The organism is Clostridium tyrobutyricum (genome assembly GCF_019144085.1).
GTDB classification, from domain to species: Bacteria; Bacillota; Clostridia; order Clostridiales; family Clostridiaceae; genus Clostridium_B; species Clostridium_B tyrobutyricum_A.
On sequence record NZ_JAHHUY010000007.1, the window covers coordinates 1 to 57671 of the forward strand.

Genomic DNA, 57671 nt, shown 5'->3' on the forward strand with positions numbered 1-57671 from the left:
TATTCAAATTACGAATTGAAGTTATTGTAATTGTGTAATATCAGGTTTTACAGGATCTACGTATATGGTTTTATTTGTATAATAGATTACCATACCAGGTTTTGAACCATTTGGTTTATGTACGTTTTTTACATTAGTGTAATCTACTGCTACCTTTGATGAATCTCTTGCCTTGCTGTAATATGCAGAAAGGGCGGCAGCTTCTTCTAAAGTACGATCAGGAACATTTCCAAAATTTTTAACTATTACATGGGAGCCTGGAACTTTTTTTGTATGAAACCATATATCTCTCTTTTCTGCAAATTTTAAAGTCAAGTTGTCATTTTGCAAATTATTTTTACCTACGTATATTTCAATGCCATCACTTGATATGAATTTCATAGGCTTAGATGGTTTTGAATTTTTGGATTTGGATGATTTTTTAAATCGTATGTATCTACTTTCCATTAATTCCCTCTTTATTTCCTCTATATCTTCATAACTGTCTGCATTTTTTATATTGGAGGAAACTGAGTTTAAATATTCTAATTCTTTTTCTGTAAGAGAGAGCTGTTCTGCCGCAGCTTTTTCTGTTTTCTTTAGCTTATTGTACTTTTTAAAAAATTTTTGTATATTTTCAGAAGGAGTTTTATTTTCATCTAGTTTTACGTCTATATATTCTAGTTTATCACTGTAGAAATTTTGTACATGTGCGGAACTATCGCCTTTTTTTATTGAATATATATTGGAAGTTAATAACTCACCTATTATTTTATATTTATCTTTTCCACCAGCTTTTTCCAAATCTTTCATAAGAATTCTTTTCTTTTTTTCACATCGTTCTGAATTGACGTTTATTAATTTTTGAAGATCAGAGCTCTTGCTATTTAATCTGTCAGCTTTATCCTTTTCAAAATAGAACTCTTCAAGAAGCTTGGATGGAGATTCATATATTTTGTATTCAGAATTATATACATATGTTAATTTCAAACAATAAAAATCTTTTATTCTATTGTTTTTTAAATATGAACTAAAGTGAAATTTATTGTCAACAATTTGTTCAAATGTTATTTTGGAGAAATCAAACATATGATCAATCCAGTTTTTAGCATAGTCACTATATTGGTTGACAAATTTCATGTATAGTTCTTTAGAGAACATACCGCTTACTCCAGTAAAAATGTTTGAAAAAATCTTATCATCCAATACAAGTGAGTTTTTTTGGATAAATTGTTCTAAATCGTTTTGATCATAGTTTAGAGGATTTAACTTATTTGAATTTGGAGGAAATACATATTCTATGCCGGGATATATGGATCTAATTGTATTTATCTCACGGGTGAGATGCTTTATACTATCCATAATTAAATTATCCCTTTTTCTTACAAGAGTTATGTTGCTGTGCCTTCCCATAATTTCAATCGCTAATGTGTATATGCTGTTGAAGCCCATTTCATCTGAACTTTCAAAATCCAGAAAAAGTATTCTATCAGTGTCTAATTGCCTTATGTTTATTAGACGTGCTGAACTTATATGTTTTCTAAGAACCATGCAGAACATAGGTGCCTTTTTAGGATTGATTTTATTTATTTCAGTTAGATGTATTTTAGGATAAACAGAACTTGAACTTATTAAAAGTTTGTGATTTTTTCTATTGTTTTTTATAGTTAGAACTATTTCATCCTTTTCTGGCTGATTTATTTTTTCAACTTTACCACCAACTAAAGTAGTTCTCAACTCATTTAGTATGCTATATATATATATACCGTCTAAAGCCATATATTTCATCCTTTCATATCTGTATATTTATAAATTATATCATTTTAAATTTTTAAAATAAAGTTATTATAAATTTATTGATAAAAGATGACTACAGTAGTAAACTTAAACCAAATAAAATTTTGAGGAAGGGTGAAAATTAAATATATGAAATTTACTAAAATTCAAGGCAGCGGGAATGATTTCATAATAATTGATGATAGAGAAAATAAATTTGTAGGAAAGGAGGAAAAGCTTGCAATAAAACTTTGTGATAGACATTTTGGAATTGGTGCAGATGGTGTTTTATTAATAAGAAAAAGTAAGATGGCACTAATTGAAATGGTAATAATCAATTCTGATGGTTCTTATGCAGCTATGTGCGGAAATGGTATAAGATGCTTTGCAAAATATGTTTTTGATGAGGGAATAGTAAAAAATAATCCTTTGAAAATTCAAACCGGAGATGGAATAAAGGAAGCATTTTTGACATTAAAATATGGACTAGTAGATAAAGTTACCATAAATATGGGAGCGCCTTCCTTTAAGCCGCAAGATATACCGGCAAGTTGTAGTGAAGAAATAATAGACAAAAAAGTAAATATAGATGGCAAGCAGTATTCTATTACGACTATGCTTATGGGAGTTCCTCATACAATAGTATTTGGAAAATTAAAAAATTATAATGTATTAGAAGGAAGAACTATTGAAAAATATGGCATTTTTCCAAAAGGTAGTAATGTGAATTTTTGTGAAGTAATTGATGATAAAAACATCAAGATAAAAACATGGGAAAGAGGCGCAGGGGCAACTCTTGCATGTGGTACTGGATGTTGTGCATCAGCAATTGCATCAAACAAGCTGGGATTTACAGGTAATAAGGTTTTAGTTAAAGCACCTGGAGGCAAACTATTAATTGAGATAAAAGATGATGGAATTTTTATGACTGGTTCTGCAGTTATTTCTTTTAAAGGGGAATGCAAAATGTAATGAAAGACTTTGTAAAGAATATGCTTTTAATAATTGTATTTTTTGCGGTGTTGACATTGGTTGGCTGTGTAGTCAAGAAGGAAAAAATTAATAAATATTCAGAACCTAAATATTCTAATGCAATTGTATTGGAAACTAATCAAGGTAAAAAGAGAATTTTTAATATAGAAAATGATATATTAAACGAAAGCAATTCTTACATGGATGCACTGGATATGAACTATAATTTATCAAAATCTGTTTATGTATATTTATTGGGTAAAAAAGGAAATGAAAATAAAATTCAAATAATCAACAAAAATTCTAAAATAGAATTAAATGATTTTTTTTCTGCATCTGATATAAAATTAAATGAATCTGGAGATAGAATTGCTTTTAGAATTTATAAAAGCAATTCTATCTCTAGTGCACAGGGAATGAAAATATATGATATAAAAAATAATAAATATATAAATATAAAATCTAATGTATTAGTTTCAGGTAATCTATATGCGTGGTTGGATGAAAGTAGGATAATTTATTATGGTAGTAAGGCAGGAGAAAAAAATTCTACTAAAATATATGTATACAATACAGAGAATAATAAAGAAAGTCAGTATTATGACAATATAAATGGATATTGCATGTATGTTTTTCCTGTAAATAATAATATATTGTATGTATCAGGAATTGGAGATAATCAATTTCTTTATTATTATGACAAGACTAATAATACTATCATGATTTTAGACAAAAATATAACAGGAATATACAAATCTATAAAAGATGATAAAAGAAAAAAGATATTTTTTATAGCTAAACAGAGAAATAATATATGTGCATTATATGAATTCTCTTATGAAAATTTTACTTTAAACAGGCTTACTTATGATTTTCCTAAATTTATAGGTACATCTTGTGGAATTGCAGAAGACAAAAACGGAAATATTTATTTTACAGGTTATTATACTGAGGAAAATGAAAACAATATGGATGTTTATATGTATAATATAAAACAAAAGTCTATAAATGTTTTGTCTAATCATGAGTCTTTATATAAAATATATGGAAGTGAAAACTAGTTGTATTGTTATGAAATAGAGCTGTCTCAAAATTTTGAGACAGCTCTTATGACTTTAATAATTTTAATATAAAAAATATACAGACTATTTATAAAAATCTAAAATAAGAATTAAATTATGTTTAAAAATTGATTTTGTGGAAATAATGTTAGATACATATAGTATATAAAAAGAGGTGAATGCTTTTGGAGTGTAAAAAAACTGAAAATTTAGATTTGACAAATATTGAATTTGATACGGAATTAATAGGAATGATACCAGAAGAAATAGCAACAGAAAATTGTGTTTTAGTATTTAAAAAATTTGAAGATAAAGTATATGTAGCTGTAGATAAAATTCCTGATTTTCAAGTTGTAGAAAAATTAAAATTTATTTTAAAAAATAATATGGTTTTTTTCAAGGCAAAACGAAAATATATTTTAAGACTCATAGAAAGATATTATTGTAAAGAGAGAATAAAGTATGTTAATCAAAATTATGAATTTATAGACAGAAACAGACAAAAAGAATATGAGGTTGAAGTATCAGATTCTCCCGTAGTAAAGACAGCAAATCATATAATTGACAGAGCAATAGAGGATAGGGCAAGTGATATCCATATAGAACCATTTCAGTATAGTATAAATGTAAGATTTAGAATAGATGGAGTAATATATGAGTATATAAAGATGCCTAATAAGATATATCCTCTTATATGTACTAGAATTAAAATAATGTCGGATTTGGATATAGCAGAGAGGAGAATTCCCCAAGATGGCAATATAAAATACACTAAAGATGGAAAAGATTACAATATAAGGGTATCTACTATTCCAACCATATATGGAGAAAAATTTGTTCTTAGAATATTATACAAAGGCAGCAATATGAAGCAGCTTTCTAAATTGGGATTTCTCGAAAATGATATAATAAAAATACAAAATATGATAAATTATCCAAATGGAATACTTCTTGTTATAGGTCCAACCGGAGTAGGTAAAACAACTACGCTTTATTCACTTATGGATAATTTTAATAGATATGAAAAGAATATAGTAACCATAGAAGATCCAGTAGAGTATACAATGGATGGTATAAACCAGATCAATGTAAATAACAAGATAAATTTTGGATTTGCAAATGTGCTGAGAAGCGTGCTTCGTCAGGATCCCGATATTATAATGATTGGGGAAATAAGGGATGAAGAAACTGCGAATATAGCAATTAGAGCAGCTATAACAGGACATTTAGTTCTTAGTACTCTTCATACCAATGATTCACATGAAGTAATATTAAGACTTGAGAATATGGGCATTCCATCATATCTAATAAAAGATTCTTTAATAGGAGTAATATCACAGAGATTGGTTAGAAAGCTTTGTCCACACTGCATGAAAAAAAGTAATGAAGATTCAAAAAGTGAAATCATATATGAAAGTAATGGATGTGAAAAATGTAATTATACAGGATATATGGGCAGGACAGTAACATATGAAATAAATTTTATTAAGAATAATGATAAGGATACATGCTCAATTAAAGAAAATTCTGTAAATTTAGTAAAGACAGGAATTACAACTTATGCTGAAATTGACAAGTTAAATCTTTAATTATATAAAATAAAAATGAAAGGATATGTATGATAATATTAAAAAAATTGGATTTTAGATTTATATGTGGCAAATTGCCTTTTATGAAACCCAATATAGCTACTGTAGCTATTCTATGCAGTAAATTGAGTATAATGTTTAGTTCAGGTATAGGCATATCTAAAATATTTGATAATATTGAAATCCAGACAAAAAACATTTATTTAAAATATATTTTGAGAGATATAAAATATGAAATTTTATGTGGAAATAGTATATATTACAGTATGAAGAAAGTCAGAAAAGTATTTCCTGACTATATGATAGAGATGCTAGGTATTGGAGAAGAAGCGGGAAGACTGGAAGAAGTGTTGAAAGAATTATCTAAATATTACGAATATCAGTATAAAATATATTCCAATTTGAAGTCTGCACTTATATACCCTACAATAACGTTTATAACAGCTATATCTATTATTATATTTTTAATGAGCAGTATAATGCCGGGATTTATTGATTTGCTTGCTTTGAATAATGCAGAAGTTCCATTTTTAACTAAATTAATTATAAAAACATTTCAAATTTCTAAAGAATATACTTTTCACATTATTATTTTTATCCTAATTGGTATTATTGCTGGATATAGGTATTCTAAAAGTATTAAGGGAATAAATATTATAGAAAAAATAAAGCTGAGAACGCCTTACTTTGGAAGAATATATAATCAAATAATACTTCTAAAAATAGTTTCTTCCATGAAAATACTTAATTTTGCAGGAGTAAATATTTTAAAAGCATTGGATATAACTTCAAAAACACTTAACAATAATATTATGAAAAAGAGAATGGATTCTTGTGTTGAGAGAATAAAAGATGGGGAGAGTATAAATAATGCATTCTCCAATGAAAAGATAGGAAACCAGTTATTTATATCAATGATAGAGATAGGTGAGAAAACAGGAAAATTAGATTTAATGTTCGAAAAATTACAAATAATATATATAGATAATTTAAAAAGAAGTTTAAGTGTATTAATGAAATTTGTAGAACCTGTTATGATAGTATTTCTATCGATTTTTATAGGTATCTTTGTAATAGCTGCAATTATGCCTGTATTTAGTATTATGGATTCAATTTCATAGGAATAAGGAGGAAACATATGGATAATAAAAATATAACAAAGCTTAAGGGATTTACTTTAATAGAATTATTGTTGGTAGTATCTATAATCTTAATCCTCATGGGATTTTTAGTGCCTAAATTTTCATCATACGAAAATAAAGTAAAGTCTACTAAAGCTGTAAATACAGCTAAACAACTTCAAACAGCTGCTGTAGCAAGTTATGGTGATAATAATGGAAAGTTTCTAAAAGAAGATGTACAAAAATGCATAGATGAACTTACATCTGCTCAAGAACCAAAAGTATTGGATAATGGTTCAGAAGGTCAAAGTATAAGTATAAATTATAAGAGTGATGATAAGAATTATACAGTTTCTATAGATGCACTGGAAAATAATTACACAGTAAAAGATCAAGATGGATCTCAAATATATCCTAAATAGATTTATTATAGTGTGGAGTTGTTTATTGTGAATGTTAAAATTTTAAAAAAGTCAGGTCTCACATTAATTGAGTTAATGATTGTTATAAGTATTATATCTGTTATATTTAGCTTTAGTTTAATAAAATTCAATGGTTTTAATAGTTTGAAAAACAGGATATATGTAGATGAATTAAATAATAAAATACTTAATTTTATAGTTAAATCCAAAATGTATTGCAAAGATAAGGATTCATCGGGATATATACGATTCGACTCAAACAATAATAATATTATCTATTATAATAATTTAACTAGAGTCTATAAAATGAATTTCCCTAAAGAATTTAAATTAAGTATCAACACAGAAGATAATAAGGTTCATATAAATAACGATGGTATGATACAAAATGCGTTTAGTATAAAATTTCAGGATGGGAAGGGGGAAATGCACTGTATTACAGTGAATGTTGGAACGTTCTATGCAGATATCAAATATTAAATTCAGTATAAAGATAAAAAAAGGTTTTACTATGATAGAAGTTTTATGTAGTATATGCATATTTATAATGCTGTTTACTACAGCTTTTAAAATACAACTTAATGTATTTAAAATGCAGAAATACAATAAAAGTATAAATGATTGTACTTATACAGTAGAATCCATAAAAAACAACATGATTTATAATTTAAGTTATGATGATATATTGAAATTGGATTCTAATAATATGAAATATATAGAAGTAAATAATTTTTTAAAATTTAATTATACAAGTGATAATATTTTAAATTTGTTTTCACCCATAAAACCAAAAGGAAGTTATATAGAAATAAATATAGAGAAAGGTGAAATACTTAAGATTAAATTGAAATCAAATCAAAATTCATATGGAATCAACAGAGTAAGGGAGTGTGAATTTTATAAAGGAAACTTTGAAAGGTAATGTAAAAAAAGGTTTTACTGTTATTGAAATATTAATAACCATATCGATAATATCAATAATAACTACAGTTGAAACTACAGCTATACTTAAATATATGAAATTAAACAGAATGGAAATAAGTTCAAGTAGAGAAAAATTTTATATCGATGAAGCTTTCATGATAATAGAGAATCAAATTAATAGTGCAAAATATATAGAAATTAAGGATAATATGATCGCTTTAAATAGATATGATAATAGAGGATGGGATTATATAAAAAATAAAAATTCAACATTGGTGCTTTCGTATGGATACACCAACTATTATACAAACAATAGAATTTTAAAATATATATCAGATTTTAAAATTACTCAAATGGAAAATGTATGTTATATGCAAATAAAAACTGAGAAAGGTAATGTGTATAAAAAATGTTTCGGGATAGAACGAAAAAAGCTAAGAAAGGATTTGTACTGATTTATGCTTTATTTATAGGACTTGTATGTGTACTTATTGCTATAACTTGCTACAATATGGAGACTCTTGTGAAGTCAAATAATATGAGTAATTATAATAGTTCGTTTAAAGTAGAAGATATTCAACAAAGTAGAGAAAAACTGCTTACAAAATTAAATTTATATATTAATGAAAGTATAGAATATAAAAGTGAGGAAGATATAAATAAACACTTTTTAAATTTAAAGGATTTTAGAATCTATTATGAAAAAAGTTATATCTATTATGATAAAGACAATAACATATTCAAATTAGAATATATTGTAAATAACAAGCCATATAGAGAAGAATCGTATGAATATAAAATAGAAAAGGGTCAAATAAAATATGGATGTATAAATTATTCTTATTGAAAATAAAAATATAAGTTTATTTGTAGAGGAGAGAATATAAAATGTGGAAAACTGATATTTTGGAGGTAAATTCTAAAAACAAAACTTTACAGATTGCTGAATTGCAAAAAATTATGGTGAATTTGAAATCCAGAAAAATAATTATATTGCTACATGGTGAAGAAATATATGTAGAAAATATGATTATACCTAAAATAAGAAAAAAGAATATACATGAATTAATAGAAGAAAAGTTGAGAAACAGGTTTAAGAAATTAGATAATATAATGTTCTCTCATAATATAACTTCACACAATAAACTTGAGCTAAATGTAGATGTATTATGTATGCATTGGAATAATTTTGAACTTTTTAAAAAGCTTTCTGAAAGTAAAATTGATGTTAAAGGGGTAATTCCTATACAGTTGTATGCTTTAAAGAAATATAATAAGAAGATATATAAAAAACAATGTATATTTTTGACGTTTTTCAAAAACATTGCATATATAATTGCGTATTATAACAACAAAATTATATTTAATAATGTGTTTGAAGTTAAATCTAAAGAGGATGTAATATATTGCATTGAGGAATTTAAATTAAGGCTAAATATTTTAGTTCCCAAGATAGAATTTAAGCATATAGAAATTTTAAATCTACCATACAAAGAATTACTGGAAGAATTATCACAATATTACAATTGTAATGATTTGGGAGAATTGAGCATATGAATGTTTATTTTTTACCAAAGTGGTATTTACAGGATAAGTTACTTAAAAAATATAAGAGGCTTAAACTCATAATAGTAGTATTCTTTATCATGAATATAGTACTATTTTATAGTATGATTCTTCAAAAAGACAAATTAAAAATTCTCCAAAATAACTTAATGAATAAAAAACAGCAATATACATTGAAGAAAAATAAAAATACAACCTCTAATTTTAAGTCTATAGATACATATTTAAATTTTTTTAATAATTTTCATGTATACGGACAATTTAGGAATATAAGTGTAGAAAACAATAATATTCAATTAGAGTTTTTAGGAAATGATAGTTCATTTTCTCAATTCATTAGAACAGTTGAAAAGTCTAATAAATTTACAATAATTAATATAAATTCATTGGAAGAGAATAAAAATCAGGATAAGCACTTATGGCAAATTGAATTAAAGTCTAAATTGTAAGGGGGAAAGTTATGAGGTATTCAAAATATACTTATATAGTAATTTCCATGAGTGTAATGAGTTGTATATTTATTGTAAAAAATTTTTATATAACAAGAAGTATAAATGCAAAACAAGATCAACTCATTAAAATAGAGAGAAAATTTAATAGTTTAAATATAAAAAAAGAAACAAGCTACAGCGATACAATAAATAGTCTTAAGAATATAGAAGGAATCAAAATATTGAGTTTTATGAATAATGATAAAGGATATATTGCAGTTGCAAGTATCGAATTAAAAGATAGCAACAAAATCAAGGATACATTTCAAAAAATTAAAATGATAAAAAATTTTTATTGCATAGATAGTATAAAAATTGACAATTATACAAATAAAAATTTAAGTCAGGTTATTAATATAAATTTTTCAAAATAAATTTAAAAAATAATAGGGCGTTTTTCTAGTACATATGTTTATTATAGTATTTGCAAATAAGCATAAGTTTTGATAAAATAACATTGTTTAGCATATAATTATTTTTATTAATTTATTTTACCTTTATAGATGAATAATTATTATTAAATTTGGAAAGAATAAATTATAAAGATCTTGCTAAAAGTTATTAGGGGGATTTTGAATGTTTAAAGGTAGAATTGAAAAATTAAGGGAATCTATGAACAAAAAAAGCTTAGACGGAGTTTTACTGCTAGGAGATCCAAATAGAAATTATTTAAGTGGATTTACGGGAAATGAAAGTTATTCTTTGATAACAAAAGACCATGCTTTTTTTATAACAGATTCTAGATTTACAGAACAGGCTGAACAGCAAGTTGAAGATTATGAAGTTCTTGAATATAGCAAAAGTGGTTCTTTTGTAGATTTCTTGTCAAATTTGGTTCAAAAAACATCTATTGAAAGATTAGGATTTGAGGAAAATATAATCACCTATAGTATTTATAAATTTTATAAGAGCAAAGTAAATTGTGATTTTATTCCCATGGAGGGTATGGTTGAAAAAATAAGAATAATAAAGGATGACGAAGAGCTAAAGTTAATAAAAAGTGCAGCTGAAATTGCAGATAAAGCTTTTGTTCATATGATTAATTATATAAAGCCTGGAATGACTGAAAGACAGATAGGATTGGAATTAGAGTTCTGTATGAAAAAGCTGGGAGCTTCGGATTTATCATTTCCATCTATAGTAGCTTCTGGAGTTAGATCTAGTCTTCCACATGGTGAAGCTACCAATAAAGTTGTAAATAGAGGCGAGTTTTTAACATTAGATTTTGGATGTATATACAGAGAATATTGTTCTGATATGACAAGAACTTTGGTAATTGGAAAGCCATCTGATAAAATGGTGGAAATATATAATGTAGTATTAGAAGCACAAAAATTAGCTTTAAAACAGTATAAACCTGGTGTACCAGCCATGGAAGTAGATGCTGTTGCAAGAAATTATATATCCAACAAGGGATATGGAGAGTATTTTGGTCATAGCCTTGGTCATGGAGTTGGAAGAGAGATTCATGAATCACCAGTAATTGGATATAGGAATAAAAGCAAACTAGCAGAAAATATGGTAGTTACAGATGAACCGGGAGTTTATATACCTGATTTGGGGGGACTAAGAATAGAGGATCTATTAGTAGTTACCAAAGATGGAGGAAAAGTATTATCACAGTCACCTAAAGAAATGATTTGCATAGGTTAATATTTTATAATTAGGCTATAGCACTACTTATTGATAGTCTTAAGTAATTATTTCATATATTAGAAAGATAATTAGTATAGAATATTTTATTTGAGTAAGTGTTGCCAATATATTCAAATATAATTTAACAGGTCAAATAAAAAACAAGAAAGGGGTCAAATGTCGTTAACCAACATGCGATATAATTTTATTGTGTGTTGGTAATTAGGGTATAATTATATCCGAATTTAAGCTTCAGGAGTACTAGACCAAAGATAATTAGCATTTTAGATGTGAAATCCAGTACTATGAATGAGGAAGTAAACTTTAATATATTTATAGTTTGCATAACGGCGTATTTATATGATATCAGCAGGAGATTTAAGAAAAGGAACAACTTTTGAGCAAGATGGACAAGTGTATACTGTAATAGATTTTTTACATGTAAAACCAGGTAAAGGAGCAGCTTTTGTAAGAACAAAACTTAGAAATGTTATAACTGGAGCAGTTACAGAGACTACTTTTAATCCAACTGCAAAACTTCAGGAAGCAGTTATAGAGAGAAAGGAAATGCAATATCTGTATTCTGACGGAGAACTTTATTACTTCATGGATCAGGAAACATTTGAACAAATTCCTTTGGAACATGAAAAGGTGGAAGATGCAATAAAATTCTTAAAAGAAAATATGTTTGCTACAATAAAGTTCTACAAAAATGAAGCATTTTCTGTAGAAGCACCAAATTTTGTTGAACTTCAAATAACACATACAGAACCTGGAGTAAAGGGAAATACAGCTACTAATGTGTTGAAGCCAGCTACACTTGAAACTGGAGCAATTGTTCAGGTACCTATATTTGTAAATGAAGGTGAAACTATAAGAGTTGATACGAGAACTGGAGAATATATGGAGAGAGTTCAATAATATTCAGGTTAGATATATCTGAAGAATATATATTTATATTTTATGGTATACTATAGAAAAATGATTTTAAGGGTGTGATATTATGAATTCTATTACTTCTAGAGTGGCTTATCTTAAAGGATTAGTTAATGGACTTGAAATAGACAAAGACAGTAAAGAAGGCAAGGTGCTTTTAGAAATTATAAATTTACTTTATGATATGTCTGATGAAATTTCTGAAGTGTCCAGAAATCAGAGAACAATGAATGAATATCTAGACGATATTCACGAAGATTTATCTGATTTAGTAGACAATGTAAACTATGATGATTATGAAACCTTAGAAGATATTGAAGACAATTTTCAAAAGGTAGACTGCCCTAACTGTGGTGATCTTGTTTATATAGATAAAGATATTATAGGAAGTAAAGAGGCAATAGTATGCCCCAGCTGTCATGGAAAAATATCACTGCCAATTAAAGATAATTAAATGAATAAATCAATATATTATTAATTATGTATAAAAAGTTATTTAAATAAAATTATTTAAATAACTTTTTTCGTTTTGCAATTTTTTTCTAATTATCTGGAATAATTTTATGTAAATAAAAATAGAAATTAATATAAAGAAAGGAGAGATAAAAAATATGGATACTAAAGAAATTATGAATATACTGCCAGAAAGATTAAAGAATGAAATTAGAGATTTTATAATGAATAAAGCTTTACAAGAAATAAGAATTAAAATAAATGGACCACTAATACTTCAAGTTGGAAATAGAGAAGTGATATGTAAATATGTGGCAAACATACAAGATTTAAGTACAATAATTAAAAGAATGAGCAATTATTCTATTTATGCCTTTGAAGAAGAAATGAGACGTGGATATATAACTATAACTGGTGGACATAGAATAGGAATTTGTGGAAGATGTGTAATCGAAAAAGGTGAAGTTAAAACTATCAAGGACGTATCATCTTTAAATATAAGAATATGTAGAGAGATTACTGGATGCTCCAATCAAGTAATGAAATTTATTGTAAATGAAAATAAAATCATAAATACTATAATAATTTCTCCACCTAAATGTGGGAAGACAACCCTTATAAGAGATATAACAAAGAATATATCAAATGGAATTGAATCTATGAATTTTAAAGGAAAAAAGGTATGCATAGTAGATGAAAGAAGTGAAATTGGAGCTTGTTCATGTGGAGTTCCTCAATTGAATATAGGAATAAGAACTGATGTATTAGATGGATGTTTGAAAAGCGAAGGCATAATTATGGCAATAAGAAGTATGTCACCAGATGTTATTGTGTGCGATGAAATTGGAAGTTATAAAGATATGGATAGTATAGTTACAGCACTTAATTCTGGAGTGAATTTGATAACTACAATACATGGTTATGGAGTACAGGACTTGGAAAACAGACCTGTTTTTAAAACAATACTTGAGAACAAAGTATTTAGAAGAGCTATAGTTTTAAGTGGTAGAAATGGAGCAGGCACAATAGAATATGTATATGATTTTTCTAATAAAAAAAAGATTTTAGGTGAATACATTGATTAAGCTTATAGGGTGTATTATGATACTTTGTTCTACTACAGCTCTAGGGTTTAATTATGGTGAGAAATTGCAAAACAGGACTAAAGAGCTTAAAGAATTGCAGAGATGCATATATGACATTCAAAGTCATATAATATACACTCATGCTCCATTGCCAGAAGCTGTATTAAACGTAGCATCCAAGGCGGAGGCACCTATTTCAACACTACTTATGGAAATCTTTCATATGTTAGATGAAAACAAGGTGGATAATGTTTATCAGGCATTTAAAAATGCTTTCTTAAAACAAAGAGAAATACTTAGTTTGAAAGATGAAGATATAGATGTTATTTTAGATCTTTCTAAATCTTTAGGTGAATCTGATATAGAAGGACAAAAGGCTGTATTCTCTTTAACTATTGAAGACATCAAAAAACAGATAAAAATATCCGAGTCAATTTTAAAAAAGAATCTAAAGATGTACAGGTGTTTAGGATTTTCTGTGGGTGCTGTTATAGTAATACTTCTAATTTAACTTTTAACAAAGAATATAAGGAGAGATACTGATATGTTGGATATAAGCTTGATATTTAAAATAGCGGCAGTTGGGATAGTTGTAATAGTAATAAACAAAGTTTTGGAAACTAGTGGTAAAAGTGAATATGCAGTGGTGATTAATATAGTTGGAATTGTAATAGTACTTACAATGGTGGTAACTATTGTAAATAAGCTGTTTACTACAGTGAGAACTATGTTTCAATTTTAAGGAGAATTTATGGAGATAATTAAAATTGTTTTATTCGCTTTTACTGCATTGTTCATAGCTCTTATTTTCAAGGGTAAAGGAAGAGATGATTTCGCTGTTTATATAAGCATTGCAGCTGGTGTATTAATATTTATATTTATGTTTACAAAAATAACTGCAGTAATACAATTTATACAGCAGTTGGCAGTGAAGGCAAATATAGATTTTGTATATTTAAATACTGTATTTAAAATACTTGGTATTGCATATCTGGCATCTTTTTGCAGTGAGATATGTAAAGATGCAGGAGAAAATAATTTAGGAGCAAAAGTTGAATTTGCAGGAAAAATTTTGATATTAGGTCTTGCAATTCCTATACTGATGGCTGTATTGCAGTCAATTTTAAAGATTATGTAGGTGTTCATATGAAGAATATTATATTGGGTTTATTTATTGTACTTATATTGGGATTTAACGTACAAGCTTCTGATACTTCAGATATTAACGTAGATACAAATACTTCAAATGTAAATAATTCAGGAGATATAATAAAAAAAACTGGGGATGGGAATGTAGAAAGTAAAGTAAATTATGAGAAAGATCAAGTAGATAAATTATATGATTATATATCTAATATGAAAACTAAAAATGAGATACTTAGAGATATAGACTTTAAAGAATATGTAAAAAACTTTATGAAATCAGGAGATGGAAAAATATCAGCAAAAAAAATAATAAATGCATGTGTCATGTATTTATTAAGGGAACTTGCAGCCTCTATAAAACTTCTGGCAATTTTGGTGATCATAGCTATAATATGTGCATTGATAACAAATTTACAAAGAGCGTTTAGTTCAGAGGGATTATCAAACATAGCTTATTTTGCATGTTATTCACTGCTAATAATAATAATGGCCAGAAGTTTTTATATAGGAGTTGATTTGGCACGTTCAACTATAAAAGACTTAACAGATTTTATGATGGCACTTGTACCTATACTTATAATGCTTTTGACCACAGTTGGAGGGGTAGTGGAAGCAACTGTTATGGACCCTATTGTAATAGGAACTATAAATATAAGCGCACAAATATTTATGAATTTTATAATACCACTTATATGTATGTCATTTGTTCTTCAATTTGTAAACAATTTATCTTCGGAGTATAAGATAGATAAACTTACAAAACTGTTAAATCAATCAGCACTTTGGGCTCAAGGAATAATTATGACTATATTTGTAGGAATAATGACAATAAGAGGAGTTACATCCAATACCATAGATCAGGTAACTGCAAAGACTGCTAAATTTGCAGTGGATAATTTCGTTCCCATAGTTGGGAAAAGTCTTTCTGATGCTGTATCTACTATAGCAGGTTATTCACTACTTATAAAAAATTCTCTTAGTAGTGTAGGACTTGTAATATTGATTCTGGTATTGATATTTCCTGTAATTAAGCTTGGAGTACTTATAATACTATATAAACTTACAGCTGCCTTGATAGAACCTATAAGTGATAGCCGTATGGTCAATTGCATAAATTCTGCAGGGGATTCTCTTACACTTATAACTGCGTGTCTTATTTGTATTTCTACAATGTTCTTTATAATGATAGCTATTATTGCTGCTTCGGGCAAAGTAATGCTTTAGATAAAAGGTGGTTTGTTGCTTTTGGAATACTTAAGAAGTTGGTTGATAAAAATATGTACTGCAGTTTTCTTTATAACAGCAATAGAGATGATATTGCCAAATAATAGTTTTAAAAAATATTCAAAATTTGTACTTGGCTTAATACTGATTACTGTTTTTATAAATCCAATTGTGGGTTTGTTTAATAAGAATTTTGATATTAATTCATATACCTTGAAATTAACTCAACAATTTGAAAAAAATCAGAATTCAAATGATATAGAAAAGTACAAGGAGGAAAATTTAAATTCCACTCTTGAGGAGTTTAAGTTAAATCTACAGAATAATTGCCAGCAAAAGCTAGATGAAAAATATCCTGATGGAAAATATTCTGTAAAAGCAAATGCCAGGTATGATAAAGAAAGTGGAAATATATATATAACTGGCATATATGTAACAGTTAAAGACGGAAGTGTTGATACAGTACAAAAGGTAACTATAAATACAGAAGGTGAAAACTATGATAATTCTGATGAATTGAGTGGTAAACAGGGAGGAGAAATAAGGTCATATTTAGGTAGCCAATTGGATATAGCTGAAAATATTATTCATGTAAAAAAAGGTTAATTTAGAATGGATAGGTGAAAAACTATGAATTTTAAAAAGTGGTTTTCAGAAATTAATAAAATGCTGGATAAGAAAAACTTAAAAAATAAAAACAATAAAGTAAATCTGATGATAATTTTTTTATTGGGGATTCTCATGATTATAGTTGTAAGTTTTTTTAAAACCCCGGATTCCAATAGCTCTACTACTGCCAATGCCAATAAATATGTTAACACTCAGAATCAGCAAAATAACCCTCAAAATCAATCAGAGGATACTTATGAAAAATATATGGAAAATAAATTAAAAAGCACTTTGGAAAAGATAGATGGTGTTGGAAAAGTGGAGGTAATGATAAATTTTGAAAGTGGAGAGGAAAAAGTTCCTGCAATGAATGTAAATGATTCTACGAATACTACCAATGAAAAGGATAATTCAGGAGGAACAAGAAATACAACTCAAAATAATAATGGAAGTACAGTAGTCATGAAAAATGATGGTGATAAATCTGAACCATTAATTGTAAAAACATACAAACCAAAGGTTTCAGGAATAGTAGTAGTAGCTCAGGGTGCAGAAGATAATATAACTGAGCTTAGAATATCCAAAGCGGTGATGGATCTTTTTGATATAACTGATGACAAGATAAATGTATATCCTATGAAAAAATAGTATATATAAGCGATAAATAGCATATATTTTAAAGAAAAGATAAGGGGGAATAAAAATGAACAAAAAGCAGGCTATAATTATTGTAACTCTTTTAGCATTAATTGTTTGTGTTGGAGTGCTTGCTACAAAGGTAAATAGTCCTTTTAGTGTTGCAGAAAATACAACAGATAGTACAAATATTAGCAGCAATAGTGGAAAAAGTGCTGTATCATTCAATAGTAACGACAGTAAAACTTCTAAGTCACAATTCTTTGAGGAGGCAAAACTTAACAGGGATCAAAAGGATGCAGAAACTCTTCAGAAACTAAAAAATCTAATTGATGATAAAAATGTATCCCAACAGAATCGTTCAGAAGCTGAAAAGAAATATACAAGTCTAGCTATGAATACTGATTATGAATCAAAAATAGAGACTACATTGAAGAGCAAAGGCTATGATAATGTTATATGTTCTATAGAAGATACTAAGGCTAGAGTAATAATTAAAAAAAGTGATGACTTGACAGATAAAAATACTAGAGAAATAAAAGACATAGTTATGAGTATTTCTAAAATAAGCGATGTAGAAATAGAAGTAAAAAAATAATTAAAACATATTTATTTGTAAAAAAATTTACCATTTGATATAATACAGGTATATAGTTTTTCAATAAATGAAAACTAGGAGGTGCTGTAATGGAAGAAAATACGAGTGGCGAAATCGATGTGGGTATTGTTAAAATATCCGATGAAGTAGTTGGAGTAATTGCAGGACTTGCTACTACAGAAATAAATGGAATAGTTGGCATGAGTGCAAATCTTGTAGGTGGTATTACAAAAATATTAAGAGGCAAGAAAAATCTTTCAAAAGGCGTTAAAGTAAGTGTAGGGGAAAGTAGTGCTGCTATTGATCTTTATGTAGTGGTAGAATATGGAGTTAGGATTCCAGATGTTGCATTAAAGGTTCAGGAAAATGTTAAAAAAGCAGTTGAGTCAATGACAGGATTAGAAGTTTCTGCAGTAAATATACATGTTCAGAATGTTATAATTCCAAAATCTGAAGAAGATGAGGATATAGAAGAAATTGAAGAAGAGTAAAATAAAAAAAACACCCTCTAAAGAGGGTGTTTTTTGTTGTATACTGATTATTTACTTGAACTGGCATAATAGTTTAAGTATAATATATCTGAAATGAGATAAATTACATGTATCCAGATGGAGGTAAAGATGAACAGAAAGAAATCACGAGAACTAGCAATGAAATTATTATTCCAGATGACAATAAACAAGCAGGATTTTGATGATACCATAGAGGCTGTAGAAGAAAGTTCAAGTTTAAAAGATATTGATATGGACTATTTAAAAAGAGTTGTACAGGGAATAGAAAAAAATAAGAATATATTAGATGAAAGAATACAAAAGTATTTGAAAAACTGGAAGTTAAATAGAATATCTAAAATTGATATTACAATTCTAAGAATTTGTTGCTATGAGTTTCTATATGAAGAGGATATACCTAAGAATGTGTCTATAAATGAGGCAGTAGAACTTGGAAAGATATATGGAGAGGATAAATCTGCATCTTTTATAAATGGAGTACTTGGAAACATGATTAAAGATATAAATAAGGAATGATCAATATGCATATAAAGGTGTTAACAGTATCTGATATTAATAATTATATAAAGCGAAATTTTGATAATGATTTTATACTTAACAATGCGTCTGTAAAAGGTGAGATTTCAAATATAAAGTTTCACAGCAGTGGTCATATATACTTTTCTTTAAAAGATGAATCCAGCAAGATAAATTGTATAATGTTTAAAAGCTCTGCAAGAAATTTGAATTTTATTCCTGAAAATGGCATGAAGATAATCTTAAAAGGCAGAATTTCAGTATATGAAAAAGAGGGAGTATATCAATTTTATTGTGATGAAATGAAATTGGATGGTTTAGGTGAATTGTACATAGCTTTTGAAAAACTGAAAACAAAACTTGAGACCAAAGGATTATTTGATGAAAATCATAAAAAAGATATACCTAAATATGTGCGAAAAATAGGAATAGTCACTTCAACTACAGGAGCAGCTGTACGTGATATAATAAATGTAACTAAAAGAAGAAATAAATGTATTGATCTTGTTATTTATCCTTCTCTAGTTCAAGGAGTGGATGCAGCGGAGGATATAATAAATGGAATAAATGTATTAAATGCCAGAGATGATATAGAAATTATAATTTTGGCTAGAGGTGGAGGTTCCATAGAGGATTTGTGGTGCTTTAATGATGAAAGAGTAGCCGATGCTGTATATAATTCTAAGAAACCGATAATAACCGGTGTAGGACATGAAATTGACTATACAATAGTTGACTTTGTGTCTGATAGAAGAGCACCTACACCATCTGCGGCAGCAGAAATTGCAGTTTTTGATTTGAATAATTTACTTGAAAAAATAGTAAATTATAAAGGCTTTTTAAATAACCACATAGTAAATATTCTGGAAGAAAAAAGACTCAGGCTCATGGCGTCAAGAAAAAGGCTTGATTCAAACAGTCCCTTAGTTTATATAGTCAATCAATATTCAAATATGGAAAAGTTACGGAATATAATTAATATAAAGATGAAATCAGCAATTTCATCCAATATAGAAAAACTTGATAAGTTGAAAAGCCTGCTAGATACTAATAATCCACTTAATATATTGAACAAGGGATATTCTATAATACAGGCAGAGGATGATAAAGTGGTAAATTGTATAAAAGAGCTAGACAAACAAAGTAAAGTTAATATAATTATGAAAGATGGAAAAGCTGGATTTGATATTTCAAGATTGAAAGAAAATGATTAGGAGAGATGATATATGCCTAGGAAGGCTCAAAGTTATGAGGATATGATGACAAAGCTTGAAAATATAGTAGATGAAATGGATAAAAATAATATTTCGTTGGAAGACAGTATGAAAAAATATGAAGATGGAATAAAGCTTTGTGACAAGATGTATAAAATATTAAAAGAAACAGAAGGAAAAATAAATATCCTCACAGAACAAGGAGAAAAGAACTTTGACAAATAAAATTAAGATTATATAGGAGATATTCAATTATGAAAAAAGGAAATAATGATATGATTGAAGATTTAAGACAAGAACTGAATTCATATTTACATGAATATATGTCTGGAAAAGGGTCTTATAATAAAAAAATATATGAAGCAATGCAGTATAGTTTAGATGCAGGTGGAAAGAGGATAAGACCAATATTATTTTTACTTACTTATATGATCTATAAAAAAGAATATAGAAATGTTATGGAAATAGCTGCAGCTATTGAAATGATCCATACTTATTCACTAATTCATGATGACCTTCCATCTATGGATAATGATGATTTAAGACGTGGTAAACCTACCAATCATAAGATCTTTGGAGAAGGAATTGCAGTACTTGCAGGAGATGGTCTTTTAAATGAGGGAATGAGCCTTATGTTTAAGCATTGTTTAAAAGATACTAATAAAAATAAAGTAAATGCATGCAGCATTATTGCCGAGAGTGCAGGAGTTGAAGGCATGGTTGGAGGTCAGACTGTGGATTTACTAAGTGAAGGTACTAAAATACCTATAGATCAGTTATACTATATGCACAGCAAAAAAACAGGAGCTCTTATAAAGGCTGCTATTGTGTCAGCAGCAGTATATGCTGGTGCCAGTGAAGATGAAATAGACAAATTAAGTTATTACGGTAAAAAAATAGGATTGGCATTTCAAATAAAAGATGATATATTGGATGTAACTGGAGATACCAAAAAATTAGGAAAAAAAGTAAAAAGCGATGCAAATAACAATAAAACAAATTTTATAACTACTTATGGTTTAAATAAGTGTATGGAAATGTGTAATTCCATTACAAGTGATTGTGTAGAAGTATTACGTGGTATAAATAGAGATACCCATGAACTGGAAAGATTGACTGTGCTTTTGCTGAACAGGGAAAATTGATTTTAGTATTTATTTTGAATAAAAAAAACAGCTGTGATATAATAATTAACTGTGGTATATTCTCCTGAAGATTTTTACATGAAGCTTCAGGTTTTTATTATATAGAAATGATTTTTAATCAGCGTATTAAAAAAGGATAGATGTATATATGTATAATCTGCTAGATAAATATAAAGACATAAATGATATAAAAAATATGGGATTTAAAGAAAAAATACAATTGGCTGAAGAAATAAGAAGGTTTTTAATAGATAAAGTTTCTAAAACAGGTGGACATTTAGCATCAAATTTAGGTGTGGTAGAGCTTACTATGTGTTTATTGGACGTATTTGATTTTAATAAGGATAAGATAGTTTGGGATGTTGGACATCAATCCTATGTATATAAAATATTAACAGGCCGGAAAAGTGGATTTGATACTTTAAGACAGTTTGGGGGAATGAGTGGATTTCCAAAAACATCAGAAAGTAAATATGACTTTTTTCAAACAGGTCATAGTAGTACGTCTATATCAGCAGCTTTAGGAATGGCAAGATCAAGAGATATTCAAAATAAAAAGTACAATGTTATTGCAGTTATAGGAGATGGCGCACTTACTGGTGGAATGGCACTGGAAGCTTTAAATGATGTAGGATATAGGAAAACAAGATTGATTATAGTATTAAATGACAACCAAATGTCTATAGCACATAATGTAGGTGGTGTATCCCGATATTTAAATAAATTGAGACTTGATCCTAAATATAATAAGTTGAAACAGGATGTTGAGAATGGACTTAAAAAGATACCTAACATAGGACCGGGAATGGCGAAATATTTAGAAAAGTTTAAAAATGGAATAAAACAGATGATTGTGCCTGGAATGTTTTTTGAGGATATAGGACTCAAATATTTAGGACCTATAGATGGACATAATATTAAAGATTTGGTTGAAGTATTTACTATGGCAAAAAAAATAAATGGACCTGTAGTAATACATGTCGTTACAAAAAAAGGAAAAGGATATAAATTCGCAGAAAAAAATCCAGGAAAATTTCATGGAATAGGACCATTTAACTGTTCTAATGGTGAAATAGCAGTATCTTCTACAGAGACGTATTCAAAAGCTTTTGGAAATAAGCTTATTGAAATTGCTGAGAAAAATTGTAAATTAGTTGCTGTAACTGCTGCAATGAAAGATGGTACAGGACTAAAACTCTTTTCCAATAACTTTCCTGATAGATTTTTTGATGTGGGAATTGCAGAACAACACGCAGTAACTTTATGTGCAGGTATGGCAAGAACTGGACTTAAGCCTGTTTTTGCAGTATATTCTACCTTCCTTCAAAGGGCATATGATCAGATTATTCACGATGTCTGTATACAGAAATTATCTGTTATATTTGCAGTTGACAGGGCTGGAATTGTAGGAGCAGACGGAGAGACACATCAAGGAATATTTGATCTTTCGTATTTAACTCAAATGCCAAATATGAAGGTAATGTGTCCTAAGTGTACTGATGAGATTGGATATATGCTTGATTTTGCACTTGAACAAGAAGGTCCCGTAGCTATAAGATATCCAAGAGGTGGCGATAACGTATGCTTGGAGCCTATCAAAGAATTTAAGCTTGGAAAATGGGAGAGAATAGAAGGATATGGTAAAATAGCGTTAATTGCTGAAGGGAAAATGATTCAATATGCTGTTTTGGCTAGAAGAAAATTAATTAAGATTGGAATAGACGTAATAGTAATAAATGCCTGCTTTGTAAAACCTATAGATGAGGAAATGATAAATAATTTAGTGGAGAATAATATAGATATAGTAACTATAGAAGATAATATAGTAAGGGGAGGTATGGGATCCTATATACTTGAGTATATAAATTCATTACAAAACCATATTAAAGTCATCAATTTGGGATTTAAAGATGAATTCATACCTCATGGCAAACCTGAAATATTGTATAAACTATATGGATTGGATGCTGAAGGAATAAAGACAAGTGTGTTGAAAATTGTAAGTGAGGGAGTTAACTATGGCACAAAATAAAGAGAGATTGGATATACTTTTAGTAAATAATGGTATATTTGAATCAAGGCATAGAGCACAGGCAAGCATAATGGCAGGTGAAATATTTGTAGAAGGTAGTAAGGTTGATAAATGTGGACAAAAGATTAAAATAAATTCCAATATAGAATTCAGAGGCAATAAAATGCCATTTGTTAGCAGAGGAGGATTAAAATTAGAAAGGGCTGTCAATAATTTCAATATAGATTTAAAAAATAATATATGTTTGGATATAGGAGCATCTACCGGTGGCTTTACGGATTGTATGTTGCAAAATGGCGCTGTCAAAGTGTATGCTATAGATGTAGGATATGGACAATTTGCATGGAAACTTAGAATAGATGAAAGAGTAATTTGTATGGAAAGAACAAATATAAGATATGTAAAATTTGAAGACATAGGACAATATGCGGATTTTGCCAGTATTGATGTATCTTTTATATCTCTTAAGAAAGTTATTCCAACAGTTTTAAATTTATTGGATAATTATGGAAAAATAATGGCTCTTATAAAGCCGCAATTTGAAGCAGGCAGAGAAAAAGTTGGAAAAAAGGGTGTAGTTAGAGAAAAATCTACTCATATTGAAGTTATAAATACAATTGTAGATTTTATAAAACAAATTGATCTCAATATAATTGGACTTGATTATTCACCTATAAAAGGTCCTGAAGGAAATATAGAATATTTAATTTATTTTACAAAGGAAAAGAATTTTAGTGAATCCTTTAAAAAAGCGGATGTGGCATATACGGTCAATCTAGCACATCATGAGTTAAACGGAGAGGAACTATGAAAAATATAGGAATTAATGTGAATTCAACTAAAGATCCTCAATATAAAATGCTGGATTTTATTATAAAAAATATTTATAGTGTAAGTAGAGATGTAAATATAAAAACTTATAAGGACTGCATTGGACTTAATGCAGAAGAAAGCAATAAATTAGATGTAATAATAGTTCTTGGTGGAGATGGAACTATATTAAATACTTCAGGAAAAATTCTGGGATCAGATACACCTATACTTGGAGTAAATATAGGACACCTTGGATTTTTGACTCAGATAGAAGTAAATAGTATAGAGCCTGCACTTAAGAGCTTTTTTAAATCAGAATATGTAATGGAAGAAAGAAGCATGATTGAATGTAGTTTTAATACTGAATCTGGAATTAAACATTATCATGGATTGAATGATGTAGTATTATATAAGGGTATCAAAAACAGAATTGAAAAATATGATGTCTTTGTAGACGATAAATTTTATAATAGTTTTAATGCAGATGGAATTATAGTATGTACCTCTACTGGATCTACAGCATATAATTTGTCTGCAGGAGGACCTATAGTTCACCCGTCTTTAGATGCCTTCTGCCTGACACCTATGTATTCTCAATTTTTAACTGCTAGAACTATTGTATTAAATAATAATAGTTTGATTACTGCAAAAGTAAGGAAAAATACTGGAAATATATTTTTGTCTGTAGATGGACAGGAATGGATTGATATAAGTGGATCAGTGGATGTGAATATTACCAAATCCAGGTATACTAGAAAATTAATAAGGTTCAGTAATAATTCTTTCTTTAAAACTCTCAGAAATAAGCTTACTTTTAGTAGGTAAGGAAGGTGAAATTAAAAAGTATGAAGATGACTAGGCACACAAAAATACTTGAGATTATTAATTCAAAAGATATAGAAACTCAGGAAGAATTGGCAGAGCAGTTGAGAAAAAGCGGAATGAATGTAACACAGGCAACTGTATCTAGAGATATAAAGGAGCTAAAACTTATAAAAGTATTATCTGAAAGTGGAAGATATAAATATGCCACCATAAATCATACAGAAAAATTTTTACCTAATAAATTGGCATCTATATTTTCTCAAACAGTTATAGGAGTTGAAAATGTAGAAAATTTTGTAGTGCTGAAGACAATCTCAGGATCTGCAAATGCAGCGGCAGAAGCAATAGATTCATTAAGTTTTGTAGGAATTGTAGGTACTATAGCCGGAGACAATACAATATTTGTATTAGCAAGAGATGGGGAAAAGGCTAGGGATATAACTCAGAGAATGAAGAAAATGATTTATAAATAAGGGGGATTGTTTATGCTTCTCCAACTAAATATAAATAATTTTGCACTTATAGAAAATCTTACGATTTCCTTTGGAGTTGGTTTTAATGTTTTATCAGGTGAAACAGGAGCTGGTAAATCAATACTTATTGATGCTATAAATTATATTATTGGCAATAAGTTTAATAGAGACTTAATAAGAATAGGAGAAAAAAAGACCTTTGTAGAGGCTGTTTTTACTATTGAAAATCCAAAGACTAAAGAAATTTTAATTTCAAAAGAAATACAATTTGAAGAAGATTTGCTTATAATAAGTAGAGAAACTTTTCAATCTGGAAGAAGTATTGCAAAAGTTAATGGAAAATCAATTTTACTTGTAGAACTAAAAAATATAACTTGTACAATACTTGATATACATGGACAACATGAAAATCAAAATCTATTACTATGGGAAAATCATATTAATTATGTAGACGATTATGGAGAGGATTCCATCAAAGTTTTAATAGAGAACTATGCTTATAATTATAAAAAATTTCATGAAATAAAAAATAAAATAAATAAACTTTCTGGTAATAGTGGAGATAGAAATAAAATAAGTGATTTTTTAAAATATCAGATAGATGAAATAAATTCTGCAAATTTAAAAGAAGAAGAAGAAAATGAGTTGAATAAAAAATTTAAAGTGCTTTCTTCAGCAGAAAAGATAAATAATACATTAAATAATTGTTATACAAATCTTTATAGTGGATTTGAAAACAAAAAATCTATTCAAGATGAACTTGGTAATATAATAAAAGATATGAGCTCTATAAAAGACATAGATAACAAAATGGAAAACATACATAAACTTCTTGAAGATGCCTATTATAATATAGAAGAGTCTGTAGATGAAATCAGAAGTATAACTGCCAATAATAATTATGACGAAAAAGAATTGGAATATATAAATAACAGGCTTTATGAAATTAGTGGATACAAGAAAAAATATGGCAATACTATAAAAGACATATTAGAGTATAGAAAAAAAATATCAAATGAGTATAAAGAAGTTATAGACAGTGAAGATATAATAAATGAACTAAAAAAAAGTCAATGCATATTACAGGAAAAGTTAAAGATACAGGCAGGAAAAATCCATGATGAACGATGCAATGTATCCAAAATATTGGAAGATAAAGTAAAAGATGAATTGAAATTTATAGGATTGGAAAAGAGTATATTTAAAATAAAAATTGATTTACAAGATAAATTTATGGAAAATGGAATGGATATAGTTCAATTTTATATATCTACAAATCCCGGACAACCGCTTAAACCTCTTGAAAAAATTGTATCAGGAGGTGAACTTTCGAGAATAATGCTTGCATTAAAAACTGTATTTGTAGATAAAGATAAAATTTCTTCTGTAATATTTGATGAAATAGATACAGGTATAAGTGGAAGAATAGCTCAGTGTACAGCGGAAAAAATGTATGCCATATCAAAAAAACATCAAGTGCTTTGTGTAACACATCTACCTCAGATAGCAGCTATGTCTGATACGCATTATTTGGTTATAAAGGATGTACATGATAACAATACCTATACTAGAATAAAAAAGCTAAATGACGAAGAAAAAGAACATGAACTTGCGAAAATGCTTGGAGGTTCTGAAGTTACCGAAATTACCCTGGCACATGCAAAAGAACTTATAAAAATGGCTGATGTCAAAAAAAAATTATATAGTTAACAGGTATATAAAACAAATCATTTCAAATAAAAGAAGCAGATCCTTTTTTGAGATGATTTTTTATTGTTTTTTTGAAAAAATTAGATTAAAAATCAATACATTTACTTTTAATGAAAGTATATAATAGCATAATAAAATATTTAAAAGGGCAACTTAAGCTTAGAAAAAAGTGATACAGACAGGAGGCAAACAGAGCATGAAAAATTTTTTAAATAGATATTTATATTATATTTTAGTTCCTATCCTGTTTATTATGCTAATTACTTTTTATGAAGCTCAAAATATACCTGCGACTATATTTTTAAGAGAAAATGATACTGTAAAACAAAATATGTTTTTGAAAGTAAAAGGCATTAATAAAAAAACAGATAGAAATGCAAGCGTAAACTTATTAGGTGTTGTTCCTGTAGGATCAGTATCTATAAAATCAGTTAAAGAAAATATGTTGTTATATCCAGGAGGGCAACCTATAGGTGTTAAATTAAATACTCAGGGTGTATTAGTTGTAGCTCTGTCTGATGTTACTACAAAAAATGGTAAAGTTACAAGCCCTGCTGCTTCAAGTGGAATACAAATAGGCGATGATATATTGAAAATAAATGATGTTGCTATTAAAAGTGGAGAGCAAACAAAAGAGGAAATAGATAGAAGTGAAGGTAAGGATATAAAAATTTTATTGGATAGAAAAGGTGAAAAAATAGAAAAAATATTAAAGCCAGTGAAAAGTTTAGAAGATAATGGTTACAAAATAGGTCTATGGATTAGAGATTCTACTGCAGGCGTTGGAACACTTACTTTTTATGATAAAGAAAGTAATATGTTCGCTGCATTAGGTCATCCTATAACTGATATTGATACTGGAACTATATTAAAAGTAAATTCTGGTGAAATAGTGTCTTCATCAATTGTATCTATAAAAAAAGGTGCCAAGGGAAATCCGGGGGAGTTAAAAGGAATATTTGTAAATGAAAATAATACTTTGGGAAATATATATAAAAATACTCAGTGTGGAGTATTTGGTAAAGGAAATAATCAACTTGAAAATAAAAAATTGGCTCCTATGAAAATAGGACTCAGAAACGAAATCAAAGAAGGACCTGCAAAAATATTGACAACAATAGGTAAAGAAGGAGTAAAATCATACGACATTAAAATTGAAAAACTTCTTGCTCAAGATGTTCCTGGACCTAAGAGTATGGTAATACGAGTTACAGATAAAGAATTGCTTGAGAAGGCCGGTGGAATAGTTCAAGGTATGAGTGGAAGTCCTATAATTCAGAATGGAAAAATTGTAGGTGCAGTGACACATGTACTTGTAAATAAACCAGATGTAGGTTATGGTATATATATAGAATGGATGTTAAATGATGCAAATTTACTGGAAAAATAATTGTTTCCAAAAATCTATTTTAATTTTACAAGATAGCAGTTTTCGCTATCTTGTGATTCTTTATATTTTATAAAAATGGAAAAAATTTTTTTATTAAGAAGGAATTAAAATTCTTTTGTCGAATTTATTATTTGTTAACAATTGGGAATTTATTAATAAAAGGGGAGTAAAATATATGGAAGAATCAAAGATAAGTGTAGTTATTGCAGATGATAATAAGGAATTTTGTAATATTCTCAACGATTATTTGTTAAATCAAAGGGACATTGTAGTTACAGGTACTGCTAAAGATGGACTTGAAGCATTGGAATTAATACAAGAAAAAAGACCAGACTTAGTAGTATTGGATATAATCATGCCCCATCTTGATGGATTAGGAGTTCTTGAAAGGTTAAATAATATGGATATTAACCCTTTACCGAGAGTAATCGTGCTTTCAGCAGTAGGTCAGGATAAAATAACTCAAACAGCTATAAACTTAGGAGCAGATTATTATGTAGTAAAACCATTTGATATGGATGTATTTACTAAAAGAATACGACAAATGTTTAATAATGATTTAGCTAATAATAGTGAGAGCAAGAAAATGGTATTGATGTCAGATAATCCGCAAATTAGCTATTCAAGAAGTACACCGGATAGTTTAGAACAAGAAATAACAAATATTATACATGAAATAGGAGTTCCAGCTCATATAAAGGGGTATATGTATTTAAGGGAAGCCATAACTATGGTAGTAAATAATATGGAGTTATTATCTGCGGTTACTAAAGAATTATATCCATCTATAGCCAAAAAATATAATACTACGGCTAGCAGAGTCGAGAGGGCCATAAGACATGCCATTGAAGTAGCTTGGTCAAGGGGACAAGTTGAAACTATAAATAAAATTTTTGGTTATACTATACATAACGATAAAGGTAAACCAACAAATTCAGAATTTATCGCTATGGTTGCAGATAAATTGAGATTGAAAAATAAAGTTAGCTAGTAAAAATCTTCCATTCAAATAGGAATGGAAGATTTTTGATAATAAAATATTTAATGAATGAATAAAATAATAATATTACAGTATATAAAAGGGAGGAAAATAGAATGGGAAAAATCAAAGTTGAATTTGAGATGGAAGAGATAAGTGATTTAAAAAATTTAATTAAAAGTAGAATTAATGAGTTGAGAATTAAAATGTCAAATGATCCAGATAAAGAAGAAGAATTAAAACAAATTATAAGAAGTTATAAACAAATTATAAATAGTATAGAGGATCAAGTTAAATAACATGATTTCAGGAGGGCAAATACTTATGAATTTTGTAGAAAAGACTATAGATAAAAAAAATATATATAAAGGTAAAATTATTGATTTGAACTTGCTCAAAGTAAAATTGCCAAATGGAAAGGAAAGCAGCAGGGAAATAGTTAATCACCCTGGTGGTGTAGCCATCGTAACTTATAAAGACCAGGATACTTTAATTATGGTGGAGCAATTTAGAAAACCATTTGAAAGGATGGTTTTAGAAATACCAGCAGGAAAACTAGAAAAAGGTGAAGATCCAGAAACTTGTGGAAAAAGGGAATTAGAAGAGGAAACAGGTTATAAGTCAAAAAGTTTTAATTACCTTGGCAAGATAATCACGAGTCCAGGTTTCTGTGATGAAATTATATATATATATGAAGCTAGAGACCTATACAAAGGCAGAGATGATATAGGAGATGAAGATGAATTTATAAATTTAAAGGAAATAAAAATAGACAGGATAAGGGATATGATAAAGTCAGGGGAAATAGAAGATGCGAAAACAGTAAGTTCATTTATGTTCATATAATATAGGCATATAACTCTTTTGTTCATCATAAATATAAAAGGAGATTAACAAAAGGGGGATGAATTATGCTGAATGGCAAAGTGACTGAGTTAATAAATAAAAACGTTCAAGATAATTTTTGGCTGTATGTAATAAGCCTTCTATGTGTTTGTACAGGTATAGTACTTGGAGTATATAGTGTAAGATATATGGGAGGATTTGAAAAAAGTGATCTATTGAGTTATTTAAATAGTTTTAAAAATAGTATAGACAACAGTAGTATAAATTATAAGTCAATATTTATAGAAACATTAAAGATAAATGTTCCTATGCTTGTAGCTATATGGTTTCTTGGACTTACTATGATTGGAATACCTATTATATTGATAATAGATGTTTTAAAGGGATTTACTATTGGTTTTGCTTCAAGTTTTATAATAGGAGAAATGGGTATGAAAGGTATATGGTTTGATTTGCTGGGAATATTTCCACAAAACATAATATATATACCGTGTATAATATTTTCATCTGTACTTGCTATGGAGTTTTCTCTTACTATGTTCAGGGATAGATCCAATAATCAGTGGAAATCACATATACTACTTAAGTTGACATCCTATTCTATAACTTTCGTATTTATAATAGGTATAATGTGTATAGGATTTATATTGGAAGTATATTTAACTCCAAATATGGTGAAATTAATTGTAATGAATGGGACCTGGTTATTATGATAGATAGACAGTATAATTTACGATTTTTAATAACTATTTTCAAGTGCTTCTTTCTACTCCTTTTATTTGGAATGTTTTTACCAAAAATTTTAGATTATATAATATATTATTTTGTAGTAAAACCCAATGTATATGAAAATAGTATATTTGTATACAATATATTTAACAAAAATCATAATATACTGTATAATTATATTATGATTTTTAGTCAATTTTTGAAGTTTTGAAAAGTGGTGGTAGATTTGAACAGTATTTTACTTGATTATGTTTATGCATTACAAAAAAAACAGGTATCTAAAAATACATTAGATGCATATGTAAGGGATATAAGCAAATTTTGTGATTTTATAAAAAATAGAGATGAGAATATAAAAGACATAGAAGTTGTATCTGTAATGGCCTATGTTCAATATCTACAAAAAGAAGGAAGAGCCGTTTCTTCTATAATTAGAAATATAGTATCACTCAGAAGTTTTTACAAATATCTCATGCTCAAAGGTCTGGTGGATGAAAATCCAGTATTATATTATGATATGCCAAAGATTAAACATACTATACCTAAAATACTTACTGTAGATGAAGTGGATAAATTATTGGATTCACCTGATCTTAGCAAGGACAAGGGAGTAAGAGATAAGGCAATGCTTGAAACTATGTATGCATCAGGCATGAAAGTTATGGAGCTTTTGAGTTTAACTATATATGACATGAATTTGAAACTTTCTTATATTAAATGTAGAAATTCCAGAAAACAGGAAAGAATCATACCTATAGGATCTATAGCAGTTAAGTATTTAAAAAAATATTTAAATGTGCGTAATAGATTAAATACATATAATTTGGATTTTCTATTTTTGAATTTAAGAGGAGTACAGATGAGTAGACAAGGATTTTGGAAAATAGTAAAATATTATGCCGAGAAATCAGATATAGATAAAAATATAAATGCATTTACACTTAGACATTCTTTTGCAGTACATCTATTGCAAAATGGAGCTGATATAAGATCTGTTCAGGAACTTTTAGGGCATAAAGATTTGTCTGCTACTGAAATATATGAATCTATTCTAAAGAAAAATAAAATAGCTGAAGTTTATAAAAAAGCTCATCCAAGGGCATAAAATAAATAAAAAATTTAAAGTACTTCTCTTTATAAAAGAGGGGTATATTTTTTGCTTAAATTATAAAAATTCTAAATAATTCATTATCATGAATAAATAACTCATCAAATTGAGAATAATAAACTTAGAATTATTGTGTTTTTCAAAGTACATATGAAGGGAGAGAAAAATCAATGATAAAAACACAGAAGAAGATTATAAGTAAATTATTATCTATATTTTTCATAGTATCAATTTGCATTACGTATACGTGTAATACTAAAGCATATGAAGTATCTTCAAAACATATATATAATTCACAAGATAATGAAAATTTAACTGTAGATGCAAAGTCTGCTCTACTTATGGAGCCTACATCTGGAAAAGTAATATTTGAGAAAAATGCTCATGAAAAACTTGAACCAGCTTCTGTTACCAAAATAATGACTATGCTTCTTACCATGGAAGCTGTGGACTCAGGAAAAATAAGCTTGAAAGATAAGGTAACCATAAGTGAGAATGCTAAAAAAATGGGTGGAAGTTCAATGCTCCTAGATACTGGGGAGGTAAGAACGGTTGAAGAACTTATAAAGGGAATTGGTATAGCTTCCGGGAATGATGCAGCAGTTGCCATGGCTGAATATTTAGGAGGAAGTGAGCAGGCATTTGTAGGATTGATGAATAAAAGGGCACAGGAACTTGGTATGAAGGACACTAGTTTTAAAAATTGTACTGGACTAAATGCTCCTGGTCATATGACTTCTGCTTATGATATATCCATAATGTCAAGAGAACTTTTAAAGCATCCACAAATATTGAAGTATACGGGAACATATATGGAAACTATATCAGAAGGAAGAAAAAGTCCAATAGAATTAGTCAACCACAACAAGTTGGTTAGATTTTTCAATGGTTGTGACGGACTGAAAACAGGATTTACCGATGCAGCTAAATACTGCATATCTGCTACATCTACAAGAGATAATGTTAGAATGTTGGCTGTTATCATGGGTTCTCCAAGCTATAAAATAAGAAATAAAGACGCAAGTATGTTAATGAATTATGGATTTTCAAAATATAAGTCTATAAAATCAATTACTAAGGGAAAAGCAGTACAAAAGATAAATTTAAATAAAAAAGGAGATAAATTTTTCAATGCAATAGCCAAAGATGATTTTAATGTAATAGTTGAAAAAAATAGCAAAGACAAGATTACCTATAACTGCATCTTGAATAAAAATAAAAAGAAATACAAAAAAGGTGAAAATATAGGATATTGTAATATATATACAAATGGAAAATTAGTTGGAAAAGTAGATGTTTGCACTGATAGAGATGTTAAATCAGCAGGAATTTTAAAAAATTTGAAAAATAATTTTTCTGATATTATAAATAAAGGAGTCTGACATGAATTAACTATTTAAAATTATATAAATTTTAAATAAAATTCTTATTTATAAGTATGTAATGGTATAATAAAGGCAGAAATTCACCTATAAGGCGATTTTTCTGCCTTTATTATAATATGGAGAGATAAATTTGGATATATTAAGCGGATTTAATGATGAAGAATTATATATTGTAAGTTCAGTAGAACGTATATGCAAGACTAAAAATATAAGATCATATGTAGTAGGAGGAGCAGTCAGAGACATATTGCTTAATGCCAATGTAAAAGATATAGACATATGTTTAAATGAGGATCCTATAGTTGTTTTAAAAAGTTTAGAAGAAGTGTATAAATTCAAATATTATGATGAGTTTCAAACGGCTTCCATCATATTCAATAATGGAATAAGTATAGATCTTATAAGATGTAGAAAAGAAGGTTATTTAAAGCCGGGTATGCTTCCCAAAATTATTCCATCTGATATAGAAGATGATCTCTATAGAAGAGATTTTACTGTAAATGCATTAGCTTATGATTTATCAGATCATAGACTAATAGATCCTTATGGAGGAATTGGTGATATAGAGAAAAAATTAATAAAGAAAGTGCATAAAAACAGTTACATGGAAGATCCTACTAGAATATTTAGAGCAATTAAATATAGTATACGATATGGATTCTATTTATATGATGTTAATGAAATAATGAATTGTATATGTAATAAAGCACTTCAAAGTATAAGTACAGATCGTTTAGTAAGAGAAATATATTTATTATGCAAAGAAGATAATTGGAAGAGTGCTTATTTGCTATTTGAAAAGTTGCATATATTTAAATTGAATTGTGATCTTATTGGAAAAAGTAATTTAAATACAGACTATGATGATATAAATATTAGAGTTTTAAATTTATACTATTCACTTAGAGATAAAAAGCAAAGTAATATCTTAACAGATAACTCTATTTTGGATACAAAAGTAAAAAAGGCTTTAATTTATATAAGAGAAAATTATCATTTTATAAAGAGTATTGAAGATAATATTTTAGACAACTATGAAATTTTTAAAAATTTTAAGGGTATTCACAGCTATGTTTTAATATATTTAAGTTGGAATTTTAAATTGACTTATAAAATATACAACTACCTTCATAATTTAAAATCATGTAAATTATGTTTAGATGGGAACAAATTAAAATCATTAGGTGTTAAAAATGGTAAGTATATTGGAATAATACTAAAATACAGTATGAAAATACGCTTAAATACAGGTATAGAAAAAGAAACTAATCCGGAGGAAATAAAAAATGCCCTTGAATATAAAGATAGAAAATTTTGAAGGACCTTTTGATTTGCTTCTTCATCTTATCAAAAAAAATAAAATGGACATATATGATGTAAAAATTCATGATATAACAAATCAATATTTAGATTATATACATAGGATAAAACAATTGGATTTAGAATTGACTTCTGAATTTATTGTAATGGCATCTACACTTTTAGAGATAAAATCTAAAATGCTTCTTCCAAAACAATTAATTGATACTGAAGATGAAAATGAATCTGAAGATCCAAGAAAAGAATTGGTAAAAAAGCTAGTGGAATATAAAAAGTTTAAAATTGCAGCGGAATTTTTAAAGAAAAGGGAGAAAAAAATAGGAAGGAGTTTTAATAAAAAACCTGAAATAATAGTTAGAACCAAAGAAGATTTGAAGCCGGAAGAATTTTTAAAAGGTTTGACTATGATAAAATTATATAATATTTATTCTAAACTTATGGATATATACATAGAAAAAACAAATAGAGAAAATAAGTTTGAAGGAAAAATATCCAGAGATAAATTTAAAATAGAAGATAAGATGAAATATATAATAGAGAACATAAAAAGTGGACAATCACTTGAGTTTTCCAATATTTTAAAAAGGTGTTCATATAAAATAGAAAAAGTAGTTACTTTTGTTGCACTTTTAGAACTTATAAAAATTGGAACAGTAAAAGCAGTTCAAAGAGAAAATTTTGAAGAAATATATGTAGAAAGGTTAGAGGAGAATGATAAATCAAATTAGAATGGATATAAATGATAATAGTAAATACTTTTCAGTAATTGAATCACTCCTTTTTGTATCCGGTGAACCTGTAAAGATAAATCAAATTGCTGAAATTATAGAATGTAGTTTGAATTTTACAAAAGAAATAATGAATAAAATGATGAAAAGTTATGATACCCCTGATAGAGGAATAAAGATTATGAATTCAGATGACAAATATAGTCTAGTTACTAAATCGGAAAATAGTGCTTATGTAGAAAAACTGCTTGGTATAAATTCTAGGCAATCACTGTCCCAGGCATCCATTGAAACACTTTCTATAATTGCTTATAAGCAGCCTATAACTAGAGTGGATGTAGATGAAATAAGAGGGGTTAAAAGTGACAGGGCAATTTATAATTTATTGGAGAAGAAACTTATAAAAGAAAGTGGAAGATTAAATGTGCTTGGAAGACCAATATTATATAGTACTACTGAGGAGTTCTTAAGATATTTTGGACTTGAAAATATAGATGTGTTACCTGACTTAAACTGATTTGTACAGTTGAAAATAGGCATTTAATTATTTATACTATAATTATAAGTAATAATTGAAAGGATACGGATAATTATGGATAAAAATTTAAAATGGGTATATGAACAAAGAGTAAAAAGAACAATGGAAAATTTGAAAAAAAATAATATGGAAGCATACTTAGTTAAAGATGAAAAAGAAGTTGTTAATAAAGTAAAATCTTTTATGAAAGATGGAGAAACTGTAGCTGTAGGGGGCTCTATGACACTTTTTGAGACTGGTGTGATAGATTTTTTAAAAAGTGGAAATTACAATTTTTTGGATAGATATAAAGAGGGATTAAATCGAAAAGATATGAAAGATATTTATAGGAAAAGTCTCTTAAGTGACACATATATAGTGAGCAGTAATGCAATAACAGAAAGTGGAGAATTATATAATGTAGATGGAAATGGAAATAGAGTTGCTGCCATGATATATGGTCCAGAACAGGTTTTGGTAATAGCTGGATTGAATAAAATAGTTAAAGATATAGATGCTGCAGTGGAGAGAACTAAATATTTTGCAGCTCCTGCTAATACGAAACGATTGAATATAGGTACTCCCTGTACTCAGTCTGGATATTGTGTAGATTGTAAATCAGATAACAGAATTTGTAATGATTATGTTCTAATAAAAAGACAAAATGTAAAAGGAAGAATAAAAGTCATTATTGTAGATAAAAATCTAGGATATTAAAATCTTGTTAAAGCAAACAATTACTTTAACAAGATTTAAAAACATGTACTTAAAGTCTTAGGTAGCTATTACCATCTAGAGGAATGAGAAGTTGTAGATTAGAAGGTTCTGAAGCATTTCCAACGGTGTATATACTATAAAATCTATTAGGAGTTAATCTGATATTTGGAACATATATAAGTCGATTTCCGGTATTGCTGTCTGTAACATTAAATGTATATGTGTTAGGATCTAAATCAACATAATCAGTAACTCCTCTATAAGGTATGTTACTGAATAAAGTTCTTCCATTTTGAATAGAAAGGTTTAAGTTTTGTGAATCCTGAGATAGATTTACAAATTTAATCAGAGCTTTATGTGGAAGTTTAGGTCTTATTTCATCTTCTATTGGAAGTATATTTATATTTGGATAAGTACCTATAACAGCAGTAGTCCAGATTTTTTCTGGCGGTATAAATATAGCCCTGTTAAAAACAGGATTACTTGTAGCACCAGAAGGAAAAATTGTAATATTGTAGGTTCCTGATGGTAACGGTATATAGTCAGAAAATGCTTTATAATTTAAATTTCTATATAAAAGTCTGTTATTTAAATATACATCTAATGCAGGAGAATTTGTACTTGCATTTAAAATTCTCATATATGATATTGGATTCTGTACTCTATAAAAATTACTATAAAATGAATAAGGAGAAATAAACATTACAGGCCACCTTTTATATAATTTATTCACATTATAATATATGTTTGAACGGGTAACTGTGATACAATTATAAGGAATAAATTATTGTTTAAACATATAATTGCCTAAGTTATATAGGTTTAAAGATATGGGTATTTTACTTGTGCTTATGTAATCCATAGGGTATTCACCATCCCAGGGATATACGGATATATATTGCTGGTTATATACATTGACTAGCAATTTTTGCTGTTTGAATATTAATAGTATTTTATAAGCTGGTTTTGAAGGAAGTTTATTCGGCCTGCTTATGAAATTTTTTTCATTAAGAGATTTAAACATAGTTGTTATATCTGTAATAGAATCAGCATTCAACTGTTTTTCTCTATGAAAATTAGTCTCAGTTATAATGCATTTTGAAGGCTTTTCAGAACTTAATGATTTTAACAACATACTTGTGTAGTAAAATTGGTTAGGCTTTTTTGAGTTTAATTTAATAATATTTAAGTTGTTGTTGCATCCAACTAGCATAAGAGACACAGCAACTATTATAATAGAACTTAATAATAGTTTTTTCATTTTATCACCTTGATATCAGATTACTGTTATAAATAAAAATATGTTTAAGCACCATATTTTATTACAAAAATTTAAGTATAAATAATATTTATTATAGACAGTTTATAAATGATTTCATTGAAATATATTAATAAAATAGGAAGTGAATACTTTGGAGAAAAAATTAATTCCAAAAAAAGATATCCAAGTTAGGCTTAGAAGAATAGAGGGACAGATAAAGGGAATAGAAAAGATGATTGAAGGAGAAAATTGCTGCAAAGATGTACTAATACAGGTTGCAGCAGTTAGAGCTGCTATAAATAAAGTTGGTGGATTATTGCTTCAAAACTATGCTAAAACTTGTTTCTTAACAGAATATGATAAAAGATCAGAAGAAAAGAAAATAGAAGAACTTGTATCAACACTTACCATGTTTTTAAAATAGATTTATTTCTAAGATTTAGAGTTTGATTTAAATTGATCTAAATCTTAGAATTATGAGATTTTGATCTGTGTCTAAGTGCTCTTAACCTATCTAAATGTAGTTTCCTTTTAAAGAGTATAATTGCTTTTGATATTGAAGATACAGAAAAGACTCCTACTGCAATTGTACCAGCTATTCCAATAGTATTAATTCCTGTAGCTAAAGATTTATCTATATTTCCCTGTACGGTTTCAAACATAGTGTTGTACATTCCACTCCCAGGCACTAGAGGAATTATAGCGCCTATTATAAATGTAGTTACGGGTGTTTTAAATACACGTGCCATTGTTTCAGAATAAATTGCACCTACTAGTGATGCCGAAAAATAAGATAATATACTGGATAAATTTAAATATGAGGACACAAATAAATATATAAACCAGGTTATACCACCTCCTACAGAAGCAAAAATCAATTTTTTACCTCTGGCATTTGAAAGTACAGCAAAACAAAAGGTTGCTATTAGTGCATATATAGAATTTATTATCATAAACTAAAACCTCCTGTAATTAGCCATAATCTCATTACTATTCCTGTCCCAACTGCAATGGCTACGGCTACAAGCAAAGCTTCTACTCCACCTAAAACTCCAGATAGCAAATCTCCTGCAATAGTATCCCTTATAGAGTTTGTTATAGCAACGCCAGGTACTAAAAGCATAATGGAGCCTATTATTACTGTATCTGTGTGTATAGATAAATTTAATTTTGTACTAACTAAAGCTATAAGTGCTGCAATAGCACCACAAATTATATTTATAAAAAATTCATTTGCCTGTAGATAGCTTAAAGTTGAAGATACTAATTTTATTAAGCAACCTATAATAAATGAAATAGCAAAGTCTCTTATATTGCCACCAAATACAAGACAAAAAAATCCAGAAGCTCCTCCAGAGGAAAATATATTCAATTTATAACTATATGTCTTTAATCTGTCAATTTTTTGTAACTTTTTATATATGTCTTCTAAAGTATAACCGGAATCTTTTATGTGTCTGGAAATGTTATTTACTCTAGATATTTTTTCTAAATTCTGGCTGCCGCGTTTTACCCTTTTTATAAGAGATACTGTTTTATCATAATTACTTTCTGCAGATATTATTATTACGTTTATAGTTACGTAGGCATCTACTTTCAATATACCGCAGGAATGACATATTCTGGTTATAGTCTCTTCTACCCTATATATTTCTGCACCACTTTCTAAAAGTATTTTTCCTGCATAAGCAGCTATATTTATCGTGCGATTAATATCCATGAGAGTATGCTCCTTAATTAAAATGGTAATATAAATTCACAATTATTATAGTATAAGTTAAGATTATTTGCTATAATTAATTATAAATTTTAGAGCATTTTTTATATTAGCAAAATAATTGATTATAATTTACATAAGCTGTATAATAATTAGCATATAATAATAGATGTGTAAATTTTTCACTAGAATACTGAGGAGGAATAAAAAATGGATTTTAAAAATCTACAAAATACAGATAAGCAGGTATATGATATAGTAGAGGAAGAGAGAGTTAGACAAGAGGACGGCATAGAATTAATTGCTTCTGAAAATTTTACAAGTCAATCAGTTATGGAAGCCATGGGTTCTTATCTAACTAATAAATATGCTGAAGGATATCCAGGAAAGAGATATTATGGAGGCTGCTATGTTGTAGATAAGGTAGAAGATATTGCCAGAGATAGACTAAAAAAATTATTTGGTGCAGAGCATGTAAATGTACAACCTCATTCAGGTTCACAGGCAAATATGGCAGTATACATGTCAGTATTAAAATTAGGTGATACTGTGCTTGGAATGAGTTTAAGTGATGGTGGACATTTAACTCATGGAAGCAAAGTAAGTTTTTCAGGAAAATTGTATAATTTTATTTCTTATGGAGTAAAGAAGGATACTGAAACTATTGACTATGATGAAATGAGGAAACTTGCATTAGAATATAAACCTAAGATGATAGTATCAGGAGCCAGTGCCTATCCTAGAGAAATAGATTTCAAAAAAATAAGAGAAATATGTGATGAAGTTGGAGCTTATATGATGGTAGATATTGCTCACATAGCAGGATTAGTTGCAGCAGGCAAACATATTTCTCCAGTACCATATGCTGATTTTGTAACAACTACTACACATAAAACTCTAAGAGGTCCAAGAGGTGGAGCGATAATGTGCAAGGAGAAGTATGCAAAAGCACTTGATAAGACTATATTTCCTGGAATTCAAGGTGGACCACTTATGCATATAATTGCTGGTAAGGCTGTGTGCTTTGGAGAGGCACTTACAGATGGATACAAGCAGTACATAAATCAGGTAGTAAAAAATGCCAGGGTGTTGGCGGATGAACTTAAAAAATATGGATTTAGACTTGTAAGCGGTGGAACTGATAACCATCTTATATTAATTGATTTTACCAATAAGAACATGACTGGAAAAGAAGCAGAGAAATTATTGGAAAATGCAGGCATAACAGTGAACAAGAATGCCATACCTTTTGATAAATTGGGACCTAATGTTACAAGTGGAATTAGAATAGGAACACCTGCAGCAACAACTAGAGGCTTTAAAGAGGAAGAAATGAAAAAGATAGCGTATTTCATTAATTATATAGTTGAAAATAGAGACAAGGATCTTTCAGGATTAAGAGAAGAAGTAAGAGAACTTTGCAATGGATTTCCCATATATAAATAAATTATGTTGATACAGTTAAGAAGGGCTGCCGGAGTTATTCGGTGTCCTTTCTTATTTTTATCTGAATAAATCTATAATATACTTCATATAATTTATAAATTTGTAAATTAACGGAGGTATATCTATGATAAAAAGGGGAAGTCTAGTTGAAGTAGAAAAAATATATATAGAAAATAGAAGTGATGTAAAAATATTATTCAGGGGTATATGCATAAATGACTGCAATGTTGGAGAATATGTTGATGTAAAGACAATGTCAGGTCACTTGGTTAAGGGAGTTGTGTATAAGGACATGCATTTTTCCGGAAACGTTCATCATTTATCTAAAAAGGCCAAGGAAATTTTACAAATTAAAAGTTTTTAGTCTTATTTTTCAGTAGTTATTCCCCAATATGAGTATATATGATATAATATATGCGAATAATCCTATTTAAAACATAAATAATGTTCGAAAATATAATTATGATTAGGGGAGATAACAGAATGAAGATCAGAAGATTGTTTGTAGAAAAAAAACAAGGATTTAATATAGAGGCTCAGAAACTTTTAAAGGATATAAGAGAAAGCCTGAATATTAAAGAGGTAAATAATTTAAGAATATTAAATAGATATGATATCGCAGGTATGGAAGATAAAGAATATGAACAATCCAAGTACACAGTTTTTTCGGAGAAAACTGTTGATGCAGTTTATGAAGAAAAATTAAATGACATAGCTGGAAAAAAATTTTTTGCAGTGCAGTATCTCCCAGGACAATATGATCAGAGAGCCGATTCAGCAGCTCAATGTATTCAGATATTAACTCAAAAAGAGAGAATTGATATAATATCATCCAAGGTATATGTAATTGAAGGAGATATAACAGATAAACAATTTAACAGTATAAAAAAATATTGCATAAATCCAGTGGATTCTAAAGAGTCACCTCTTGAAAAACCAGAACAATTGGACCAGAAAGTTCATATTCCAGAAAATGTAGAACAGCTGAATGGATTCAGGGACAAAACTAAAGAAGAATTAGCAAAGTTTATAGATGAAAAAGGTCTTGCTATGAGTTTGGATGATCTGGAATTTTGCAGACAATATTTTAAAAATCAAGAAAAAAGAGATCCGAGTATAACTGAAATCAAGGTAATAGATACATACTGGTCGGATCATTGTAGACATACTACATTTATGACTGAACTGGAAGATATAAAAATTGAAAATGGAAAGTTTTCTGAACCCATTAGAAGTTCTTATACTGACTATTTGAAGTTTAGAGATGATTTAAATAGAGATGAAAAACCTGTATGTCTTATGGATATTGCTACTATTGCAATGAAAAAATTAAAGGCTGAGGGAAAAATGAATGATTTGGATGAATCCGAGGAAATAAATGCATGTAGTATAGTTGTGGATGCAGATATAGATGGAAATATGGAAAAATGGCTTGTTATGTTTAAAAATGAAACTCACAACCACCCTACTGAAATAGAGCCATTTGGAGGAGCAGCAACATGTATTGGAGGATCTATAAGAGATCCTCTTTCTGGAAGATCTTATGTGTATCAAGCTATGAGAGTTACAGGAAGTGGAGATCCAACAGCTGATTTGAATTCAACTTTGGAGGGGAAACTTCCACAAAAAAAGATAACTGTAGGAGCAGCTCAGGGATATAGTTCATATGGAAATCAGATTGGTCTTGCTACCGGACTTGTAAGTGAAATATATGATAGTGGCTATGTTGCGAAGAGAATGGAAGTTGGAGCAGTAGTTGCAGCTGCACCAATGGAAAATGTAATTAGAAAAAGACCCCAGCCTTCAGATATAGTAATACTCCTTGGAGGAAGAACTGGAAGAGATGGTTGTGGCGGTGCTACAGGATCATCTAAAAAACATACTGAAAAATCAATAGTTACATCAGGAGCTGAAGTTCAGAAAGGAAATCCAGTTACAGAGCGAAAACTTCAGAGATTATTTAGAAAGCCAGAAGTAAGCACTTTAATAAAGAGATGTAATGATTTTGGAGCTGGAGGGGTATCAGTAGCCATTGGAGAGCTTGCGAGAGGACTTGAGATAAATTTGGATTTAGTCCCTAAAAAATATGAAGGATTAGATGGAACGGAACTTGCCATTTCAGAATCACAAGAGCGTATGGCAGTAGTAGTATCAATAGAAAATGCAGATAGATTTATAAAATATGCAGAAGAAGAAAACCTTGAAGCTACAAAGGTTGCTGTAGTTACTGAAGAAGACAGATTGAAATTTTATTGGAGAGGCAGCATAATTGTAGATTTAAGCAGGAAATTTATAGATACCAATGGAGTAAGAGCAAAAAATAAAGTATTTGTAAAATCTCCTGATGAATCAGATGGATATTTTGACAATAAGAGATTATGCAGCAATGATGATTTAAAAAACAGATGGATGAATATGCTTGGAGATCTCAATGTATGCAGTCAAAAAGGTCTTGTAGAAAGATTTGATGGAACTATAGGCAGCAATACAATATTGATGCCTTTTGGTGGAAAATATCAGCTTACAAAAATAGGAGCTATGGCAGCTAAATTACCAGTACTTTCTGGAAATACAAACACAGCTACTATAATGAGTTATGGCTATAATCCTAAAATAGCTAGATGGAGTCCTTTCCATGGATCAGTGTATGCAGTATGTGAATCTGTAGCAAAAATTGTAGCTGCAGGTGGATCGGCAGATAAAATAAGGCTTACGTTTCAAGAATATTTTGGAAGTCCACAAAAAGATCCTGAAAGATGGGGAAAACCATTTTCTGCACTTCTGGGAGCATTACATGCACAAGATAAATTAAATATAGCAGCTATAGGTGGAAAGGATAGTATGTCTGGAACATTTAAAGATATGGATGTACCACCAACCCTGGTATCTTTTGCTATAACTACTGAAAATGCAGAAAAAATTATATCACCAGAATTTAAAAAGTTTGGCAGCAGTATAGCTATTATTAAAGTAAATATGGATAGTTGTGATATACCTGATTTTGACTCTATGAATAAATATTATAAAATTTTGCATTCACTAATAGCAAGCAAAAAAATAGTATCAGCTGAAGCAGTTAAAGATGGTGGAATAGCTGAAGCAATAAGCAATATGAGTTTTGGAAATAAGATAGGGGTAAAACTTTCCAATAGTTTAAAAGAAGAAGAATTATTCTTCCCTTACTATGGTTCTATAGTAGTTGAATTAGATAATGACTTAGATGCTGAGAAAACTTTAAACAATTTGAATTATAAGATAATTGGTGTAACTCATGAACACAGAACCATAGAATTTGGTAATACTGTTTTAGAATTGGATTCAATGATAGATCAATGGAGTAAAACTTTAGAGGGAGTATTCCCTACTAAGACTGAAAAAGATGATAGAAAGATATGTAAAATAGATTTTCATACAAAAAATAGTATATCTTCATCTATAAAAATTGCAAAACCAAAAGTATTTATTCCAGTGTTTCCAGGAACAAATTGTGAATATGATTCCAAAAAAGCTTTCGAAAATGCAGGTGCGGAAGTAGATACTTTTATACTCAAAAATCTAACTGTCAATCAGATAGAGGATTCTATAGATGAGATGGAAAGCAGAATAAAGTCATCTCAAATAGTAATGATACCAGGAGGATTTAGTGCAGGGGATGAACCGGATGGATCCGGAAAGTTTATAGCCAATGTATTTAGAAATCCTAAAATAAAAGAGGCAGTTGATCAACTGCTAAATGATAGAGATGGTCTTATGCTTGGAATATGCAATGGCTTTCAGGCACTTATAAAATTAGGCTTGGTTCCATTTGGAAATATAAGAGACATAAAAGAAGACTATCCAACTCTTACTTACAATAAAATAGGCCGTCATAGTTCACGTATAGTAAATACTAGAGTATCTTCTAATCTTTCACCATGGTTTAGTAATGTAAAAGTTGGAGATATTCACTCTATAGCAATATCACATGGAGAAGGAAGATTTGTGGCAAGTGAAGATATGATGAACAGGTTGATAAAAAATGGTCAGGTAGCTACACAATATGTAGATCTTGACGGACAGCCAGTTTATGATGATGAATTCAATCCAAATGGATCATTCTATGCAGTAGAAGGTATAACTAGTCCAGATGGAAGGGTACTTGGTAAAATGGGCCATTCAGAAAGAGTAGGTAAAAATGTAATAAAAAATATCTATGGAAATAAAGATCAGAAGATATTTGAGGCCGGAGTAAATTATTTTAAACTCTAAAATAATTAGAAATAAAAAGGCATTGATGATATACTAGGTTTTAGACTGTGTTATAAAAATTTAAAACTTATAAGGGGAGATGCTTGTGACAAAACCTATAATAATGACAGATGCTACTTGTGATATGCCAAAAGAATATATTACAAATAATAATATCCCTTTTTTAGGACTTATGTGTAATTTTAAAGATACTGAATATGAGGATGATTTTTGGAGCTCACTGGATTATAAGTATTTTTATGCAGAACTTAGAAATGGAGAAATGCCTTATACCATGCAGGTAAATGAATATAGATTCTTAAAAGAATTCAGACAATTATTAAAAGAAGATAGACCTATAATATATATCGGTCTATCTTCTGCAATAAGTGGCACATTTAATAGTTCAAAACTTGCAAGAGAGGAAATACTAGGTGAATTTAAAGATGCTGATATAACTGTAATAGACAGTAAAGGAGCTTCTATTGGTTTGGGACTTTTAGTATATCATGCCGTAGAAATGGCAGAGCAGGGGTATAACAAAGCAGATATTGTAGAATGGGTGGAACAAAATAAGAATAAGATGAACTATTGGTTTGTAGTGGATGATTTAAAACACTTGCAAAAGGGTGGAAGAATATCTTCCTCAAAGGCTGTAATTGGAAGAATACTTGATGTAAAGCCAATTATAGTTATACATAAAGATGGTGCTCTTAAAAATGTGACAAATATAAGAGGTAAAAAAAAGGCATTTAAATATTTGATTCAGAGGTTTAAAGATGTTGGGATTCATAGTCAAAATCAACTTATTGGAATCTCTCATGGAGATTGTATAGAAGATGCAATAATTTTAAAAAATATGGTAGAACAGGAATTTCCAAATAATAAATTTATTATTGCACCACTTGGCTTGGGAATTGCAAGTCATTGTGGAAGTGGAATGGTATCATTGTGTTTTTTAGGGAAAACTAGGGATTATGAATGAAAAAAGGTGAAGCTTTTATAATGAGCTTCACCTTTTTTATAAAAGTATATTAATTGTTATAATTTCTACTATTGATGATTTAGTAGAAATTATAAATCAACCTAACTATAGCTAAAAAACGGTATATAAAACTTGTTTAATGTTAATTATAAACATAAAAATCCATAAATTTGTAATATGTAGATACTTACCTATTATATAGAAAAATGTTATAATAAATAAAGATAATAGTTTAACAAATATAAATTATACAGAGGAGGATAATTATGTATAGATTTACTTTACCAAGGGATATCTATTTTGGAGAAAATTCTTTAGAAGAATTGAAAAAATTAGAAGGCAATAAAGCCGTAATTGTTATAGGCGGAGGTTCAATGAAAAGATTTGGCTTCTTGAAAAAAGTGGAAGATTACTTGAAAGAAGCAGGAATACAGACTAAGTTAATAGAAGGTGTTGAACCTGATCCATCTGTTGAAACTGTTATGAATGGTGCCAAAGCTATGAGAGATTTTGAACCAGATTGGATAATTGCAATAGGTGGAGGTTCACCAATTGATGCAGCAAAGGCAATGTGGATATTCTATGAATACCCTGACTTTACTTTTGAGAAGGCAATAATTCCGTTTGGAATTCCTAAATTAAGACAAAAGGCGAGATTTGTAGCTATACCTTCTACAAGTGGAACTGCAAGTGAAGTAACCTCCTTTTCAGTAATAACAGATTACAAATCTAAAATTAAATACCCATTAGCTGACTTTAATTTAACTCCTGATATAGCAATTATAGATCCAGCTCTTGCTCAAACTATGCCTAAAAAACTTACAGCACATACCGGAATGGATGCGCTTACACATGCGATAGAAGCATATGTTGCAGGATTGCGTTCAGATTTTTCCGATCCTCTTGCTATGCATGCTATAATTATGATTCATAAATATTTGTTTAAATCCTATGAAGAAGACAAGGAAGCTAGAAGTAATATGCATATAGCTCAGTGTTTGGCCGGAATGGCATTTTCAAATGCACTTCTTGGAATAACACATAGTATGGCACATAAAGTTGGTGCTGTATTCCACATACCTCATGGATGTGCAAATGCAATATTCCTGCCTTATGTTATAGACTTTAATAAAAAGTCTTGTGGAGAAAGATATGCTGAAATAGCCAGAAAACTTGAACTTTCAGGAAATACACAGGATGAATTGATCAATTCATTAACTAAACTTATCCAAGATATGGACAAATCAATGAACATACCTCTTACTATGAAAGACTATGGTATAGAAGAAAATGTTTTTAATGAAAATGTAGATTTTATAGCACACAATGCTATAAAAGATGCTTGCACAGGTGCAAATCCTAGAAAAATAACTGAAGCAGAAATGAAAAAACTTCTTCAGTATATTTATAGTGGTAAAAAGGTTGATTTCTAAATATATTACAGTATTATTTAACAGCATGTGGAATTTATATAAATTCCACATGCTGTTTTTGTAACCATATATTGATGATATAATAAAATATAAAAAAACTATTGAATTTTATTTTGAAATTTGGTAAACTAACACTACAATGATTTATCACTTTACCATGATAAATTATAAAATCAGGAGGTAAAAGATGGAAAACTGGAAGAGATATATACCTGAAGGAGCTAAAGATCTTATTTTTGAAGAATGCAGTAAAAAAGTTGAGATACAAAATATACTTAGACAAATTTATATGGATGCTGGATTTTTAGAAATTTCATCACCTCTTTTAGAATTTTACGATGTGTTTAATTATGATAAAACAATATTCAAACAGGAAAATATGTATAAATTATTTGATAAACAGGGCAGAATGATGGTATTGAGACCTGATATGACAACACCTGCAGTTAGAATTTCCGCTACAAAATTGAAAAGAGCACCACATCCGCTGAAACTATGTTATACAGAAAACATATATAGGGAAAATGAAAATTTAAATGGCAAGGATATGGAGATTGCCCAATCCGGAATAGAGATATTGGGTGCGGAAAGCATAAAGGCAGATGCTGAAATTGTTACAACTGCTATAAGGGCACTTTTAAAATGCGGACTCAGGGAATTTAAAATAGAGTTCGGACAAATTAATTTTTTTAAGAGCATAATAAAAGAGACAAAAATGGACGATGAAAAAGAAAAATTATTAAAATACTATATAGAAAATAAAAATTTTACTGCTCTTGAAAATTTCATAGAGGAAAATGGATGTTGTATAAATGAAAAAGATAGGTGTCTATTTAGAGAAATTCCAAAATTATTTGGCGGTATTGAAATTTTGGACAGAGCAACTTCCATGACAGATAATTCAGAAGCACTTGAATCCATAAATAATATAAGAGAACTTTATAATGCAGTTTGTTATGCGGGATACAAGAATTACATATCTGTAGATTTGGGAATGATACAAAATATTGATTATTATACTGGAATAATTTTCAGAGGTTATGCACAAGGTGTAGGTGATAGTATACTTAGCGGAGGAAGATATGATAATTTAGCTAAACAGTTTGGTGATGATGAATGTGCTACTGGACTTGCTATAGATGTAGACAGTATAATGAAAGCCATAGATAGTGTAGATGAGTATGGAATTCACAAAAAAAAGATATTCATATATTACCAAAAAGAGAATTATGAAAAAGCCTATATAAAGGCTGAAGAACTGAGGAAAAAAGATGCAATTGTAGAAATGAGCATTTTTGATAATGAATCTGAAGCACGCAAGTATTGTAATTTAAAACAAATAGACGAATTTATAATAATTTAAAGTCAGATTATATAAGGGAAGTGAAATGTTTGAATAATAGAAAGCCTTTGAAAATAGCTTTGACAAAAGGAAGAATAGAGAAAAACGCAGTAGAAATATTTAAGATCATAGGTGCAGATTGCACAGGACTTGAGAATAAAGGCAGAAAACTTATCTTTCATGATGATAGGTATAATGTGGATTTTGTACTTGTAAAAGCGCCAGATGTACTCACATATGTAGAACATGGTGTAGTTGATATTGGAATAGTGGGAAAAGATACTATGATGGAGTTTGACAAAAATTGCTATGAACTCATGGACTTGAAGTTTGGTAAATGTAAGTTTGCTCTTGCAGGACCAAAAGGCAAAAATTTTTATGAAGGTTATTCAAGAAAAAAAATAGCCACCAAGTATCCTCATGTAGCAAGAAGCTACTTTAAAAAATTGGGATTTGACATTGAAATCATAAAAATAGAAGGATCTGTAGAATTAGCTCCTATTCTTGGGTTGTCTGATGCTATTGTAGATATAGTTGAAACAGGAACGACCCTAAAAGAAAACGGATTGGAAGTCTATAATGATATATGCGATATAAGCACCAGGCTTATAGTTAATACAGCAAGTTTGAAAATGAGAAAAATGGAAATAGAAGATATAGTAGATAGACTCAAGGAAGAAATAGTTAAAAAAGAGCAATCAGATAGATCTAAGGAGGTTATAAGTTGATTAGATTAATTAAAGGAAATAAGCAAGGCCAGGATGATTATTTAAAACTTTTAAAGAGTAGAAGAACTAAAGTTAATTCAGATGTTGTTAAATCAGTTACAAACATATTAAATGAAATTGAAAAAAGAGGAGACTCTGCATTAGTTGAGTATACAAATAAATTTGACTCTAAAGAGCTAAATGCACAGAATATTTTAGTTACTGAAGATGAAATAAAAGATGCTTATAATAAAGTAGATAAAAAATTTATTGATTCTATAAAACAAGCGAAAAAAAATATTGAAAAATTTCATGATAAACAGAAGCACAATTCTTTTGTATTGGCAGATGAGCCTGGAAAGATAATGGGACAGAGATATATTCCGTTGAAAAAGGTTGGAGTATATGTGCCAGGAGGTACAGCTGCTTATCCGTCATCTGTTTTAATGAATATAATTCCTGCTAAAATAGCTGGTGTAGATGAAATAATAATGGTAACTCCTGTAAGAAAGAATCTTGATATAAATCCTAGTGTACTTGTAGCAGCAGATATAGCAGGTGCAGATAAAATATATAAAATAGGAGGATCACAAGCTATAGCAGCTCTCGCCTATGGTACTGAAACAATTCCAAAAGTTGATAAAATAGTTGGACCGGGTAATATATATGTAGCCACTTCAAAAAAACTTGTTTATGGAGAAGTAGATATAGATATGATAGCAGGGCCAAGTGAAATACTTGTTATTGCAGATGAAACTGCAAATCCAAAATTTATAGCAGCGGATCTAATGTCACAGGCCGAACATGATAAACTGGCATCTTCTGCACTTATAACTACATCTTCTGATATTGCGGAAAAGGTAAATAAGCAAATAGAGGTTCAGATAAAAGACCTTGACAGAAAAGAAATAATAGAAGAGTCTCTTAAAAATAATGGAATAATTATTTTGGTTGATAATATAGAAGAAGCTTTTGAAATAGGAAATGAAATAGCACCTGAACATCTTGAATTATGTATAAAAGATCCATTTTCATATCTTCCATGTGTTAGAAATGCAGGATCTGTATTTTTAGGATCATATAGTCCAGAACCACTTGGAGATTATTTTGCAGGTCCCAACCATGTGCTTCCAACTAGTGGTACAGCTAGATTTTATTCACCTCTTTCCGTAGATGACTTTGTTAAAAAATCCAGTTATATATATTATTCAAAAGAGGAATTACAAAAAGTTGCAGATAATATTATGACTATTGCAGAAGATGAGGGACTTACAGCACATAGAAATTCAATATACGTGAGAAAAAATTAAAGAGGTGGAAGTATGAATTCAAACAATCATAGAAAGTCTTCTATTTCTAGAAATACTTTCGAGACAAGTATAAGCGTTGATATGAATATAGATGGAGATGGAAAATACAGTATAGATACTGGAATGGGATTTCTTGATCACATGCTTACCATGATATCAAAACATGGAATGATAGATTTAAATGTAAAGGCAAAAGGAGATCTTAATGTAGACTTTCACCATACTGTAGAAGATATAGGAATAGTTATTGGCAAATGTATAAAAGAGGCATTAGGAGACAAGAATCACATAAAGCGATATGGTACATTCTTTATACCAATGGATGAAAGTCTGGAGATGGTATCTATAGATTTAAGCGGACGTCCGTATTTAGTATTTGATGCAGAATTTAAAAGTCAAAAAGTAGGGGATATGGATACGGAACTCATAGAAGAATTCTTTAGAGCAGTGGCTTTTAATAGTGATATGACACTTCATGTTAAATCACTTTATGGAAAAAACACACATCATGTTATAGAAGGAATGTTTAAAGCTTTTGGTCATGCATTTAGAGAAGCATATACCATAGACAATGAAATAAATGGAGTAATGTCTACCAAAGGGACAATATAGTAATTGAAAAGAGGGATGCAAAGTGATTTCTATTGTAGACTATGGAATGGGAAATCTGAGAAGTGTTCAAAAAGCTCTTGAATTTATAGGGGCTGAAGCTGAAATAACTGATGACAATGATAAAATATTAAATAGCCGTGGAATAATTCTTCCTGGAGTAGGAGCATTCCCCGATGCCATGGATAACATAAAGAAGCTGGGTATTGACACTGTATTGAATGAAGCTGTAAATGAAGGAACACCTCTTATGGGGATATGCCTTGGCATGCAGCTCTTATTTGATGAAAGTGAAGAAGTAAGAAATACAAAGGGGCTTGGCTTCTTAAAGGGAAAGATTAAAAAATTTAATGTAGATTTAAAAATACCACATATGGGATGGAACAATCTTATTATAGATAGTGATTGTGAAATATTAAAAGACGTTAAAGAGGGAAGTTATGTTTATTTCGTACATTCATATTATGCACAAATTCAGGAAGAAGAAGTACTGAAAGCACATAGTTTTTATGGTATAAATACACCTGCTGTAGTCAGTAAGGGAAATGTATTTGGATTGCAATTTCATCCAGAGAAAAGTGGAGAACCAGGAATGCAAATGCTAAAAAATTTTTGGGAGCTGATAAAATGATAATACTTCCAGCTATAGATTTAAAAGATGGAAAATGTGTAAGATTATATCAAGGAAAGTTTGAAAAATCGGAGATAGTAGCAGAGAAGCCACTCAAAGTAGCATTAGAATTTAAAAAAGCTGGAGCTAAATATATTCATATGGTAGACCTGGATGGTGCACTTAATGGGGAAATTAAAAATTTATCTGCTGTATCCAAAGTAGTTAAAAATTCAGGAATTCCAGTTGAACTTGGTGGCGGAATAAGGAATATGGAAACTATAGATATGTTTATACAAACAGGTGTATCAAGAGTCATACTTGGAACAGCAGCTTTAAAAGATCCTGATTTTGTAAAGAAAGCAGTAAAAAAATATGGAGAGAAGATAGCTGTAGGCATAGATGCAAAAAATGAAAAGGTAGCAGTAAATGGATGGCTTGATATTAGTAATGTAGATTATATACAATTTGCCAAACAAATGGAGAGTATAGGAGTTAAAACAATTATATTTACAGATATAAGTAAGGATGGTACTCTACAGGGTCCTAATTTACAACAACTTAAGAAAATACAAGATAGTGTCAGCTGCAATATAATAGCTTCAGGTGGAATTAAAAATATAGATGATCTAATAAATATAAATAAAATGGGAATTTATGGAACTATTACAGGCAAGGCTATATATTCTGGAAACATAAATTTAAGTGAAGCCATACAATCATGTAATTAAAATTACGGTAGAAGGTGTGAATTAATTATGAGTAAGTATTGGAGCAAAATTACACAAAGTGTTGAGCCATATGTATGTGGTGAACAGCCTAAAGATAAAAAATATGTAAAGTTAAATACAAATGAAAGTCCATATCCGCCATCACCAAGGGTATTGGATGCAATAAAAAGTGCTGCAAATAATGATCTTAGACTATATCCAGATCCAGATTGTGATAAATTAAGGCAAACTATTGCAAAATATTATAATTTAAACAAAGACCAGGTATTTATTGGAAACGGATCCGATGAAGTACTGGCAATTTCTTTTTTGACTTTTTTCAACACAGATAAGTCTATAATATTTCCTGATATTAGTTATAGTTTTTATCCTGTATATGCAGGACTATATAATATAAAATATAAACTTGCAGAATTGAATAAAGATTTTTCTATTCCAGTTGATAAATTTTTAACTGGAAATGGAGGAGTTGTTATTCCAAATCCAAATGCACCTACAGGAAGATGTCTGGGACTTGATTCTATTGAGAAAATTTTGAATTATAATACTGAAAATGTAGTTATAATTGATGAAGCATATGTGGACTTTGGAGGAACTTCAGCAGTTGGACTTATAGATAAACATCCAAATCTTCTTGTAATACATACATTGTCAAAATCACGCTGCCTTGCAGGAATCAGACTTGGCTTTGCACTTGGTCAGGAGGAACTTATAGACGGACTTAATAGAATAAAAAATTCATTTAATTCCTATACTGTGGATAGAATAGCCAATGAAGCTGCAATAGAGGCTATAAAGGATGAAAATTACTTTAAACAGTGTGTAGATAAAGTAGAAAATACTAGAGAGTGGGTTATAGAAGAATTAAAGGAACTTGGTTTTAATATTGTACCTTCAAAGGCGAATTTTATTTTTATAACACATCCTATATGTGCTGCAAAATTGATTTTTACAAATTTGAGAAAAAAAGGTGTGCTGGTAAGATATTTCGATAAAGATAGAATAGATAACTATTTGAGGGTGAGTATAGGCTCAGATGAAGACATGAAATTCTTTATAAAAAAACTTAAAGAGATTATAGATGAAATAAACTGAAGTGGAAAGGAGGCATCAATTTGCTTACAAAGAGAATAATACCTTGTTTGGATGTAAATATGGGAAGAGTAGTAAAGGGAATAAATTTTGTAGATTTAAAGGATGTAGGAGATCCTGTTGAAATAGCTAAAGCCTATAATGAACAAGGAGCAGATGAAATAGTATTCCTTGATATAACAGCTACTAATGAAAAAAGAAAAACAGTTATAGATGTAGTAAGAAGAACTGCAGAACAGGTATTTATACCACTTACAGTAGGTGGTGGCATAAGAAATTTGGATGATTTTAAAAATATTTTAAGAGCAGGTGCAGACAAAATATCAGTAAACTCTGCAGCTATAAGAGATCCTGGACTTATAACGAGAGCAGCAGATAGATTTGGAAGTCAATGTGTTGTAGTAGCTATTGATGCTAGAATGAGAAAGGATAATAGTGGGTGGAATGTAGTTATAAATGGTGGAAGAATTGACACTGGATTGGATGCACTTGAATGGGCAAAAAAAGTTGAAAAACTTGGTGCGGGAGAAATACTATTGACTAGTATGGATGCAGATGGAACAAAAGCAGGGTATGACATACCAGTAACAGATGCTATTTCCAATTTAGTCAATATACCTGTAATTGCCTCGGGAGGCTGCGGTTCATTAAAGGATTTTTACGATGTCTTTAAAGACACTGGTGCAGATGCGGCACTGGCAGCTTCATTATTTCACTATGGTGAACTCAGTATAGGTCAGGTAAAAGAATATTTAAACCATAAAGATATTCCGGTTAGATTTTGATAGGAGGAAATATGGCGAAATTTAGTTGTAATGAAGATGTTTTAAAGAAAATTGATTTTAAGGGAGGACTTCTTCCTGCTGTAATTCAGGATTTTGAAAATAATCATGTACTAATGTTGGCGTATATGAATGAAGAATCCCTTAAGAAAACTATACAAACAGGTACTACATGGTTTTGGAGCAGATCAAGACAGGAATATTGGAACAAAGGAGCTACTTCTGGACATTTTCAATATGTAAAGAGTATATCATTGGATTGCGATTATGATACTATTTTAGTAAAAGTAGACCAAATTGGAGCAGCCTGCCATACAGGAAGTAGAAGTTGTTTTTTTAATAAATTAACTATTGAATAGGAAGGAAAGGATTATATGGAAATAAAAGGTGTTATTGAAGAACTTTATAATGTAATAGAGGATAGAAAGAAAAAACCAATAGAGGATTCATATACTAACTATCTTTTCACCAAAGGATTGGACAAAATTTTAAAAAAGGTAGGAGAAGAATCTACTGAAGTTGTAATTGCAAGCAAGAATGGAAATAAAGAGGAAGAGGTTCCAGAAATATGTGATTTGATATATCATGTAATAGTGCTTATGGTAAATCAAGGAATAAGCCTGGAGGAAATAGAAGAAGAACTTGAAAAAAGAAGAAAAAAAATAAAAAATAAAAAACCTGAAAGAAAAAGTATAGAGAAAATTTAGATTCATATAATGAAACTGAGATGATATTTTAGTCATTTCGGTTTTTTTATCATGAATATTAAAAAATATTTAATATTCTATAAAGAGAGATAGTGTTATAATTAATTTGATTTTTCGTATAAACATAGATAATTGACAGGAGATAGATATGGAAAAAATATTACCAAATTTAAAAAAAAATCTAATATATTTGAGTATGATGATAGCTATACCTATTTTAAATATTGCCTATGGTTTATTGGACAATTCATCTAGAGGCTATTATGTATTGGCTACAAGATTTGATGTACAAGTACCTTTCATAAAAGTATTTATTCTTCCATACTGGATATGGTATCCATTTATGATCATATCATTAGTATATTTTTGTATTAATTATAGATGTACTTATTATAAAGTGTTTTTTTCCATAATTACAGGTATGATTTCATGTTATATAATATATTTTTTCTTCCAGACAATGGTTCCAAGACCATCTGTTTATGGTGGTGATATAATTTCTGATTTTATAAGAATAACTTACAAATGTGACAAGCCGTTTAATGGATTCCCAAGTATTCATGTTTTGACTACATATGTTGTTATGAGAGGTGCAATGGAGTCTATTAAAAAAGATGTAAAAGCTAAATTGTGTATATGTATAGTAGGTGTACTCATAATTTTAGCTACACAGTTTATAAAACAACATGTTGTTTTGGATTTAGTTGTAGCTATAATATTAGGAGAAATTATATATAGATTTATTGCAGAATATATTTCGAAAATTAGTTTTTTATGTATAAGAAAGTTTTGTGAGTGGTTTAATATAGAAAATAAATTACAGGCATAAGTTTCATCTATGACTATTATATATGTTGTTGCAATCATATTTTAGTGATATAGTATGTAAATATAGATATAATATTATTATAAATAGGGAAGTGGATATTGTGTTCGATACTCATGTACATACTAAATTTTCTACTGATTCCGATATGAAGATAGAAGATGCTTTAAAGACTGCTGAAAATGATAATTTATCTTTAGTAATTACAGAGCATATGGATATCAACTATCCTGAAAAAGGAGAATTTTTATTTGATGTAAAAGATTATTTTGATGCTTATTCCAAATTTAAAAGTGATGATTTACTATTAGGTATAGAAATTGGCATGAAAGAAGACTGTGTAGAACAATCAAGAAAAGTAGTATATAACAGTCCTTTTGACTATGTAATAGGTTCTGTACATCTTGTAGATGATATGGACCTATATTATGGCGATTTTTATAAAGACAAGATCAAGCAGGTTGCTTATGAAAAATATCTGCAGGTAATATTGAAAAATGTAAAGAAATTTGACTTTATAGATAGTCTTGGCCATATAGATTATATATGCAGATATGCAAAATATGAAAATTCAGAGCTTAAATATAGTGATTTTTCTAATATGATTGATGAAATATTTAAAAACATACTATGCACTGGAAAATGTATTGAATTAAATACCAGAAGATTGAATTCAAAACCTGCAGTTTCAAATTTGATTGGCA

The 57671-nt window shown here is 29.0% G+C and carries 67 protein-coding genes (1 of these 67 running past the window's edge); 62 read left to right on the forward strand and 5 right to left on the reverse strand.

The window, feature by feature from the left end; genetic code table 11:
- Positions 1 to 21 precede the first annotated feature (21 nt).
- On the reverse strand, positions 22 to 1758 hold the full coding sequence (locus KM800_RS04605; protein WP_217812004.1) for an Rqc2 family fibronectin-binding protein: 1737 nt from the start codon (positions 1756 to 1758) through the stop codon (positions 22 to 24).
- A gap of 147 nt (positions 1759 to 1905) precedes the next feature.
- Between KM800_RS04605 and dapF the strand changes: the two genes are divergently transcribed.
- From dapF to KM800_RS04825, 44 genes are all read left to right on the forward strand, one after another.
- Entirely contained in the window at positions 1906 to 2727 is an 822-nt protein-coding gene (gene dapF / locus KM800_RS04610) for a diaminopimelate epimerase (RefSeq protein WP_217812005.1), read from the forward strand.
- Entirely contained in the window at positions 2727 to 3788 is a 1062-nt protein-coding gene (locus KM800_RS04615) for a hypothetical protein (RefSeq protein WP_217812006.1), read from the forward strand. Before dapF ends, KM800_RS04615 begins: the two co-directional genes overlap by 1 nt.
- A 179-nt stretch (positions 3789 to 3967) precedes the next feature.
- Entirely contained in the window at positions 3968 to 5377 is a 1410-nt protein-coding gene (locus KM800_RS04620) for a GspE/PulE family protein (protein WP_254906463.1), read from the forward strand.
- A 29-nt stretch (positions 5378 to 5406) separates the two neighbouring features.
- Entirely contained in the window at positions 5407 to 6498 is a 1092-nt protein-coding gene (locus tag KM800_RS04625) for a type II secretion system F family protein (protein WP_217812008.1), read from the forward strand.
- A 17-nt stretch (positions 6499 to 6515) separates the two neighbouring features.
- Complete coding sequence (locus KM800_RS04630; protein ID WP_217812009.1) at positions 6516 to 6920, forward strand: type II secretion system protein; 405 nt, start codon at positions 6516 to 6518, stop codon at positions 6918 to 6920.
- A 27-nt stretch (positions 6921 to 6947) separates the two neighbouring features.
- The gene (locus tag KM800_RS04635) at positions 6948 to 7400 is read left to right on the forward strand and encodes a prepilin-type N-terminal cleavage/methylation domain-containing protein (protein WP_217812010.1); all 453 of its coding nucleotides are present in this window, start codon (positions 6948 to 6950) and stop codon (positions 7398 to 7400) included.
- The gene (locus KM800_RS04640; RefSeq protein WP_254906465.1) at positions 7381 to 7842 is read left to right on the forward strand and encodes a type II secretion system protein; all 462 of its coding nucleotides are present in this window, start codon (positions 7381 to 7383) and stop codon (positions 7840 to 7842) included. The genes KM800_RS04635 and KM800_RS04640 overlap by 20 nt, the downstream gene beginning before the upstream one ends.
- On the forward strand, positions 7811 to 8299 hold the full coding sequence (locus KM800_RS04645) for a prepilin-type N-terminal cleavage/methylation domain-containing protein (RefSeq protein ID WP_217812012.1): 489 nt from the start codon (positions 7811 to 7813) through the stop codon (positions 8297 to 8299). Before KM800_RS04640 ends, KM800_RS04645 begins: the two co-directional genes overlap by 32 nt.
- A gap of 68 nt (positions 8300 to 8367) precedes the next feature.
- Entirely contained in the window at positions 8368 to 8691 is a 324-nt protein-coding gene (locus tag KM800_RS04650; protein ID WP_254906466.1) for a hypothetical protein, read from the forward strand.
- 41 nt (positions 8692 to 8732) lie between these two features.
- Positions 8733 to 9401, forward strand: coding sequence for a hypothetical protein (locus tag KM800_RS04655; protein WP_217812014.1), 669 nt, complete (start codon positions 8733 to 8735; stop codon positions 9399 to 9401).
- Positions 9398 to 9859 (forward strand): hypothetical protein, encoded by a 462-nt coding sequence (locus tag KM800_RS04660; RefSeq protein WP_217812015.1) that lies wholly within the window; start codon positions 9398 to 9400, stop codon positions 9857 to 9859. Before KM800_RS04655 ends, KM800_RS04660 begins: the two co-directional genes overlap by 4 nt.
- A gap of 11 nt (positions 9860 to 9870) precedes the next feature.
- Positions 9871 to 10275, forward strand: coding sequence for a hypothetical protein (locus KM800_RS04665; RefSeq protein ID WP_217812016.1), 405 nt, complete (start codon positions 9871 to 9873; stop codon positions 10273 to 10275).
- Positions 10276 to 10477: 202 nt separating this feature from the next.
- Complete coding sequence (locus KM800_RS04670; protein ID WP_217812017.1) at positions 10478 to 11554, forward strand: M24 family metallopeptidase; 1077 nt, start codon at positions 10478 to 10480, stop codon at positions 11552 to 11554.
- 342 nt (positions 11555 to 11896) lie between these two features.
- A complete protein-coding gene (efp, locus tag KM800_RS04675; RefSeq protein WP_217812018.1) occupies positions 11897 to 12457 on the forward strand; it encodes an elongation factor P in 561 nt (186 codons plus the stop codon).
- An 82-nt stretch (positions 12458 to 12539) separates the two neighbouring features.
- On the forward strand, positions 12540 to 12926 hold the full coding sequence (locus tag KM800_RS04680; protein WP_217812019.1) for a CD1247 N-terminal domain-containing protein: 387 nt from the start codon (positions 12540 to 12542) through the stop codon (positions 12924 to 12926).
- A 157-nt stretch (positions 12927 to 13083) separates the two neighbouring features.
- Positions 13084 to 14010, forward strand: coding sequence for a stage III sporulation protein AA (gene spoIIIAA, locus KM800_RS04685; RefSeq protein WP_217812020.1), 927 nt, complete (start codon positions 13084 to 13086; stop codon positions 14008 to 14010).
- Positions 14003 to 14521, forward strand: coding sequence for a stage III sporulation protein SpoIIIAB (gene spoIIIAB, locus KM800_RS04690; RefSeq protein WP_217812021.1), 519 nt, complete (start codon positions 14003 to 14005; stop codon positions 14519 to 14521). Before spoIIIAA ends, spoIIIAB begins: the two co-directional genes overlap by 8 nt.
- 33 nt (positions 14522 to 14554) lie before the next feature.
- A complete protein-coding gene (gene spoIIIAC, locus KM800_RS04695; protein WP_217812022.1) occupies positions 14555 to 14752 on the forward strand; it encodes a stage III sporulation protein AC in 198 nt (65 codons plus the stop codon).
- Positions 14753 to 14761: 9 nt separating this feature from the next.
- Positions 14762 to 15148 carry a stage III sporulation protein AD gene (spoIIIAD, locus tag KM800_RS04700; RefSeq protein WP_217812023.1) on the forward strand — a complete coding sequence of 129 codons (387 nt, stop codon included), beginning with the start codon at positions 14762 to 14764 and terminating at the stop codon, positions 15146 to 15148.
- Between the two features lie 8 nt (positions 15149 to 15156).
- Positions 15157 to 16380 carry a stage III sporulation protein AE gene (gene spoIIIAE, locus KM800_RS04705; protein ID WP_217812024.1) on the forward strand — a complete coding sequence of 408 codons (1224 nt, stop codon included), beginning with the start codon at positions 15157 to 15159 and terminating at the stop codon, positions 16378 to 16380.
- Positions 16381 to 16401: 21 nt separating this feature from the next.
- Complete coding sequence (gene spoIIIAF / locus KM800_RS04710) at positions 16402 to 16986, forward strand: stage III sporulation protein AF (protein WP_254906467.1); 585 nt, start codon at positions 16402 to 16404, stop codon at positions 16984 to 16986.
- Between the two features lie 24 nt (positions 16987 to 17010).
- Entirely contained in the window at positions 17011 to 17637 is a 627-nt protein-coding gene (spoIIIAG, locus tag KM800_RS04715; protein WP_017750762.1) for a stage III sporulation protein AG, read from the forward strand.
- Positions 17638 to 17692: 55 nt separating this feature from the next.
- Positions 17693 to 18223, forward strand: a complete 531-nt coding sequence (locus KM800_RS04720; RefSeq protein ID WP_217812026.1) for a SpoIIIAH-like family protein — start codon at positions 17693 to 17695, stop codon at positions 18221 to 18223.
- A gap of 89 nt (positions 18224 to 18312) precedes the next feature.
- On the forward strand, positions 18313 to 18714 hold the full coding sequence (locus tag KM800_RS04725; RefSeq protein WP_017750760.1) for an Asp23/Gls24 family envelope stress response protein: 402 nt from the start codon (positions 18313 to 18315) through the stop codon (positions 18712 to 18714).
- A 129-nt stretch (positions 18715 to 18843) separates the two neighbouring features.
- Positions 18844 to 19251: a transcription antitermination factor NusB gene (nusB, locus tag KM800_RS04730; RefSeq protein ID WP_217812027.1), complete on the forward strand. Its 408-nt coding sequence runs from the start codon at positions 18844 to 18846 to the stop codon at positions 19249 to 19251.
- 5 nt (positions 19252 to 19256) lie between these two features.
- Positions 19257 to 20465, forward strand: coding sequence for an exodeoxyribonuclease VII large subunit (gene xseA, locus KM800_RS04735; protein WP_217812028.1), 1209 nt, complete (start codon positions 19257 to 19259; stop codon positions 20463 to 20465).
- Positions 20466 to 20477: 12 nt separating this feature from the next.
- A complete protein-coding gene (locus tag KM800_RS04740) occupies positions 20478 to 20690 on the forward strand; it encodes an exodeoxyribonuclease VII small subunit (protein WP_217812029.1) in 213 nt (70 codons plus the stop codon).
- Positions 20691 to 20719: 29 nt separating this feature from the next.
- A complete protein-coding gene (locus tag KM800_RS04745; protein WP_217812030.1) occupies positions 20720 to 21610 on the forward strand; it encodes a polyprenyl synthetase family protein in 891 nt (296 codons plus the stop codon).
- 148 nt (positions 21611 to 21758) lie between these two features.
- Positions 21759 to 23642, forward strand: coding sequence for a 1-deoxy-D-xylulose-5-phosphate synthase (gene dxs / locus KM800_RS04750; RefSeq protein WP_217812031.1), 1884 nt, complete (start codon positions 21759 to 21761; stop codon positions 23640 to 23642).
- On the forward strand, positions 23629 to 24453 hold the full coding sequence (locus tag KM800_RS04755; protein WP_217812032.1) for a TlyA family RNA methyltransferase: 825 nt from the start codon (positions 23629 to 23631) through the stop codon (positions 24451 to 24453). The genes dxs and KM800_RS04755 overlap by 14 nt, the downstream gene beginning before the upstream one ends.
- Positions 24450 to 25280: an NAD(+)/NADH kinase gene (locus KM800_RS04760; protein WP_217812033.1), complete on the forward strand. Its 831-nt coding sequence runs from the start codon at positions 24450 to 24452 to the stop codon at positions 25278 to 25280. The genes KM800_RS04755 and KM800_RS04760 overlap by 4 nt, the downstream gene beginning before the upstream one ends.
- Before the next feature lie 20 nt (positions 25281 to 25300).
- Positions 25301 to 25753 carry an arginine repressor gene (locus KM800_RS04765; RefSeq protein WP_217812034.1) on the forward strand — a complete coding sequence of 151 codons (453 nt, stop codon included), beginning with the start codon at positions 25301 to 25303 and terminating at the stop codon, positions 25751 to 25753.
- Between the two features lie 12 nt (positions 25754 to 25765).
- Entirely contained in the window at positions 25766 to 27463 is a 1698-nt protein-coding gene (recN, locus tag KM800_RS04770) for a DNA repair protein RecN (RefSeq protein WP_217812035.1), read from the forward strand.
- 196 nt (positions 27464 to 27659) lie between these two features.
- Positions 27660 to 28853 carry a SpoIVB peptidase gene (spoIVB, locus tag KM800_RS04775; protein ID WP_217812036.1) on the forward strand — a complete coding sequence of 398 codons (1194 nt, stop codon included), beginning with the start codon at positions 27660 to 27662 and terminating at the stop codon, positions 28851 to 28853.
- Positions 28854 to 29028: 175 nt separating this feature from the next.
- On the forward strand, positions 29029 to 29844 hold the full coding sequence (spo0A, locus tag KM800_RS04780) for a sporulation transcription factor Spo0A (protein WP_217812037.1): 816 nt from the start codon (positions 29029 to 29031) through the stop codon (positions 29842 to 29844).
- Positions 29845 to 29948: 104 nt separating this feature from the next.
- Positions 29949 to 30131, forward strand: coding sequence for a hypothetical protein (locus tag KM800_RS04785; protein WP_217812038.1), 183 nt, complete (start codon positions 29949 to 29951; stop codon positions 30129 to 30131).
- 25 nt (positions 30132 to 30156) lie between these two features.
- Complete coding sequence (locus KM800_RS04790; protein WP_217812039.1) at positions 30157 to 30678, forward strand: NUDIX hydrolase; 522 nt, start codon at positions 30157 to 30159, stop codon at positions 30676 to 30678.
- Between the two features lie 65 nt (positions 30679 to 30743).
- Positions 30744 to 31391, forward strand: a complete 648-nt coding sequence (spoIIM, locus tag KM800_RS04795) for a stage II sporulation protein M (RefSeq protein WP_217812040.1) — start codon at positions 30744 to 30746, stop codon at positions 31389 to 31391.
- Between the two features lie 242 nt (positions 31392 to 31633).
- On the forward strand, positions 31634 to 32512 hold the full coding sequence (gene xerD / locus KM800_RS04800) for a site-specific tyrosine recombinase XerD (protein WP_217812041.1): 879 nt from the start codon (positions 31634 to 31636) through the stop codon (positions 32510 to 32512).
- A 173-nt stretch (positions 32513 to 32685) separates the two neighbouring features.
- On the forward strand, positions 32686 to 33897 hold the full coding sequence (locus KM800_RS04805) for a D-alanyl-D-alanine carboxypeptidase family protein (RefSeq protein WP_217812042.1): 1212 nt from the start codon (positions 32686 to 32688) through the stop codon (positions 33895 to 33897).
- Positions 33898 to 34030: 133 nt separating this feature from the next.
- Entirely contained in the window at positions 34031 to 35218 is a 1188-nt protein-coding gene (locus tag KM800_RS04810) for a CCA tRNA nucleotidyltransferase (RefSeq protein ID WP_217812043.1), read from the forward strand.
- Positions 35187 to 35948, forward strand: a complete 762-nt coding sequence (locus KM800_RS04815; protein WP_217812044.1) for a segregation/condensation protein A — start codon at positions 35187 to 35189, stop codon at positions 35946 to 35948. The genes KM800_RS04810 and KM800_RS04815 overlap by 32 nt, the downstream gene beginning before the upstream one ends.
- A complete protein-coding gene (scpB, locus tag KM800_RS04820) occupies positions 35932 to 36465 on the forward strand; it encodes an SMC-Scp complex subunit ScpB (RefSeq protein WP_217812045.1) in 534 nt (177 codons plus the stop codon). Before KM800_RS04815 ends, scpB begins: the two co-directional genes overlap by 17 nt.
- Before the next feature lie 75 nt (positions 36466 to 36540).
- The gene (locus KM800_RS04825; protein ID WP_217812046.1) at positions 36541 to 37182 is read left to right on the forward strand and encodes a lactate utilization protein; all 642 of its coding nucleotides are present in this window, start codon (positions 36541 to 36543) and stop codon (positions 37180 to 37182) included.
- Positions 37183 to 37231: 49 nt separating this feature from the next.
- Here KM800_RS04825 and KM800_RS04830 read toward each other — a convergent pair whose 3' ends face one another.
- Both KM800_RS04830 and KM800_RS04835 read right to left on the reverse strand, forming a co-directional pair.
- Positions 37232 to 37885: a DUF4397 domain-containing protein gene (locus KM800_RS04830; RefSeq protein WP_217812047.1), complete on the reverse strand. Its 654-nt coding sequence runs from the start codon at positions 37883 to 37885 to the stop codon at positions 37232 to 37234.
- 81 nt (positions 37886 to 37966) lie between these two features.
- Entirely contained in the window at positions 37967 to 38443 is a 477-nt protein-coding gene (locus KM800_RS04835; RefSeq protein WP_217812048.1) for a DUF4883 family protein, read from the reverse strand.
- Between the two features lie 151 nt (positions 38444 to 38594).
- Between KM800_RS04835 and KM800_RS04840 the strand changes: the two genes are divergently transcribed.
- Positions 38595 to 38867: a metal-sensitive transcriptional regulator gene (locus KM800_RS04840; RefSeq protein ID WP_017750738.1), complete on the forward strand. Its 273-nt coding sequence runs from the start codon at positions 38595 to 38597 to the stop codon at positions 38865 to 38867.
- Between the two features lie 37 nt (positions 38868 to 38904).
- Here the strand turns inward: KM800_RS04840 and KM800_RS04845 are convergent, their stop codons facing one another.
- Together KM800_RS04845 and KM800_RS04850 are read right to left on the reverse strand one after the other, a co-directional pair.
- Positions 38905 to 39396, reverse strand: coding sequence for a threonine/serine exporter family protein (locus tag KM800_RS04845; RefSeq protein ID WP_217812049.1), 492 nt, complete (start codon positions 39394 to 39396; stop codon positions 38905 to 38907).
- Positions 39393 to 40163, reverse strand: coding sequence for a threonine/serine exporter family protein (locus KM800_RS04850; RefSeq protein ID WP_217812050.1), 771 nt, complete (start codon positions 40161 to 40163; stop codon positions 39393 to 39395). The genes KM800_RS04845 and KM800_RS04850 overlap by 4 nt, the downstream gene beginning before the upstream one ends.
- Positions 40164 to 40370: 207 nt before the next feature.
- On the opposite strand from KM800_RS04850, the gene glyA reads away from it, so the two are divergent.
- The 17 genes from glyA to KM800_RS04935 form a co-directional block, all read left to right on the forward strand.
- Positions 40371 to 41606: a serine hydroxymethyltransferase gene (gene glyA, locus KM800_RS04855; RefSeq protein WP_217812051.1), complete on the forward strand. Its 1236-nt coding sequence runs from the start codon at positions 40371 to 40373 to the stop codon at positions 41604 to 41606.
- Between the two features lie 124 nt (positions 41607 to 41730).
- Positions 41731 to 41970, forward strand: a complete 240-nt coding sequence (locus KM800_RS04860; protein WP_217812052.1) for a hypothetical protein — start codon at positions 41731 to 41733, stop codon at positions 41968 to 41970.
- Positions 41971 to 42089: 119 nt separating this feature from the next.
- On the forward strand, positions 42090 to 45854 hold the full coding sequence (locus tag KM800_RS04865; protein ID WP_217812053.1) for a phosphoribosylformylglycinamidine synthase: 3765 nt from the start codon (positions 42090 to 42092) through the stop codon (positions 45852 to 45854).
- A 79-nt stretch (positions 45855 to 45933) separates the two neighbouring features.
- A complete protein-coding gene (locus KM800_RS04870; protein ID WP_217812054.1) occupies positions 45934 to 46818 on the forward strand; it encodes a DegV family protein in 885 nt (294 codons plus the stop codon).
- Between the two features lie 266 nt (positions 46819 to 47084).
- Positions 47085 to 48251 (forward strand): iron-containing alcohol dehydrogenase, encoded by a 1167-nt coding sequence (locus KM800_RS04875; RefSeq protein ID WP_217812055.1) that lies wholly within the window; start codon positions 47085 to 47087, stop codon positions 48249 to 48251.
- A gap of 187 nt (positions 48252 to 48438) precedes the next feature.
- Positions 48439 to 49614 (forward strand): ATP phosphoribosyltransferase regulatory subunit, encoded by a 1176-nt coding sequence (gene hisZ, locus KM800_RS04880; RefSeq protein ID WP_217812056.1) that lies wholly within the window; start codon positions 48439 to 48441, stop codon positions 49612 to 49614.
- Between the two features lie 29 nt (positions 49615 to 49643).
- Complete coding sequence (gene hisG / locus KM800_RS04885; RefSeq protein ID WP_217812057.1) at positions 49644 to 50321, forward strand: ATP phosphoribosyltransferase; 678 nt, start codon at positions 49644 to 49646, stop codon at positions 50319 to 50321.
- The gene (hisD, locus tag KM800_RS04890; protein ID WP_217812058.1) at positions 50318 to 51610 is read left to right on the forward strand and encodes a histidinol dehydrogenase; all 1293 of its coding nucleotides are present in this window, start codon (positions 50318 to 50320) and stop codon (positions 51608 to 51610) included. The genes hisG and hisD overlap by 4 nt, the downstream gene beginning before the upstream one ends.
- Before the next feature lie 12 nt (positions 51611 to 51622).
- Positions 51623 to 52222, forward strand: a complete 600-nt coding sequence (gene hisB / locus KM800_RS04895; protein ID WP_217812059.1) for an imidazoleglycerol-phosphate dehydratase HisB — start codon at positions 51623 to 51625, stop codon at positions 52220 to 52222.
- 22 nt (positions 52223 to 52244) lie between these two features.
- Positions 52245 to 52850, forward strand: coding sequence for an imidazole glycerol phosphate synthase subunit HisH (gene hisH / locus KM800_RS04900; RefSeq protein ID WP_217812060.1), 606 nt, complete (start codon positions 52245 to 52247; stop codon positions 52848 to 52850).
- Positions 52847 to 53560 (forward strand): 1-(5-phosphoribosyl)-5-[(5-phosphoribosylamino)methylideneamino]imidazole-4-carboxamide isomerase, encoded by a 714-nt coding sequence (gene hisA, locus KM800_RS04905; protein WP_217812061.1) that lies wholly within the window; start codon positions 52847 to 52849, stop codon positions 53558 to 53560. The genes hisH and hisA overlap by 4 nt, the downstream gene beginning before the upstream one ends.
- Before the next feature lie 27 nt (positions 53561 to 53587).
- Positions 53588 to 54655, forward strand: a complete 1068-nt coding sequence (gene hisC / locus KM800_RS04910) for a histidinol-phosphate transaminase (protein ID WP_217812062.1) — start codon at positions 53588 to 53590, stop codon at positions 54653 to 54655.
- A 20-nt stretch (positions 54656 to 54675) separates the two neighbouring features.
- The gene (gene hisF / locus KM800_RS04915) at positions 54676 to 55437 is read left to right on the forward strand and encodes an imidazole glycerol phosphate synthase subunit HisF (RefSeq protein WP_217812063.1); all 762 of its coding nucleotides are present in this window, start codon (positions 54676 to 54678) and stop codon (positions 55435 to 55437) included.
- 11 nt (positions 55438 to 55448) lie between these two features.
- A complete protein-coding gene (hisI, locus tag KM800_RS04920; protein ID WP_217812064.1) occupies positions 55449 to 55793 on the forward strand; it encodes a phosphoribosyl-AMP cyclohydrolase in 345 nt (114 codons plus the stop codon).
- Positions 55794 to 55808: 15 nt separating this feature from the next.
- Entirely contained in the window at positions 55809 to 56141 is a 333-nt protein-coding gene (gene hisE / locus KM800_RS04925) for a phosphoribosyl-ATP diphosphatase (RefSeq protein WP_217812065.1), read from the forward strand.
- Positions 56142 to 56289: 148 nt separating this feature from the next.
- Positions 56290 to 56970: a phosphatase PAP2 family protein gene (locus tag KM800_RS04930; RefSeq protein ID WP_217812066.1), complete on the forward strand. Its 681-nt coding sequence runs from the start codon at positions 56290 to 56292 to the stop codon at positions 56968 to 56970.
- A 97-nt stretch (positions 56971 to 57067) separates the two neighbouring features.
- A protein-coding gene (locus KM800_RS04935; protein WP_217812125.1) for a histidinol phosphate phosphatase crosses the window boundary here: on the forward strand, positions 57068 to 57671 show its 5' portion. The gene runs 161 nt beyond the window's last position; 604 of the gene's 765 nt are visible here — the first part of the coding sequence; it begins with the start codon at positions 57068 to 57070; the stop codon falls past the right edge of the window.

Excerpts from the sequence above, each read along its gene's own strand:
- KM800_RS04605 (WP_217812004.1), bottom strand. The coding sequence starts at position 1,758 with ATGGCTTTAGACGGTATATATATATATAGCATACTAAATGAGTTGAGA.
- dapF (WP_217812005.1), top strand. The coding sequence starts at position 1,906 with ATGAAATTTACTAAAATTCAAGGCAGCGGGAATGATTTCATAATAATT.
- KM800_RS04615 (WP_217812006.1), top strand. The coding sequence starts at position 2,727 with ATGAAAGACTTTGTAAAGAATATGCTTTTAATAATTGTATTTTTTGCG.
- KM800_RS04620 (WP_254906463.1), top strand. The coding sequence starts at position 3,968 with ATGCTTTTGGAGTGTAAAAAAACTGAAAATTTAGATTTGACAAATATT.
- KM800_RS04625 (WP_217812008.1), top strand. The coding sequence starts at position 5,407 with ATGATAATATTAAAAAAATTGGATTTTAGATTTATATGTGGCAAATTG.
- KM800_RS04630 (WP_217812009.1), top strand. The coding sequence starts at position 6,516 with ATGGATAATAAAAATATAACAAAGCTTAAGGGATTTACTTTAATAGAA.
- KM800_RS04640 (WP_254906465.1), top strand. The coding sequence starts at position 7,381 with ATGCAGATATCAAATATTAAATTCAGTATAAAGATAAAAAAAGGTTTT.
- KM800_RS04655 (WP_217812014.1), top strand. The coding sequence starts at position 8,733 with ATGTGGAAAACTGATATTTTGGAGGTAAATTCTAAAAACAAAACTTTA.
- KM800_RS04660 (WP_217812015.1), top strand. The coding sequence starts at position 9,398 with ATGAATGTTTATTTTTTACCAAAGTGGTATTTACAGGATAAGTTACTT.
- KM800_RS04665 (WP_217812016.1), top strand. The coding sequence starts at position 9,871 with ATGAGGTATTCAAAATATACTTATATAGTAATTTCCATGAGTGTAATG.
- KM800_RS04670 (WP_217812017.1), top strand. The coding sequence starts at position 10,478 with ATGTTTAAAGGTAGAATTGAAAAATTAAGGGAATCTATGAACAAAAAA.
- efp (WP_217812018.1), top strand. The coding sequence starts at position 11,897 with ATGATATCAGCAGGAGATTTAAGAAAAGGAACAACTTTTGAGCAAGAT.
- KM800_RS04680 (WP_217812019.1), top strand. The coding sequence starts at position 12,540 with ATGAATTCTATTACTTCTAGAGTGGCTTATCTTAAAGGATTAGTTAAT.
- spoIIIAA (WP_217812020.1), top strand. The coding sequence starts at position 13,084 with ATGGATACTAAAGAAATTATGAATATACTGCCAGAAAGATTAAAGAAT.
- spoIIIAC (WP_217812022.1), top strand. The coding sequence starts at position 14,555 with ATGTTGGATATAAGCTTGATATTTAAAATAGCGGCAGTTGGGATAGTT.
- spoIIIAD (WP_217812023.1), top strand. The coding sequence starts at position 14,762 with ATGGAGATAATTAAAATTGTTTTATTCGCTTTTACTGCATTGTTCATA.
- spoIIIAE (WP_217812024.1), top strand. The coding sequence starts at position 15,157 with ATGAAGAATATTATATTGGGTTTATTTATTGTACTTATATTGGGATTT.
- spoIIIAG (WP_017750762.1), top strand. The coding sequence starts at position 17,011 with ATGAATTTTAAAAAGTGGTTTTCAGAAATTAATAAAATGCTGGATAAG.
- KM800_RS04720 (WP_217812026.1), top strand. The coding sequence starts at position 17,693 with ATGAACAAAAAGCAGGCTATAATTATTGTAACTCTTTTAGCATTAATT.
- KM800_RS04725 (WP_017750760.1), top strand. The coding sequence starts at position 18,313 with ATGGAAGAAAATACGAGTGGCGAAATCGATGTGGGTATTGTTAAAATA.
- nusB (WP_217812027.1), top strand. The coding sequence starts at position 18,844 with ATGAACAGAAAGAAATCACGAGAACTAGCAATGAAATTATTATTCCAG.
- xseA (WP_217812028.1), top strand. The coding sequence starts at position 19,257 with ATGCATATAAAGGTGTTAACAGTATCTGATATTAATAATTATATAAAG.
- KM800_RS04740 (WP_217812029.1), top strand. The coding sequence starts at position 20,478 with ATGCCTAGGAAGGCTCAAAGTTATGAGGATATGATGACAAAGCTTGAA.
- KM800_RS04745 (WP_217812030.1), top strand. The coding sequence starts at position 20,720 with ATGAAAAAAGGAAATAATGATATGATTGAAGATTTAAGACAAGAACTG.
- dxs (WP_217812031.1), top strand. The coding sequence starts at position 21,759 with ATGTATAATCTGCTAGATAAATATAAAGACATAAATGATATAAAAAAT.
- KM800_RS04755 (WP_217812032.1), top strand. The coding sequence starts at position 23,629 with ATGGCACAAAATAAAGAGAGATTGGATATACTTTTAGTAAATAATGGT.
- KM800_RS04760 (WP_217812033.1), top strand. The coding sequence starts at position 24,450 with ATGAAAAATATAGGAATTAATGTGAATTCAACTAAAGATCCTCAATAT.
- KM800_RS04765 (WP_217812034.1), top strand. The coding sequence starts at position 25,301 with ATGAAGATGACTAGGCACACAAAAATACTTGAGATTATTAATTCAAAA.
- recN (WP_217812035.1), top strand. The coding sequence starts at position 25,766 with ATGCTTCTCCAACTAAATATAAATAATTTTGCACTTATAGAAAATCTT.
- spoIVB (WP_217812036.1), top strand. The coding sequence starts at position 27,660 with ATGAAAAATTTTTTAAATAGATATTTATATTATATTTTAGTTCCTATC.
- spo0A (WP_217812037.1), top strand. The coding sequence starts at position 29,029 with ATGGAAGAATCAAAGATAAGTGTAGTTATTGCAGATGATAATAAGGAA.
- KM800_RS04785 (WP_217812038.1), top strand. The coding sequence starts at position 29,949 with ATGGGAAAAATCAAAGTTGAATTTGAGATGGAAGAGATAAGTGATTTA.
- KM800_RS04790 (WP_217812039.1), top strand. The coding sequence starts at position 30,157 with ATGAATTTTGTAGAAAAGACTATAGATAAAAAAAATATATATAAAGGT.
- spoIIM (WP_217812040.1), top strand. The coding sequence starts at position 30,744 with ATGCTGAATGGCAAAGTGACTGAGTTAATAAATAAAAACGTTCAAGAT.
- KM800_RS04805 (WP_217812042.1), top strand. The coding sequence starts at position 32,686 with ATGATAAAAACACAGAAGAAGATTATAAGTAAATTATTATCTATATTT.
- KM800_RS04815 (WP_217812044.1), top strand. The coding sequence starts at position 35,187 with ATGCCCTTGAATATAAAGATAGAAAATTTTGAAGGACCTTTTGATTTG.
- scpB (WP_217812045.1), top strand. The coding sequence starts at position 35,932 with ATGATAAATCAAATTAGAATGGATATAAATGATAATAGTAAATACTTT.
- KM800_RS04825 (WP_217812046.1), top strand. The coding sequence starts at position 36,541 with ATGGATAAAAATTTAAAATGGGTATATGAACAAAGAGTAAAAAGAACA.
- KM800_RS04830 (WP_217812047.1), bottom strand. The coding sequence starts at position 37,885 with ATGTTTATTTCTCCTTATTCATTTTATAGTAATTTTTATAGAGTACAG.
- KM800_RS04835 (WP_217812048.1), bottom strand. The coding sequence starts at position 38,443 with ATGAAAAAACTATTATTAAGTTCTATTATAATAGTTGCTGTGTCTCTT.
- KM800_RS04845 (WP_217812049.1), bottom strand. The coding sequence starts at position 39,396 with ATGATAATAAATTCTATATATGCACTAATAGCAACCTTTTGTTTTGCT.
- KM800_RS04850 (WP_217812050.1), bottom strand. The coding sequence starts at position 40,163 with ATGGATATTAATCGCACGATAAATATAGCTGCTTATGCAGGAAAAATA.
- glyA (WP_217812051.1), top strand. The coding sequence starts at position 40,371 with ATGGATTTTAAAAATCTACAAAATACAGATAAGCAGGTATATGATATA.
- KM800_RS04860 (WP_217812052.1), top strand. The coding sequence starts at position 41,731 with ATGATAAAAAGGGGAAGTCTAGTTGAAGTAGAAAAAATATATATAGAA.
- KM800_RS04865 (WP_217812053.1), top strand. The coding sequence starts at position 42,090 with ATGAAGATCAGAAGATTGTTTGTAGAAAAAAAACAAGGATTTAATATA.
- KM800_RS04870 (WP_217812054.1), top strand. The coding sequence starts at position 45,934 with ATGCTTGTGACAAAACCTATAATAATGACAGATGCTACTTGTGATATG.
- KM800_RS04875 (WP_217812055.1), top strand. The coding sequence starts at position 47,085 with ATGTATAGATTTACTTTACCAAGGGATATCTATTTTGGAGAAAATTCT.
- hisZ (WP_217812056.1), top strand. The coding sequence starts at position 48,439 with ATGGAAAACTGGAAGAGATATATACCTGAAGGAGCTAAAGATCTTATT.
- hisB (WP_217812059.1), top strand. The coding sequence starts at position 51,623 with ATGAATTCAAACAATCATAGAAAGTCTTCTATTTCTAGAAATACTTTC.
- hisA (WP_217812061.1), top strand. The coding sequence starts at position 52,847 with ATGATAATACTTCCAGCTATAGATTTAAAAGATGGAAAATGTGTAAGA.
- hisC (WP_217812062.1), top strand. The coding sequence starts at position 53,588 with ATGAGTAAGTATTGGAGCAAAATTACACAAAGTGTTGAGCCATATGTA.
- hisI (WP_217812064.1), top strand. The coding sequence starts at position 55,449 with ATGGCGAAATTTAGTTGTAATGAAGATGTTTTAAAGAAAATTGATTTT.
- hisE (WP_217812065.1), top strand. The coding sequence starts at position 55,809 with ATGGAAATAAAAGGTGTTATTGAAGAACTTTATAATGTAATAGAGGAT.
- KM800_RS04930 (WP_217812066.1), top strand. The coding sequence starts at position 56,290 with ATGGAAAAAATATTACCAAATTTAAAAAAAAATCTAATATATTTGAGT.